The following is a 57,671-nucleotide window of genomic DNA, read 5'->3' on the forward strand; positions in this document are numbered from 1 at the left end:
TTCTAGTGATGGGATCAATCGTGTGGGCTTCCTGAATAACTTTTGCCTTATAATCCTCTCCTTCTAATTTAACTATTGCCGGAGAGTTGATTGATAGATTGAGCTTTTTGTTGGGTGATACTTTAGCTTCCACCCACAGCTTATTTTCATCTGCCAAAAGCATGATAGTATCACCCGCATCGACTCGTTGGCCTTGGGTGAAGTCATCTTGTAAAACTACTCCTTCTCGCTGAGCTACTAGCGAATATTGGCCAAACGAAGTTATGTCTTTATTTGATATGTCTTTTATAGCTTTTTCAGTTAACCCTAGTGCGATAAGTTTTCCGTATGTGGCGTTAAATGTGGTTTGAGCCTGAAGTAAACGACTTTCACTTACTGTTTTGTTGCCTAATTTCTTTACTCGCTGCCATTCAGTTGACGCAATCAAGTAGTCAGCTTGAGCTTGAGCCATTGCTTCACTAAATAGGGTGACCAGCTTTTGTCCTTTTTCTACGTGTTCACCGAGTGCAGTATGTCTGCTTATTATCACTGACTCGGTACGGGGAGAAACGACATAGCTGCTATAACCATCTACTTTGACCTCTCCGGGCGCATAGATTGTACTGAATTGATAATCAGGTCTTATGCTTTGAACTTTAATATTGGCTAGTGACATTTTTTGAGGGCTTAGAGTAATACCTTCTTCATGTTCCTCTTCAGTTTCTTTATTTTTGCTCTCTTGGTCGTGACCATGTTCGTCATGTTCTGTGTCTTTTTCAGAATGGTTGCCTTCATTTTCCTGATGGCCTTCTTCTACATGATTTTCTTCACTTTCCGAGTGTTCGTGTTTATGTTTTTTGGGATTTGCTGTTACAGGTTCAATTGTATTTACTTGTAGAGCATACACTTCACCGCTTAATGTCCCACCTAAAAAAAGTCCACTAATTACTATTGCTAATAATTTTTTGCTAAATAATGTATTCATTTTTTTACCTATATTCTTTTAACGTTTAAGATTTCTAATTGCCGTTTTAACTAATTAAATCTTAAACTTAGATAATTGACCCATGCTCCAAATGAAGGCTATTTCAGAGAGTCTAAATTGTTTTTCTAGTTGAATGCCTGAGTGCAATCCATCAGCTCTTTGGCTCAACGCTATTAGATAGTCTGAAGTATTGATGTCTCCAGCCTCCCAACGAGCGTTTAGCAACCTCGCGCTATTATCAATTCGGTTTTGCATAAGGTTTTGCCATCGCTGATAGTATTTTTTACTGATCATGAGGGATTCATAGTTGGCCTGAGCTTCAAAAGAGCATTTTCGATAAATGGATTGGAAATAAGCTTCCGCAGCAACGGCTTCTGAATATGCCGCTTTAGTAGCATCGGAATAGTTATTTCTGATATTCAAAGGCATAGAGAATGTTAAGCCAACGATATTATCGTCACTATTTTTTCCTGCGCTAATCCCTATGGTGGGATTAGCTTTATTCTCAATGGTTGTTAGTTGTGCTTTAGCTTGTTGCTCTTTCCATTTTGCTTTAGCGAATTGTACTTGGGGGTGTTGTTCAATCCATTCAGCTTTGTATGAATAGTTTTCAACATCGAAATCAATAGAGATTTTACTGGCTAACTCTGGTGTCCAATCAGGCAGCAGCTCTTTAACTTTAACCTCAGCATTTTTTAGCTCGATTTGATCTTCAGCTATTTCACTAAAAACTTGAGACAAGTTTAAGTAAACCAGCTCAGCATCTAGAGGCTCAAGTATTCCCGCCTTTTGTTTGTCTTCCACAATACTAAGTAAGGTTTGCAGTTGACTTTCTCTCTCCGTAGATAGCTGTGCAGTATCTTTCGCTGATTGCCAATTTGTCAAAGCAATTAACGCATCGGCCTTTTTTGAACCGATTAAATTCAATAAGTGCTGCTGGCTGGCATAAAGAGTTATCTCGCCAATTGACGTATTGGCAGAGCGTTTATCCCAAAAATCAATGGTCTGACTCAAACCGATTGAATAGTTATTAAAATCACCTTCTTTCTCAAAACTTGCGTCAAGCTCAGGGTTATATATTGCCTGAGTTAAGCTTTTTGCATGATGATTGCTTGCGATTAACAACTCTCTTGCTTCAATTATTTCGGGATCTTTATTTATTTGTGTGTCTAACCACGACTCACTTTTTTGCTTGCTGTAAGCGGCATATGAAATACTTACAAGCAGGCAGAATGACAGGCAAGTGCCTGTATTTTTTATATATTTATACATAAGGCTTCTTAAATTTTAAGTATTAATCATCTCTCATTTACCGATTTTTAATCGATAAATGGACGGATATAAATTTAGAAATTTAAGAAATAGGAGGGCGTAATATAGCGTCTAAAAATTCTTTTGTTTGATCGAATTGATAAGGTATTAGGTTGTTGTTATATAACTTTGTTGCACTATTTGAATTGCTAATTAATATCCAAGATAAGTGGCTGCCGCTACAATGACCACAATGATGACAATCCTTGATATCATGAGGTTCATCATCAGCGTTTTCATTTAAAATATCGCGATCAACTTTATGGTCATGTTGAGTTTGCAGGTGCTCTACATCGATTTGATGATTCTCAGAAGTTGCAGACGCAATAGAGCTTATCGATTGTAGAACAATCGAAAGAACTAATATTATCCTTAAAGCAACAGTGAAATTCAAAATAGACACCCATAAAATTGTGAGATAAAACTATAACAAGAAGCGACAGTTGAGACTAGCTCTATGTTTCTTTTTCATGCTCATCTCTGCAAGTTTCTTTGGGAAACTCAAACTCAATGGTTGTATGAGACAAATGATATTCTGAAAGTTCAATTGCGATAGTTTGTTTTAATGCCACGAGTTCATTCACACTTGAGTTTTTAGATAACTCCAAATGAGCTGTTAGTACATGACTTTCTCCGTCTAACGACCAAAAGTGCATGTGATGAACCCCATTAACTTCAGGTAATTGAATTAAAGTTTGTTTGATATTTTGTTGAGTTTCTTCATCTGGTGCGGCTTGAAGAAACAAAACAAGTGTAGATTTTAGATTTCTGAAAACATTAAATAAGATAAATAATGTAAAACCAATTGATAGCAGTGGGTCTAGTATTGGCAGTTCTACAAATAACAATACAATTGAAACAATTAGAACAGCGACCCAACCGAAAACATCTTCTAGTAAATGCCAAGTTAGTACTTTTTCATTTAAAGTTTCACCAGCTTTTAATTTGAATACGGCATATCCATTGACGGCAACACCGAGTATCGCAAGCCCTAACATTCCTTCAACCACAGGCATTTCAGGGTTAGATAACCTTGGAATTGCTTCAAACAACACCCAAATTGAGCCAATTACTAACACAACGCCATTTACCAATGCCCCGAACAGTGTAAGTCGGCGGTAACCATAGCTGTATTTATCTGGCGCTGCTTTGTTTGAAAAACGACTTAATATCCATGCAAAGCCAATCGATAAACTATCTCCTAAGTCATGCACCGCATCAGCCATAATAGCGGTACTGTTGGTGAGCCAACCACCAATAAATTCGATGATCGTAAAGGTAACATTCAGAAAAAATGCCCAACCAATTCTGTCGTCTGTTCCATGTTGATGACTATGACTATGACTATGACTATGACTATGACTATGACTATGACTATGCATTTTGTACCTCCAGCGCTTTATTTTTTCTTAGATTAGTGACATTGAAATTTATTAGGTGGCGGATCACTTTTTGATACATCCAGCGTTTGACTCCAGACAAATTAGTGCCTTTTTCAAGGTAAAACTCATCAGGGGAATTATAAAATCCAAAGTCGTCGTGAATCCCTTCTTTTTGAATATATGTGTCGGTTCCGCGCCAATCTGTATCTGGTGATGAAAAACATTTTGTTGCAACACCATAACCACAGAAATTGTCTTTTATTTGATTAAACTTTTGCTGTATTGAAGTGAGATATTGATTATCTAAAATAAAGCCCTCTAAATTGATCCAACGTCCTTCAAAGTAAACTTCAACCCAACTGTGAATAATGTATTTGGGCGCTAACCAAAAGACATAGGTAGGAATAGCTCCTTTTTGTAATTGCTGATCTATTGTAAACCCGTGAAATCGGCACTGAATTCCTAATCCACGTAATAAGGCCATTAAAAGGTTGCCCTTAGTGTTGCATTGCCCGTATCCGTCAGATAAAACTTCACTTGCGGAAATATCGTCGCTTTCGTTATAGCCAAATAGTATTTCGTCTTTTACAAACTGATAAGCAGTGCCAATCTTGTTGTAGTCATCAAGCTCATGCCATTTTCGCTCTGTTATTAATGATTGGATAGTGGGGTGTTCAAAATTGACTATCTCAGTTTTTTTAAGATATTCTTGATTCATAAGAGCTTCCTTACCTTGAATTGCAGCAGGTTTATTTTTTATCTGATACTTCAGATGTATATTGAGCCGATACTAATTCTTGTTTGGCATCCGTTAATATCATGTAAGCGCCTCGAAGAATTAACATTGAAATGATGCTAGCAATAACAATATCAGGCCAGCGTTGTTCTAGCACCATGACAAGTATGCCAGCGAATACGACACCAAGGTTTGCGATCACATCATTAGCTGAAAATATCCAGCTAGCCCTCATATGCACTTCATCATTGTTGTGTTTTCGTATAAGCATCAAACAAATGACATTAGCGATTAAAGCCACAGAACCAACTCCAATCATAAACCAAGAATGAGGCTCACTTTCTCCAACTATTCGTCTAGCTATATCGAGAAAAATTAGAACCCCTAACCCCAATTGGAAATAACCACTAACTAATGCTGCATTAGCTTTATGTTGGATTGACTTCCCCACGGCATATAAGGCAATGGCATAGACGATAGCATCAGCTAGCATATCTAACGAATCAGCAATTAATGCGGTTGATTCAGATAACCAACCTAAACCAATTTCAAATACAAACATCGTGGCATTTATAGCTAAAAGCCAATAAAGCACTGTTTTTTGTTGGTCATCTTTTAATTCTACTTCACAGCCACAACCGCTCATTTTTTAACTCCGCCTTACTTGTATAATTCAAGTGTAAAACCTATAGTAACTATAGAGTCAAGTTTAAAAAGGAAATATTATGAAAATAGGTGAATTATCGAAAACATCCGGTTGTTCTATACAAACTATTAGATTCTATGAAAAAGAAGGATTACTTTCTGATCCAGAGCGTACAGAAGGTAACTTCAGGTTGTATGACGTTACCGCTTTGAAGCAATTAGAATTCGTAAAACATTGTCGCAGTCTCGATATCTCTCTTATAGATATTAAACGTCTTATCGACCTAAAAAATAAACCAGAGGAAAGTTGCTCAAGTGTAAATGCGCTGATTGCGCAACAATTAGCTTTGGTAAATAAACGCATGAAAGAATTAAAAGCCTTAAAAAACGAATTACAACAAATGGCTAGTACGTGTAATTCTGATAATACCATTGAAGGGTGTGGGATAATTAAGTCATTAGATAGCTAAAGTGATGTATAAAAGACTCTTTTTTAACTCACCTTGATTATTGATACAGGCTAATTAATAGTTATTTTCTTACCCACACGAACAGATTTGAGTTCCCCGACAAACTCTCTCAACTAACAATACAGATTTGTCGCTAGTATCGTGAGCACCTAACGTGACCATTTTGAGTCTATGAGACATTAAATTAATGTCATTAAGGACGTATTGTTTATCAATAAGCGAGCATACTCCTTCGCTGTATATCAATACCTTTGACGGGGATGTATATGCATTTACAAGATAAACGAGTCAGAATTAGAGATGTATCAACCATGTGCACTGGTATAACTTTTGACTACTAACCGTCAAATGAGATTATGAATGCTACATGTACCCCTTTGAAAAAACTGACGATAATCAAATATTCATAAATGTTTACACAGTATCAATTTACTTAGTCGAAAATTTACATTAGTATTGGAGTTGTGTATTTGTAAGAGAACTTTATGTTTAAACCACTTTCAAAAGTCTTAGTTGTTGTAGCTATGCTGATTGCCTTTGTTGGGCAAGCATTGGCTTATACTGCTATGTCTTGTGAAATGTCATCAGGTTCTCACGAATCACACATGAACATGGATCATTCCAAAATGAGTCATCATGAAGGAATGAATCATGGGGATATGAATAAAAGCAGTAATGGTCAATCAGAAGATTGTTGTGACGTTGAATGTATTTGTCCTGCAAATGCTTGCTCATCTACGACAGTCCTAAATTCCAGTATTGATTCGACAGATATTCAAATATTCAGTGAATCTGTAGCTGCTCTGCAATCTAAACAACCTCATTCAATTTCCACTTCCCTTTATCGTCCACCAATTTTTGCCTAATACAGGATTAGTGCGTCCAAATTTCGCGCACATGTAATTAATTTTTCTGTTAGTCAATATAGCGTCGTAGCGCTATAGATATTTTCCAGCGATGTCTGGGGGCAAAAATGATCAATAAGTATTTAAAAATAGCAGTAGTAATGCTGCTTTCACCTGCGTTTGCAAACGCCAACGAACATAACCATGCACACAATAACGACGTAACACCTTTGGAGTTAATCGTTTATAAAACCCCTACTTGTGGGTGTTGTAAAAAATGGATAACTCATATTGAAGACAAAGGGATCGTTGCGCATTCCAAAGATTTCCGAAACATCGGCAACATCAAAACTAAGTATGGTATCAAACCTAATTACCGTTCATGCCACACGGCAGTGAGTAGAAATGGATTTGCCTTTGAAGGTCATATACCTGCTAAATTTATTCAGCAGTTCTTATCAGAAGAACATCCCAATGCGATTGGGCTTTCAGTTCCAGCAATGCCAGTTGGCTCTCCCGGTATGGAAGTCGATGACCGCTTTATGCCATACAACGTGTTAATTCTATTTAAAGATGGAACGAGCAAAGTCTATGCAAAAGTTAAGACATACGAGGAGCAATTCTAATGAAATTGAACTCTTCAAACCTTACTTCACTTTCAACTGCATTAATACTCGGCTTATCTGTATTCTCAGCTCAAGCTGAGAAAGTAGTGTCGCTTGAACAAGCTATCACCTTAGCTCAGCAAAATGATCCTTGGCTTCATGGTAGCCGATTGAAACAAAGTGCAGTTGAAAATAGAAGTATTGCTTCAGGTACTTTGCCTGATCCGAAAGTATCGCTAGGGATAATGAATTTACCAACAGATACTTGGGATTTAGATCAGGAAGGAATGACTCAGCTAAAGGTTGGCGTCTCTCAAATGTTTCCGAGAGGCGACAGTCTAGAGATCAAGCAAGATCAGTTACAAATTGAGTCCACGAAATTTCCACTGCTACGAGAGGATCGTAAAGCTAAGTTGAAAAGCCAAGTGTCACAACTTTGGTTAGATGCTTACTTAGCCCAGAAAACTATTAAATTGATTGAAGATGATTGGTCTCTCTTTGAGCAGATGGCGGAAGTGGCTAAAGCTAGCTATTCAAACGTTGTTGGTAAAACTAGACAGCAAGATGTTATTCGTGCTCAATTGGAAATAGTGCAGTTAGATGACAGATTAACTTCGCAAAAGCAGAAACTAGAAACGACAATCGCTCGCCTTAATGAGTGGCTTCATATTTACGATGCTGACCGATTGAATGAATCATTCAACTTTGACGCGCAACCACTAGAGTTTAGCGTCTCAAAAGAATTGCCTTCGATTCAATTGAATAATCCAACAGTCCTAAAAGCATCTAATTACTCAAGAAATCTATTGGCTCAGGCTCTTGCTAATCATCCAGCCATACTTGCAATTGATGTAAAACGCAAATCTTTAGAAAAAGGTGTTGAATTAGCTAAACAGAAATATGAGCCGCAATGGGGTGTTAATGCGAGCTATGCCTATCGTGACAATATGCCTTCTGGTGATAGCCGAGCTGATTTATTTTCTGTTGGTGTAACGTTTGATTTACCGTTGTTTACCGAGAACAGACAAGATAAGCAAGTTGCAGCTTCTATTGCAGATTCAGAGGCTGTTAAAACCGAGAAACTATTGCTGACAAAGCAAATGATCAGTGCGGTGGAAAAGGAGCTTAGACAGCTTAAGCGTTTATCTGATAGACAATCTATCTATCAAGAACAACTCCTTAAACAAACTCATGACCAAGCGGAAGCGTCTTTGACGGCTTACACCAATGATGATGGCGATTTTGCCGAAGTTGTTCGAGCAAGAATTGCCGAATTAAATACCAGAATATCAGCTTTAAGAATTGATGTTGATGCACTTAAAACAGTTACTCGCATCAACTATTTCTTTGCGCATTCTCAATCTAAATCAAATGCTGAACATAAGCCATTGCACACTTCGCACAAAACTAATCAGCACTTATCCAATAAGCAATTTGGAGAAAAATAATGTCAACGAATACGAAAACAATTATTGCCGTCATTATTGGGGCAGCACTAGGTGCAGGAGCATTGAGCTTATATCAAGGTGCAGGCTCAAACAGTGATACTGATGAAGCTACATCAGCAGAGAAACAACCGCTGTATTGGGTTGCACCGATGGATTCTAATTACCGCCGGGACAAGCCCGGTAAGTCGCCTATGGGGATGGATTTAATTCCTGTGTATGAGGAAGGATCATCTGGTGATGACTTTGGCCCCGGAGCAGTAAAAATTGCGCCTCATGTAGTGAATAACCTTGGGGTTCGCACTGCACCTGTTGAACTGAAAAATATGCATACTGAAATCTCAACGGTAGGTTACGTTCAATATGATGAAGATAAGCTAATTCATATCCACCCACGGGTTGATGGCTGGATTGATAAACTTTACATCAAAGCAGCAGGTAACCCTGTAGAGAAAGGGCAGCCTCTTTATACACTATATTCTCCTCAGTTAGTTAATGCTCAGGAAGAGCTGTTAATAGCGTTAAAGCGCAACAATAGTTCTTTAATTTTAGCAGCCAAAGATCGCCTAAAAGCGTTACAGCTTTCAGCAGACTTTATTAAAGAATTAGAGCAAACACGAAAGGTTCAGCAAACAATTACCTTTTATTCACCACAAGCAGGTGTTGTCGATGGTTTGAAGGTTAGAGAAGGTTTTTATGTAAAGCCGGGAAACACCTTATTAAGCATTGGCCAGCTAGATCAAGTTTGGGTTGAAGCAGAAGTGTTTGAACGTGACGCAGCCTTAATTAAAAAAGGACTTCCTGTATCAATGACACTGGATTATTTACCCGGTGAGGACTGGGCTGGTGTCGTTGATTATGTTTATCCAACATTGAACAGTAAAACACGCACACTCCGAGTGAGATTGAAATTTGATAACACAGACTATCAATTAAAACCAAATATGTTTGCACAAGTCTCTATTCACGCTAATCAAGCTGATAGCACCATCCTCGTGCCTAAAGAAGCCGTTATTAGAACAGGTAAACAGGACAGAGTAGTACTTGCGTTAGGTGATGGGCAATTTAAGTCTATCGAAGTGACGATTGGCCGAGTTGATCTCGATAGTATCGAAATCTTAGAGGGTCTTAATGAAGATGATGTTGTGGTGACATCAGCTCAATTCTTGATTGATTCTGAATCAAGTAAAAGCTCTGACTTTAAACGAATGACTCATGACGAAGTGCCTAACTCTGTTTGGATGCAAGGTGATGTTAATAGTGTTATGGCTGGGCACCGCATGGTTAATATTTCACATGGCCCTGCTGAAGCTTGGGATTGGCCTGAAATGGTTATGGATTTTACTGTGGCTGAAAAAGTCGATATTGACTCATTAAAGTCAGGTCAATCTTTGCACTTTGAAGTGAGCAAAACCGAAGACGGTGGATATGAAATTACTGGAATTCATATCATGAGTGAGCCTGAAGTATCATCAGCAACAGTATCTGGTTTGATCAATGCGATTGATATTGATACACGGATTCTAAATATTAGCAGAGGCCCAATAGAGAAATGGGATAGACCTGCTGCGACGATGGATTTTATCATCGCGGACAATATAGAAATGGTTGATTTCAATGTCGGTGATAATGTCACTTTCACTTTTGAGGTTAGAGATGACTTAGTTATCACTGACATTTCTCTTGAATCAGATGAACAACACGGCAAGGAAAATAAAGCTGCTGTTGATCATTCTAATCATTAAGTGGGAGAAAAATAATGATTGAATCAATTATTAGATGGTCTATCGGCAATCGTTTCTTTGTTTTGTTGATTACCTTAATTATCGCGTTTGGTGGTTTGTATTCATTACAAAAAACGCCAGTAGATGCACTCCCCGATCTTTCTGATGTGCAGGTGATAATTAAGACGAGCTATCCGGGACAGGCACCACAAGTAGTGCAAGATCAAGTGACGTTTCCCCTTACTACAGCCATGTTGTCAGTACCGGGAGCGCAAACTGTTCGTGGTTACTCATTTTTTGGTGATTCCTACGTCTATATCATTTTTGATGATGATACTGATTTGTATTGGGCTAGAAGCAGAGTACTTGAATACTTAAGCCAAGTAGCATCAAGCCTGCCTGATTCGGCAAAACCACAATTAGGACCTGATGCGACAGGTGTGGGTTGGGTATACATTTACGCTTTAACAGATAAGTCAGGAAACCATGATCTAAGCCAATTAAGAAGTATTCAAGACTGGTTTTTAAAGTATGAATTGCAAACTGTTCCGGGCGTGTCTGAGGTTTCCGCCGTTGGCGGTATGGTTAAGCAATATCAGGTACAAGTCGATCCCGACAAGCTCAGAGCTTATAACGTGCCGTTAAGTCATATCCAAATGGCACTTAAACGAGGCAATAAAGAAACGGGCGCATCTGTTGTGGAAATGGCGGAAGCTGAGTATATGGTTACTGCTACGGGGTATATTCAATCAGTTGGAGACATTGAGAAAATTCCACTTGGTATTAACGAACAAGGCACGCCATTGCGTATTGGTGATGTTGCTACCGTTAATTTAGGGCCTCAAATGCGCCGTGGTATCGCAGAGCTAAATGGTGAAGGCGAAGTTGTTGGTGGTGTTGTCGTTATGCGCTTTGGTGAAAACGCTCAACAAACCATAAACGGGGTAAAAGAAAAACTTGAATCGCTTAAATCTTCTCTACCAGAGGGGGTGGAGATTGTCCCTGTTTATGACAGATCGAAGTTAATAGATCGTGCTGTTGATAATCTTTGGAGCAAGTTGCTAGAGGAGCTTGCAGTCGTTGCTATTGTCTGTGTGGCTTTCCTATTTCATCTTCGCTCATCTATTGTGGCAGTTGTTACTCTGCCATTAGGTATCTTGGTGTCGTTCATTATCATGTATATGCAAGGCATCAATGCCAACATTATGTCTTTAGGCGGTATCGCTATTGCGATTGGTGCGATGACTGATGGTGCAATAGTGATGATTGAAAATATGCACAAGCATATGGAGAAAACACCACTAACAGATGAAAATCGCTGGCAAATTGTTGCTAAGGCTGCGAGTGAAGTAGGCCCTGCACTATTTTTTAGCTTACTGATCATTACAGTCTCATTCTTACCTGTATTTATCTTGGAAGCGCAAGAAGGAAGAATGTTCTCTCCGCTCGCCTATACAAAAACCTATGCAATGGCGGCATCAGCAGGTTTGGCGATCACATTGGTGCCTGTTTTGATGGGCTACTTTATTCGAGGCAAAGTTGTTTCTGAAAAGAAAAACCCGTTAAACCGATTATTGATTGCTATCTACATGCCTGTTTTAAAGCAAGTCATGAAGTTTCCAAAATCGACAATAGTAGCAGCAATATTAGTGACTATCGTTGGCTTTTGGCCTGTAGATAAAATTGGTAGTGAATTCATTCCGCCATTGGATGAAGGCGATCTCATGTATATGCCTACTACCTACCCCGGTATTTCAATTGGTAAAGCAAGGGAGATATTGCAGCAAACAGACAAGCTTATTCGCACTGTGCCAGAAGTTGAAACAGTGTTTGGTAAAGTAGGAAGAGCTGAAACTGCAACCGATCCTGCACCTTTAACCATGATTGAAACCTTTATTCAGTTGAAGCCTCAAGAAGAGTGGCGTGAGGGAGTTACAACAGAATCGTTAAAAGCTGAGTTTGATAAATTGGTTAAGTTTCCGGGCTTAACGAATGCTTGGGTTATGCCAATCAAGACCCGAATCGACATGTTAGCAACAGGCATAAAAACGCCTGTGGGTATTAAAGTCGCCGGACCAGAGCTTGATGTGATTCAGGAAATCGGCCAACAAATAGAGCAAATTTTACCCGAAGTTACAGGCACAGCATCAGTTTACTCAGAGCGAGTTGCAGGTGGACGATATATCAAGGTTGATATTTCACGCGATAAGGCAAGTCGCTTTGGGTTAAACATCGAAGATGTTCAACAAGTGGTTTCTACAGCTATTGGTGGTATGAACGTTACCCAAACGGTAGAAGGTCAAGAGCGTTACCCTGTTAACTTACGCTATCCGCAAGACTATCGAGACTCTCCTGAGCAGCTATCACGATTACCTGTTGTAACACCAAGTGGTCAACGCATTGCACTAGGTGATGTCGCAGATATTCGAGTTGAGAACGGTCCGCCGGGAATTAAGAGTGAAAATGCTCGTTTAAATGGCTGGACGTTTATCGATATAGACGGTGTTGACGTAGGTACTTATGTTGAAAGTGCAAAAATACACTTGGCTAATAATCTAAAACTACCAGCAGGTTATTCAATTACTTGGGCTGGGCAATACGAATATATGGAAAGAGCGAAAGAAAAGCTCACCTATGTATTGCCTTTAACACTCGCCATTATTGTTATTCTACTTTACTTAAACTTCAGAGCGTTTAGCGAAGTGGCTATCATTATCGTTACCTTGCCAATGGCAATGATAGGTGGCTTATGGTTGATGTATCTGGAAGGGTTTAATTTCTCAGTAGCCGTTGGTGTTGGCTTTATTGCGCTGGCTGGTGTTGCGGTTGAGATTGGCGTGATAATGCTGGTCTATCTTAATCAAGCGCTTGCTGAGCTGAAGGAAAAAGCCGAAGAGCGAGCAGAACGTATTTCAGATGATGCTTACCAAGATGCATTATTACACGGTGCTGGCTTACGTGTCCGCCCAGTAATGATGACGGTTGCCACAATCATTATCGGTTTAATGCCTATTTTATATGGTACAGGTACAGGCTCTGAGGTAATGAGTCGTATTGCAGCACCTATGGTAGGCGGAATGACAAGTGCTGTTTTGTTAACACTAATTGTGCTTCCAGCCATTTATTCAATCGTTAAAAAGCCTGAAGTAAATGCCTTTAATAAAGAGCTTTCTAACGCGGAGCTAAAGAATAATGCTTAGCAGAGTTAGGAAGTACCACAAATGGTTTATGGCATTTGTCGGAATGCAATTTCTGTTCTGGTCTATTACTGGTGTGTATATGGTGACTATGGATATTCACTATATACACGGTGAAACCTTGGCTAAGAGTGAGGAAGCCAAAATTGATTTAGCTAGTGTGGATTACTCCATTGCAAAGCTAGCTGCGGATTATCCTCAAGCTAGTCAAGTCACACTTACTCAAAGTATGGGCGACCCTTTGTATTCTTTTATTAATGGAGAACAGGGGAAAGTAGCAATTGATGTTAAAACCGGGGCTGTTCAGGCCCTTGTTGATGAAATCAAAGCTGAAAAAATCGCGCAATACCACTATGCAATGAATCATGAAATCGACGGCATAAGGCTGATTCAATCAGTCAAAGATATGCCTGCTGAGTTATCTCCAAGACACTTACCCGTTTGGAGAGTAACTTTTGACCAATTCGCCACACCAACATTTTATATAAGTCAACAAACAGGCGCACTTGTTGCCAAGCGTCATGATTACTGGCGCTTGTTCGATTGGATGTGGCGTTTTCACATTATGGATTACGATGATGGTGAAAACGTATCTAACTGGTTTTTGTTCTTAGTTGCAACTTTAGGTCTAATGGCCGCTATTGCTGGTGCAGTATTGACTTATTATCGAGTGCTTTCCCCAAATAAAAAGGGAGTCATTTGATGCGACTATTTAAGTTGAATACAACGTTACACAAATGGCTTTCTTTATTTGTTGGTTTACAACTGCTTATTTGGTTGGCAACGGGCCTTTACTTCAATTTGATGGATCACAGTAAAGCCAGTGGTAATGAGCTTAGAGTTCATTCTCATCATGAAGGTAACATTACAGACTTTAGATTTATCCCTATTAAAGACATTGCTAGTGAAGCACCTCAAGAAGTAAAACTTATATGGATTTTACATCAGCCTTACTATCATTTTGTGTTCGATAAGGGCCAGCATAGCTACCAAGAACGCCACTCAAAGCTATTTGATGCTTTAACAGGAAAGCCATTTAACCTGTCTGAAGAACAAGTACTAACTTTGGCAAAAAACTCCTATTCAGGTGAGGGCAAGCTAACTACACCAGTGTTATCTCAGCCCCCATTTTCTGATCACGTAAGGCAACAAAATCCTATGTGGCAAGTTGTCGTTGAGGATGAGAATAATACAACTATTTATTTAGATAGTATTACAGGCCAAGTGCTTCGCCATGCCAATGATGATTTCAGATTGAAAGATCTGATGATGAAGCTTCACTTTATGGACTATGGCAACTCTGGAGGGTTTAACCATTGGTTGATCATTGCATTTGCTTTCTCAACGCTATTACTTTCAGTTACTGGCGTAACTTGGCTGATACAGCAATATCAAAACGGTTTCCTAAAGCCTGTTTGGGGTAGCAATAAGCAAAAAGTTGCTGTGACCTTTTCCAATGAAAATACCATTACTGACATTTCAGCAACTGGTTACTCAACAGTATTAGAAGGATTAGCTAGTTCACATGTTTACCTTCCGTCAAGTTGTGGTGGAGGCGGTACATGTGGCAAATGCATGTTCTTAAGTTCAACTCAATTACCTATCACACTTTCTGAGCAGGAACATTTATCAGATGAGCAGCTTAAGGAAGGCTATCGGTTAGGATGTCAGCACAGATTCTCTGAAATTAGCTCAATTGAAGTTAATACGGATCTCAATATTGAAAATCATGAGCTAGTTGTGGTTACGACTAACTTCATTACTCCTTTTATCAAGGAAGTGAAGTTTAAGGTGAAATCAGGCAAACAATTAGCATTTAAAGCTGGTGCATATATGCAATTTAACGTGCCAGCAGGGATGAATAGTTTACGCCCAGATGATATGCCAGAGCACTATGAAAAATATTGGGAAAGTTACTCTCATGGAAAGTTTTCACATGATGGCGTAACTCGCCATTACTCCTTGGTTAACTTTGATCAAGAAACAGATGAGCTAACCTTCAACATCCGCTGGCAAACTGCTAAGGATGGTTATAAAGCAGGTATAGGTTCAAGCTATTTAGGGTCACTCGAAGTTGGTGAAACGATAATCGCAAAAGGTCCTTTTTCTGACTTTTATGCTACTTCAGGTAAAAAGGTTCCTCGCATATTTATTGGCGCTGGCTCAGGACTTGCCCCACTCAGAGCTATCATTTTTGAACAGTTGAAAAAGCGCCAAGATGAAGGTGACTTGACTCTCATCTATGGTGCGCGAACTGAAGATGATTTGCTGTACCGTGATGAGTTGAACTTATTGAGTGAGCAGCATAAAAACTTTTCTTATATTCCTACACTTTCTAACCCTTCAGAACAATGGCAAGGGCACTCTGGTTATGTACAGCAAGTACTTCTGCCGCATTTGAGCCAGAAAGTAAAATTCCTGTCTACAGAATTTTACTTGTGCGGCCCAGAAGCAATGATGAGTGAAGTGGAACAAATAATTACTGATGTTGGTATACCCAGTAATCAAATTTTCAAAGACAAATTTAGTCGTTAATACATAATTTAAATAGAGGTAAATATGAAAATATTAATTAAATTTTTAACCGTAATCAGCATTGTTTTTAGTAGTGCGGTGTTCGCGCATGTTCATCTTGAAAAAAGTGTGCCTGCTGATAATGCAATGTTAATGAAGACTCCAGAAGAGTTAACGTTGGCATTTAGCAAAGAGGTTCGTGTAGTCAAAATTACATTGAAAGATAAGCAAGGTAAAAAGATTAAATTTGGCTTCAAACCTACTAAAGAAACCAATACCGAATTTACGTGGAAGCTACCGAAACTTGCACCTGCTAACTATGTTGTTGATGTTACTTTCTTAGGTAAAGATGGGCATAAAATGAAAGATAGTTTTAGCTTTATGGTTCACTAATCTAATGGAGTGATTGCTATGGAAATGTATATCTGGAATACAGTCATTGTACTGTCAAAAATTGTATTTTACGTCGGTTTTGCCTGCATTGCTGGTTATACATTTTTCAAGCAAGTTTTTGAACAAAGTGAGCCTCATAATAACTTGGCAATAGCGAACCTAAAATGGATAAGGGCTTCTATAATCGTCGCTTTGATTGCAAATGCCATTTGGTTCTTCGCTAGTACTGGTGCGATGGTAGAAGAAGGCATTCAAGGTGCACTTGAACCTGATATGTTAGGTATTATTTGGGACTCTTCTATCGGTGATGGAACTTTACTTAGAGGACTTGGGTTAGTTCTAGCGATATTCGCGATTACGTCACACATTAAATTCAAATCTGTTGCGCTGAGCAACAACATAAAACAAAGCTTGTTAGGGCTTAGCCTTTTACTACTTTCCTACACCTTTAGCTTGTTCGGTCATGTATCTGAACTAGAAGTGTTCGAAAAAGTATTGTTGATGCTCCATGTGCTTGTTATGGCTTGGTGGTTCGGAGCGTTGTTTCCACTTAAACAAGCTTGCCATGAACAGGACTATGAGCAGCTCTACTCATTGATGGACAAGTTTGGAAGGCAAGCAAGTATCGCGGTGAGTCTATTGTTAATTGCTGGCCTTTGGTTAGCTTTTCAATTAGTCGGAAATGTTGGTGAGCTTTTTAGTTCAAGCTATGGGCAAACACTGTTGCTTAAATTAGCTCTCGTCACTTCGATATTGGGCATTGCAGCTAAGCACAAGTTAAAACTCGTCCCACAACTTAAAAATAGCGATGGTAGAGAAGCACTATCTAAATCTATCTCGATAGAAATGGTAGTCGCTTGTGCCATTTTATCTGTAACGGCAGGGCTTACTAGTGTTGTTGGCCCTGCAAATTAAAACTTAAAAGAGAAAATATAAATGAAAACAATAAATATATTACTCGTTTTATTAATGACGTTTAGTTTCGTAGCAAACGCTCATGGTGATAAGAACAAAGACAAAGGTTTGTTTAAAGGTATAGATACCCCTGCCGCAAAAGTTGTTTTGGCATTTCATCAAGCACTAGAAACGGGTAATAAGGATCTAGCAAGAGTACAGTTGGCTGATGATGTGACCATCTACGAGGGTGGCCGTGTTGAAAGAAGTGCTGATGAATATGCACATCACCATATGCTGTCGGATATGAAATATCTCGCTTCTATGAAGAGCAAAACACTAGAACACCAAGTGACGGTACTTGGAAACACCGCTATATCTGCCTGACGTAGCCACACTCAAGGTACATACAAAGGCAAAGAGCGTGATTATCAAGGCATGGAAACAATGGTTCTCGAAAAGCAAAACGGTGAATGGAAAATCAAGCACATTCATTGGTCACACTAATTTAATAGTCAAACAACGGAGAATTTTAAATGACTAAATATATCGCTGTAAGTACAAATGTTGACCTGTGTCATGAAAGTGTTTTGATAATCTGTTAGTGTTATGGTGCTATAGAAGGAATTAAAATGTCTAAACTTTTCAGATGGTTTAAAATAGTGATGATAACTGTGTTGCTCACGCAGCATGGCTTTGCTATTGCTAAACCAATGAATTGTGAAGAACATCATAAGGACTCTTCCGATACGCATATTATGCAACCAAGCAAAAATATGCACCATCAAACAATGCATGACAATACCCACCATCACACTGAAAATTTGCAAGATTCTAAACACAATCATGCCGATGAAGAGTGTGAAAAATGTAAAGCTGGTGATTGTCTATGCTGCGAAGGTGGCTTTTGTGCAAGCTTTCATTTAACTGCCTATCTTGTGCAAGAGGAAGAAGAAAGTAGCAGCAATATTAACTTAGACTTAATTTTTCAACGGATACCCCCGCCAGCCTCTGGCATCCATCTCTTACCTTATCGTCCCCCTATTATTAGCTAATCATGGGATCAGTGCGTCTTTTTTTCGCCATTCCCATCAAAAATAGAACGATATATTCATTGGTTTAAATAACCAACTGTTTTGAACAATTAGCACAATATTTTTGGGAGGCATGATGAACATGCTCAAATTATTGCAATTTACAGTAGTTAATACTGTCGATTTTGGCCGATATTCCCTCATTTCACCAAAAAATAGTTTTTTGCTTTTGTATTTTAAATCACAAATAAAAGTGCTTGACCTGTGTCTTAGACACAGGTCTAAGCTGTAGGTGAGAGTACAAACTTAGGTGAAAAACTAAGGAGTAAATATGAAAGTAACAGAGCTGGCAAAAAGCCTTGGAACGACTGCTGATACGGTGCGCTATTACACGCGATTGGGACTGTTAAAACCTGCTAAATCAGTGAACGGCTACAAGTCGTACTCGAATAAAGAGGTATCGAGACTTAAATTCATTTTAAGTGCCAGAAACCTTGGTTTTTCCGTTGCTGATATCAAGCAAATTCTTAATGAATCTGAAGATGGTAAAAGTGCGTGCCCATTAGTCAGAAGCCTGATCAAAGAGCGGCTTGAAGAAACAGAAAAACAGTTTCAAGCAATGTTGGCACTTCGAGGAAAAATGTCTTCAGCTCTTTCTCAATGGGAAGAAATGGAAGACAAAGCACCGACTGCAAACATGGTTTGTCATCTCATCGAAAACTTTGAACAAATTAAAAAGGCATAGGAGGAAAAATGGTGACTACTAATACAAATATAGAAACCGAATCAGGCTGTTGCTGTCAGGCAAAAGCTCAATCCTCTTCGTGTAAAAGTAAGGAGAATACGTTGGAGAAAGTATCACATAACCAACAGCTCATCATTGAAGGAGCTGGGTGTGCTAGCTGTGTAGGCAAAATTGAAGTGGCGTTAAAGGCAACTCTTGGTGTAGTCAGTGCGGAAATGAATTTTGCTGATAGGACTGTAACAGTTTCTGGGGCAGCTAAGACAGAAGAATTGATCAAAGCTGTTGAGTCTGTGGGGTATAACGCGAAGCCAATTGATGATAGCTCAGCAACAGATGCGCTTGACGAGAAAGAGGCGGCGGATTGGGCATATTACAAAAAGCTAATGCGCGATACGTTTATTGCCCTTTCACTCGGCGTTCCTTTGATGATCTACAGCATTGTGGTTGGAGAAATGACGGTTGAAACAAACCTTGAACGCATGTCTTGGCTGGTTGTAGGCATTTTAACTTTTGGTGTTATGTATTTTTCAGGTAAGCATTTTTATGTTGGTGCTTGGAAAAGCTTTAAAAACCACTCCGCTAATATGGACACTCTAATAGCTTTAGGAACAGGTACAGCTTGGGTGTATTCGATGGTTGTCGTGTTTGCACCTGAAGCCGTTCCATTGATGGCACGGCATGTTTATTTTGAAGCTACCGCCATGATCATTGGCTTAATTGATTTAGGTCTAGCATTAGAAATAAAAGCCAGAGGCAAAACCTCTGAGGCCATTAAACGTCTTATCGGCTTGCAAGCCAAAACAGCAACCGTGGTTCGTGACAACAAAGAAGTTCAGATTGGTATCGAGCAGGTTTTACTTAACGATATTGTGAAGGTAAAACCGGGTGAAAAAATTCCCGTCGATGGTGTGGTATTGGAAGGGCACACCTCTATTGATGAGTCCATGCTTACGGGCGAACCTATGCCTGTTGAAAAAGCCGAAGAAGATGAAGTTGTTGCAGGAACGTTAAACAAGTCAGGCATGATTTTGTTTAAAGCGACACGCGTAGGCAAAGACACGGCGCTTGCGCAAATCATCAATATGGTGAAACGAGCGCAAAATTCAAAACCACCGATTGGCCGCTTGGCCGATGTTATTTCAGCGTATTTCGTTCCTGTTGTCATGATCATCTCTATATTAAGTTCGCTAGCATGGCTTAACTTTGGTCCTGATCCTGCTATTGTTTTTGCCATCGTATCAGCAACTACCGTACTCATTATTGCATGCCCGTGTGCTTTGGGCTTGGCAACGCCCATGTCTGTCATGGTCGGAGTAGGAAAAGCAGCAGAAGCCGGAGTGCTTATTCGAAACGGAGAAGCGTTACAAACCGCCTCTAAAATCACTGCCATGATTTTAGATAAAACGGGCACTATTACTGAAGGGGCACCTAAGGTAACCGATATTGTTTTAGCAAAAGCTACTGACGAAAAAGACGTACTACAGCTTGCAGCAAGTTTAGAAAGCGGCTCAGAGCATCCTTTAGCGCAAGCGATTGTTGAAAGTGCGTTAGATCAGGATATTGAGTTACTAAAAATTGAATCGTTTAACGCTATTACGGGTTTTGGTGTAGAAGCAAGCTGCAATAATAAAGCCCTGCTTTTCGGAAACGATAAACTAATGAAGTTAAAAGGTATTGACCTTACTGGCTTTGTTGAACAAGCGCAGTCTTTAGCAAAAGAAGCCAAAACACCTATGTATTTTGCTGTTAATGGCGAGCTGGCAGCAATTATTGCTGTTGCAGATCCTATTAAGTCAGACTCAATTTCCGCGATTAAACGGCTTCAGACCAATGGGATTCGCGTCATCATGTTAACGGGCGATAACAAGGAAACCGCCGCCGCTGTTGCCAAAAAAGCGGGTATTAGTGAGTTTTTTGCTGAAGTGCTGCCAGAAGACAAAGCCAACAAGGTTAATGAGCTACAAGACAACGGCGAAACTGTTGGTATGACAGGAGATGGCATTAACGATGCGCCTGCACTTGCATTAGCCGATGTTGGTTTCGCAGTAGGCACAGGGACTGATGTAGCAATCGAAAGTTCTGATATTACCCTGATGCGTGGCTCACTTCACGGCCTTGCTGATGCCATAGCGGTAAGCAAAGCCACTTTACGAAATATCAAACAAAACTTGTTTGGCGCGTTTGTCTATAACGTAGCTGGGATTCCTTTTGCTGCGGGGATTCTATATCCCTTCTTTGGCATTCTGCTTAGCCCTGTAATTGCAGGTGCTGCAATGGCGTTTTCGTCATTGACCGTAGTGTCAAATGCAAATCGACTTCGCTTGTTTAAAGCAAAATAGCATTAAGGAGAAGCACGATGATGATAATTAACTTATTAGGCTTAATGTTAATCGCGCTGATCGTTTGGTGGTTTTGGCTGTACAAGCCTAACAAAACAATTGTGCAAAACAGTGAAGTGTTAATTGAAGTGAAAGATGGCGTGTATTCCCCATCTTCAATTCAGGTGTCTGCTAGCCAACCTGTCACCTTGAAGTTTATGCGCAAAGATCAATCCCCCTGCGCTGAAACAATGCTTATTCCATCATTGGAGATAAGCGAGCAGCTCAAATTAAATGAAATTACTCAAATTACCTTATCGAACTTATCACCGGGAGAGCATGAATTTCATTGTCAGATGCAAATGTATCGCGGTGTGTTAAAAGTAATTTAATTTTCATATAAACCATTTTAAGTATATTAAGTGTACGAATGTACCTATTAATTTTCGTTCATGAACGAAAGTGCTTTTGTAGACTTTCGTACACTTAGTTGGTAAGGTGTACGAAAGTTATAGGTTTCGTACATATGAAAGTTGGTTTTGCACGAGTATCAACTCATGAACAAGATTTAGCAGCTCAACTGTCAAAGTTGACTGACTTTGGTTGTGAAAAGGTTTTTCAAGGAAAGCAGTCAGGTGCTTCAGTTAGAAATGAAGAAAAATTAAAAGAGCTAATAGATTTTATTAGAGAAGGTGACGAAGTTATTGTTACTCGCCTCGACCGTTTGGGACGGTCGTTAAAATCTATTCTTGAGTCTATTGAAAGCATCCATAATAAAGGTGCTTGTTTAAACATTATTGACGGTTCACTCAATACAAAGAATGATAATCCGTTTTCCACCGCTATGATTAACCTGTGTGGAGTATTCGCTCAACTTGAGCGAGATTTGATAAAAGCAAGAACAGCAGAAGGCCGTGAAGAAGCTAAGGCTAAAGGCAAACATATGGGAAGATTGCCAGCTTTATCTGACAAACAAGCGAAAGAATTATATAAAGACAAGTTAAATGGTGACTCGATTTCAGCTTTAGCTAAAAAATATTCTGTTAGTCGCCCTACGGTTCACCGCACCATTGAAAGAATAGGAACGAAGAAGAATAAAAAGTAAGGAAAAGCTATGTGGTCTGACAAAGAATCTGATATTGATTATTGATTTTTAAATTAGGGCAAAGCATAGCAGACGTACATATAGAAAAACCTAAAGAGAATTATATAGTCGCTGGAGGTTTCAATGATTGGAAGTTACCTCGTCGTCTTGAAGTTACGACAGCATTCACAAGTAATCCTGCTAAGATAACTAAACATGGTTTTATTTCATTGATTCCTGATGCACCTCAACAGCCTTTCAACGGTTTAGCACAGCATGACCTATCCGTTTCATTAAGAATTCCAGATGAAGAAGAGGTAATTCGATGCCTCGTGTTAGATCATATTCATCGCTTCAGGTTTGAACATGACATGCGTTCTCATTTGGTTAAACCTAAATATTATGACTTGGAGTTATCTGATAAAGGTCAGAAACATCGTGGCGTTATTTCATTGTTTGATGGTGAACTATCTAAAGCCAAGATCTTAACGAATTCTTTTTGGCGTGGAATAGTTCGTAAATCTATAAAAAATTATAAGGCTTCATTCTCTTTGAACAAGCTAATATCAAAGATTGACCAGAATAATCAAGACAACCTTGCCCACATAACGGAACAAATGAGATTTACCAACGTTGGTCAGACGAAAAATTATTTAAGAAGTAATCTAAAAGACACAATAGAGTATTTAGTTCATCAAGGCGTTTTGCTTCAGGAGTATAGATGGCGTTGCTCATATTGCGGTAATGAAAATGGTTTGACTTTGGACACAATTAAATTGAATAACCATTGCTCCATTTGTGACCGAAATTATAATACACCAATAGATATGGAGTGGAGATACAAAATTGCCCCATTCATTACTTCTGCACTTATAGAGCAAAATGGGTTGACGGTTTTATGGGCTATTGATCATCTAATGGATGTATTCCGTCGCCCACAGTCTTTTTATTTGCCAGAAGTTAACCTTTATAAAAATCGTGATGACAATGACAAAAATGAGGTCGATTTGTTGGCCGTTATTGATGGAGAGTTCATAGCCGCAGAAGTCAAATTAAGTGCAGCTAGTTTCGTTGATTCTTCTGATGAAATAGCTAAATTTATAGATGAACTGAAAAGGCTAGCTCCTGATAAAGCATTTCTAATCTGCGAGCAATATTGTCAGGAACTAGCAAGTATTGATGAATATAAAAGTAAGCTAGATGAAGTAATCGTTAATGTACGTGAAAGTGTACCTAATTTAGACTTGAAAGTTATTGTCGCAAGTAACTTAATTGATTTTAATTCAGTGCCAAATGAAATTGGACCCTTAGGTGATAGGACAGATTCGTTCTTCCAAAGGTTGCAATAGTAGTTTTTTATGCCATAACTTGAATTAATAAGCTGGATTTTAAAAAATTGATGGTAGGTTGGCTAAGTTTTAAAATAGAATGAGACTAACTATGTTTCGATTAAGTTGCAATATAGTAATGATTTTTTATCTAACTTTTTGACAACCTAGGTGTGGATCTTAGGAAAACGGAAGAGGAGAAAATGGCTCCTTGGTTAGCCGCGATTACTGACTCACTTGAAGTGCTTCATAAACAAGATGAGAATCCAAGTTCAAGCGTTAATTACATCATGGAAAAGGCAAACATTCAGTTTAAATCGGTGAATTTTATGCGGGGTCGTAGTATTCAAAATGCGATTGTTTTGCTTGATGAGTGTCAAAACCTAACGGCATCACAGTTAAAAACAATCATCACTCGCTGTGGAGAGGGTACAAAGCTAGTGTGCTCTGGTAATTTGTCACAAATTGATAGTAACTATTTAACTGCAGTCACTTCTGGTTTAACCTATATCGTTGAACGATTTAAAGACTTCGAAGGTAGTGCAACGGTAAACCTAAATGGCGTTGTGCGCAGTCGCTTGGCTCAATTTGCTGAGGAGAATTTGTAAGTAGTTAAATTTTGGTGACTCTCAAAAGGTAGTAATTTGAATCCTTTTATTAAAGGTAAAGTTGATAAAATTGCAATAACCAGCATTTTGCTGGTTATTTTCTTGGTATGTTTAGTCATGTACCCTTTTTATCAAAGCCAAAAACAAAACTATTTGCAAACAGCCTTTGTTGAAGAAGAAATTAGTCTTGAACGGATTGAATTTAAAATAGCCTTCGCCAAAGAGCAGCTTATAAATGCCGGCTCGGTTATCGTAGACACTTTAAAAATACGATCTGAGATGGGTCATAGCGATAACGGAATTGGCAACTACAACCTCGCTGTAAATCAAACATCATTACTAAACCCCAATGCGGTAAAGGTAAAACATTACTCCTTGTTGTCATCGGATATGACAAAGTCGTTATCACCAACATCCACTTTGCCACCGCATTATGTTTTGACTGAATCTAGCCAGTTTTATCCTGCAATTGAGATGTTAACCCGCAGTAAAATTGTTGACTCTATATCTGTAATTGCGGATATGGGGAATTATGGTTTTCAAGCAATTCATTCGAAAAAAGAAGATATATCCGTCTCTCTAATGGAGTGGCTTAACATAAATAGCGATAAAATTAGTGCAAAAGGTAAGTTGAGTGATGTGGTTTTTACTCCGCCATTAGCAAATCGAAATGCGCTGGAAAATTATCTATTAGTTGCTATTCCAGTTACCAACAAAAAGCCAGTCTATCTTGTGGTTGAATTAAATCAGTCAGAGCTGATGCTTGATATTGAGAGTGAGACTAAATATGTATTGTGGCAAAAAAATAACGGTCGGGTAGTTAGCTCTAATATAGCAATTGATACTGAATCTTCTTCAAATGTACAAAACTATTTATTAACTCGTTATGTACCAGAACCGTGGCATGAACTTATTTTTTTGAGCCAACAAAGTGATGCTCGCTATTCAACAATCGATGAGCAAGAGTATGTTTTAAAAATAGAAAATATAGAACACTCAAATTATTTCGCATTCTTTTTTAAAAGAAATGAAATGTTTATTGACGAAGTTTGGCGACTATCGATGATCGAAGGCATCAAGTTAATGATGTTTGGCGGTGTTGGACTAACCATTATCTATTTGCTCATCTTTTATATGTTCGCCAAGCCAATATCTAACTTTTTGAATTTTATTGAACAACAAAATAGCTTATACGACAATCAGTTCGTGAAAAAACCGAAAGGCTGGGAGCCATGGTTCGAAAAAATAGCTTTGTCGTACCAAGACAACAGGAAGCTGTTTAATTCGTTGGTTATAAAAAACAAACAGCTTGATGAGAAAATTTTACAGCGTACACATGAGTTGCAGCTACAAACTATCTCAAAAGATCGAAACCTTGCTCTAAACCGGGCCATCATCAACTCTATGCCCGATATGATTTACTATAAAAATGTAGACGGTAGTTTTGTTGGTTGCAACAAAGCGTTTGAAAAGCTTTGTGGTGTCGCAGAGAGTGATTTAGTGACGTTAACGGTGGAAGATATTTTTAGTGCTGAGACGTCAGAAAAGTTATCCAATTTTGATTTTCAGGCATTAAAGTCGAAAAGGTTGTTCTCGGCAAAAATATGGCAAAAAATTAATACCGACGACGTTTATGTAAACTGGTTAGTTGCGCCAATCACAAATGCTGATGGTGAAGTATTAGGTACGGTAGGTTTAGGACGAGACATAACTGAACAAGAAGCAAACTTTAGGCAAGTGGAAAAAGCTAGGCAAGACGCGGAGCAGGCTAACCAAGCAAAAAGTGAATTCATTGCGAACATGAGTCATGAGATTCGAACGCCGATGAACGCTGTAATGGGAATGCTTGAATTGTTATCGAGTACTGCCCCGACGCCTCTTCAACATACGTATTTAGGTGTTGCAGAGTCATCATCAAGGCACTTATTGCAAGTTATAAACGATATACTCGATTTTTCTAAAATGAATGCCGGAATGCTAGAGCTAAATTATGATGACGTGAATTTATACGATGTTTTAGATGTTTCATTCGCAAATAGCTTAAGTGCAGCAATGGAAAAAGGTTTAATTTTAGATATCGACCTGCCAATTGGATTTCCGGTGCATTACCGAGCTGACAAAATTCGCCTAAGCCAAGTATTAACTAATCTAATTAACAATGCTGTTAAGTTTACAAACGAGGGGAGTGTAACCTTTAAAGGTCGCGTGATGACTCAAAAAGATAACGAGGTAATGTTATGTTTTAGTATTTCCGACACCGGCATAGGGATCCCTACCAATAGACAGCGCATTGTATTTGATGCTTTTTCTCAAGCGGATACCTCAATAACACGACAATATGGTGGTACAGGATTAGGCTTGGCGATTGTATTTCAGCTGGTGGAGTTGATGAATGGCGAAATCAGATTAGAAAGTGAAGAGGGAGTCGGTACAAGTTTTCACGTTATATTGCCGCTAGAGTTGTCGGTAGCAAGTGAGAATAAACCAATTAAAAAACGTTCTTGGGTTATATTTGCGACTAACCAAAAATTGGAAGGTTTTCTTCTCGATAAATTAAACGGCGATCAACAGACAGTTGTTAAGTTGCAAGATACAGACGCTGGTGTTGAAGCTGCAGCAGGCAATACAGTGTTGATTTGCCAACCCGCATTGCTAGAGTTGCTGCCTGAAGATTGGCGTCAAGCAATCACGGAAGGTAAAGTGGAATACCAACCGATAGTATTTAACTTATCGAACTTCACTAAATCGATGTTAGGCTCATTACCGTACAGGCCTATCTTATCTATGCCTTTTAGTACCGAACTATTAGTTAGTAACGAGCAAGTTGATAATAAACTTGATGAGAAGACAGCGCTTTGCGAAGGTAGTCACATACTCATTGTTGAAGATAATATAGTTAATCAGCAGGTTACGGCTTTAATTTTGGACTCAATTGGAGCGACCTACGATATTGCAGAAAACGGCTTAGTGGGACTAAGGCTGGTCAACAGTAATCGTTATGATGCCGCATTAGTTGATATTCAGATGCCAGTGATGGACGGATTAACTTTTGCAAAAAAAGTTAGGTCCCAAAGTCGCTTTGAGTCGTTGCCACTTATCGCTATGACTGCACATACTTACCCTGAGGACAAACAACGCTCTATGAGAGCTGGAATGTCGTTACATATTAATAAGCCCATTGAGCGAAGTAGTTTAATTGAGGCATTAAAAACCTTCTTGGAGTTTGACAAAAGTGTTAATCCTAAAGAGCTTCCTGTACCAGCCCTAGTTGAGCAAACAAACCCAACAGAAGTGTTAGATAAAGAAAACTTATTGGCACAGGTTGGAGGTAACTTTGGATTAATGTTGAAGTTATTAACTCTTTTCAAGGAGTCAAAGTTAGATGAATTAAAAATGCTTCAATCTAACGTTTTAGAGTTAGACTCTTTGGCGCTATTTTCTAAGCTACACAACTATGAAGGAATGTTGGCGAATATTAGAGCCAGCGAGAGTGTCCTGGTCATTCAGCAGCTTAGAACTGCTTTAAAAGCCGATGATACTGACATGATTACAGTTGCTACTAAAAATTGGGAAGACTCTTTACAACGGTTAATTAAGGAAATAAATACAATAATATCGCAATAACTTTTATACAATAATGATAGTGCAAAAGTTAAATACGACTTAGTACAACTTCTCCAATTGGTAAATGCCAGCGTCAATATATCGCAATGAGCTTGGAGATGCTTTTGCGATAGGAATTAATGCGGGACCGACGGGTTCTGTCAACACAAAACTTAAACCATCAAGTTCTATAACTTCATCATCTGATAGCACTGACATATTAATCCCTAGTAGGGCATGTTGTGGCAGATAAATCATTACCATTCTTAGATTCGGGTAAATTTGTTTCATTAGATGCGCAAACAAGGTGGCTTTGCTATCGCAATCCCCTTTATTATTGCTAATAACATGAATGGGAGGTAAATATCCCGCACCGTTACTTGTTGTTCTATCCTCAATCTCATCGTATGGAATCGTTTGAATCCAACTTAATAAAAACTCGGCCATTTTTCTTGCTGAGGCTCCAGGAAGCTTTTCTTTCAGTGCATTAACAATAGGAAGAGTAGCTTCGGTACCTTCTAAAACAAAACGATGATGATCTGGTTTAAAGTACAAGTCATTTGATTGCCCAGTGCCGACAATGTTGTCAAATTCAATATAATATTCTTTTTTGAGATAGGCTTTCAAAGAGTCGGTATAAACTTTATTTAAGTGCTCCTGAGTTTTACGATTCCATTCCGGGTCCCGACTTCGTAAGCTAAACTCAATGTTGTTGTTGCTAGGTAGTATTTTTACTTGGCCTTCCTTAGGATTTAATTCACTTATCGCTATTTTTAATTGCTTAAGCGAGAACATCCTTAACAAAGAAGGTCTTAATGCCTTAAAGTGCCGAAATTCATTACTGAGTTTTTGTTTAGACAGGTTGAAATCAAACGTTTGCTGGTTTTTATTCTCATCTAACCAATGATACTTAAAGTTGATGCTAGCGCCCAAATCTGTCTGATTAAAACTGAGCTGTTTTGCCATAATGGCAGGTGATACCATTATCAGCAAAACAATCGAGATTAAGAGCATGAATCTATTTACAAAAGTCAGGTTCATAGTTTCCTTAGTTACAGATCAAATACTCAAATAACATCAAGCTGCTTGCGCCACCGCTAATAATTCTTTGGCATTCGCTCGGGTGGTATCCGATATAATATCGCCACCAAGCAGCCTAGCTAACTCTTCAATTCGTTCATTTTCAGATAACAATGACATTTGTGTTTCAGTCACGTTTTTTACATTAAACTTGTTTACAAACTGCTGTTGCTGGCCAAAGCTTGCTACTTGGGGTAAGTGAGTAACGCAAATTACTTGCGTATTTTTACTTAGCGCTTTCATCAATCTTCCTACTGCAGTTGCTGTTGGACCAGAAACACCAACGTCAACTTCATCAAACAATAATGTAGGCGTTGTTACCTTTTCAGCGATAATAACTTGTATAGCTAAGCTAATGCGACTGAGTTCACCACCTGATGCTACTTTTGCTAGTGGCTGTAGTGATTGACCTTGGTTTGCGCAAACCAAAAACTCAACACTATCAAACCCAAACTTTGCCATAGCCTGCTGGTCGCTGCGAACTCGCAATTCAAATTTAGCTCCAGACATGTTTAAACTTTGCATGCTCTTTGTTATTTGGGTGGTTAATTTCGCTGCATTTTTTGCTCTAATAGCACTGAGTTTAGTCGCTAATTCATAATATTGTGCTTTTGCGTGTTCAATTTCTAGCACTAAAGCGTCAAGTCTTTCATCGGTTGATGACAAACTTTCAAGCTCTGCGGTTAATATCTCTAGATGTTCAGGAAGTTGGTTCGGTTCAACTTGATGTTTGCGAGCTAAATCAACTAACGTTGAAAGGCGTTGTTCTATTTCATTTAAGCGCTCTGGGTTAATATCTAAATTATCTGAATAACCTCGTAGTTCACTTGCACCTTCTTCAAGCTGTATAATTGCCGTGTTGATTAACTCCACTGTGGGGGTTAGTTGTTCATCAATTTTGGCTGCACGACTTAAAATAGACATTGCGTTTTGCAATGCAGAATAGGCATTACCGTTTTCACTTTCGTATAGAATGTCTAATGCGCTTAGGCTGTCGGCAAGTAAAGATTGTCCGTGGTGTAGCCTTTGATGTTCTTTCTCAATCTCAATATACTCATCAGCAACTAGCTCTGCTTCAATTAATTCATTTACTTGATAGTCGAGGAGTTGTTTCTGTGCACTAAATTCTTCTTGTTGGAGTTGTAACTCTTTTAACTCTTGACCCTTATTTTGCCATAAACGATAAGCGTCGCTAACTTGTTGAGCAAGTATTTCAGAATCACCATACTCGTCGAGTAACTTACGTTGATAATCGGCTTTGGTTAATAATGTATGAGCATGCTGGCCGTGAATACTAACCAGTTGAGATCCTAAAGACTTTAATTGTGATGCCGGAACCGGCGTACCATTTATATAAGCTTTTGAGCGACCCTCTTTAGATATAACACGACGTAATATGCAATCGCTATCACTTAATAAGTCGTTTTCTTTTAACCAAGCTTTTGCAGTATGAAGGTTTTCAATATCGAAACTAGCTATAACTTCAGCTTTATCAGCACCAGAGCGAACCATGCCTGCATCGCAGCGCTCACCCAATGCTTGAGCTAGAGCATCTATAGCAATAGATTTACCAGCACCTGTTTCACCCGTAATGGTTGTCATAGCACTATGCCAATTCACTTCTAATTGGCGAACAATAGCGAAATTTTTAATAGCGATAGAAACTAACATAAAAGAATAATCATTAAATTAAACAACTGTTGTTACATACAGTAATTGAGTTTTTTTATTCTGTCCAATTTTAATTCACAAACTTTTATATTTTGTTCTAGTAGTTTTGCCGACCCCAGTTTAACTTCTTTCTTAGTACGTCGTAATAATCATGATCAACAGGGTGAATTAATCTTAGACCAAGTGGATGTTTCTTAATAATTACCTCATCACCAGGCATGACCGAAAGCATAATATGACTATCACAACTTATTTGAAGTTGAGCATCGTTAGAGTTTGAAACAACAATTTTTACTTCACTATCAGCATCTATGACTAAAGGGCGACTGCTTAATGTGTGAGGAAACATAGGTATTAGTGATATGGCGTTAAGGTCTGGGTGCACAATTGGACCGCCACCAGACAATGAGTAGGCCGTAGACCCAGTCGGTGTGCTCACGATTAACCCGTCAGAACGTTGATGAAAAACAAAGCTGTTATTAATGTAAGCTTCAAATTCGATCATGTGCGCGATCTTGTCTGCATGCAGCACCACTTCATTCATGGCTGAATTACTTGCTTTTACTGTTTGATGGCGATGAACACTGACATCCAGTAGAAAACGCATCTCTGTTTTATAGTGACCTTCTAGAACAGATTTTAGTGTGTCTTCAAAATTCTCGGGGTCTAAGTCTGTAAGGAAACCAAGGTTACCTCGGTTAACGCCAATTACGGCAACATCAAAACGACTTAACACTCTGGCTGCACCGAGCATATTGCCGTCACCTCCGACAACAATAGCTAAATCACATTGTTGTCCAAGCTCGACCAAATTTGCAGATTGAATCTTCTTATCCGTCACATATTCGGAAATTTGCTCATCGACAATCACGTTTAATGATTCATCAATTAAAAATTGATAAAGTTCATTAACGGTTTGCATAGTAGCGTTATGATTTGCTTTGCCTATCAAACCAATTGTTTTAAAGTGTTTGTCCATTGAATATTTCCAAGTTGCCCAGATATTAGCATAAAGGCGTTATAGCTTGTTTCACCCTGAAAATGAAGTCAGAGTATTAATTTAGATGACAAAAATAAATAAAAATCAAAGAACTGAAGCCGTATTAGAGCTTGTTATTGAAAGTTATCTAAAGCTTGGGATCCCTATTTCGTCAAAATTCATCGTGGCAGAGTCTGAGATAAATGCAAGCCCGGCGACCATTCGTAACGTAATGATGGGACTTGAAAATGATGGGCTTATTTTTTCGCCCCACACTAGCGCAGGGCGTATTCCTACTACTGCCGGTTTAAGATATTACGTTAATCAGTTACTTAGTTTCGCATCTGCCGATAATGGCGTTCTTCAGCAACTTAGCGCGAGTTTAGAAAAAGCACGCACCCCTCCAGAAATGTGTAATAAAGCCGCTAGAATGATCGCCGATATGACAAACCTCACCGGTCTAGTTGCAATGCCAAAGACCAACAACATTATTATTCGACAGTTGGAGTTAGTTCGTTTGGCGGATCAGCGCCTATTATGTGTGCTAATTGATCAACATGATGAAGTTCAAAACCGAGTTGTAGACTTACCTTTTGTCGTAACAGACGAGTTGCTTCAAACCACATTACATATGTTAAATTCTGCGTTGGCGGGTTTTTCATTAGATGAAGGTCAACAAAGGCTTTCATATTTTATGAAACAAAGTAGTGAACAAGTTCAAGCGCTGGTTAAAGAGGCTTTATTTGGTAATTCTGTGGAGTTAAATGAACAAGTTTTGTTTCGGGCCGGGGAAACTCGATTGATCCACGACGAAATAGCCAATGATACCGTGAGTTTACGGAAAGTTTTAAAAAGTGTCTCAAGCATAAATACACTGCAGCCATTATTCTCTGCCTGCTGCACAAGCCCTAATATTCACGTATTTATAGGTGATGAAATTGGCATAGAGTCACTGCGTAACTGCTCAATTGTCGCCAAGTCATTTTACAAGGATAATAAAGTAGCGGGTGTAATGGCGGTTGTTGGGCCAAAACGAATGGATTATCAATCAGTGATACTTTCCGTCGATTTGTCGACTAATATTCTAACTTCAGCCTTGAATCATCAGCAGTAATCCCCATAATACGGACCATACACATTTTATTTAACACATCAGTTTGGAGTAGTAAGACTCATGTCTGAACAAGAGCCTAATAAACAAGCAGAAAATGCGCAAGAAGTAGAAATTAACGAAGCCGAAGTGGTTACTGAAGAAGTAAATACTGAAAGCGCTGATGGTGCTGTAGAAACAGCAGACGATCAAATCGCAAAATTAGAAGCTGAACTTGCTGCAGCTAATGCACAAATTGATGCACAAAAAGAGTCAGTAGTAAGAGCAGCAGCCGACGTTGAAAATATTCGCCGCCGTGCCGCTCAAGATGTAGAAAAAGCTCATAAGTTTGCATTAGAAAAATTTGTTAATGAATTATTGCCAGTGATTGACAATATGGAACGTGCCATTGAGTTTTCTGATAAGGAAAACGAGACACTTAAGCCGGTTCTTGAAGGTGTTGAGTTAACACAAAAGTCGTTTGTTGACGCAGTGGCTAAGTTTGGTGTTGAAATTGTAGACCCGCAAGGTCAAAAGTTTAATGCGGAATTTCATCAAGCTATGGCAATGCAACCTTCAGCAGATGTGGAGCCAAATACGGTTATTGCTGTTATGCAAAAAGGTTTTACATTAAATGGTCGTTTATTACGCCCTGCAATGGTAATGGTATCTAAAGCGGCGGACTAGTTGCGAGTCACGTTTTAACCGTTTAAATAAAAAGCACCGTTATTGGTGCTTTTTTTGTATCGAACTGTTTTGATTACCAGTGAGATTGTAGCTACTGTTTTAGTGCCGCAATAAATTGATTTGATTCGTCAACAGCTTTGCTCATATCGGTAATTAAAGAAGATATCTCAGACTTTAACGAATCAAACTCGCCTTTTATAGCTGAAATAGCCGCTGCATTTAAGTTATGTTTTAAATAAAGAACGTTATCTTTTAACGTTGCTAAGATAGGTTCCATTTTTGATTCTGCTCGGCGCATACTTCTAAGTAGCTGTGAAAACTGGCGTTCAGTTTGTTTTAGCTTTTTTTCACTGGCATTTCGTAAAGATGCATTACTATATTGCGCTAGTTCTTGTTGCCATTCATCAAAAAGATCTTCTGCAACATCTTCTACAGAATCTATGCGTTTACTCACAACAGAGGCTGAGCTTAAACTCGACTCATAATCGTCATTAAGTTGCTGGTAAACTTTTTCAATTTCACCGCCATCAAAATTTGATAATAAAACCAAACGCTCGTAAGCACTTTTAAACTCTTCTTGGGTATCGGTCTGAGCATCTCTGGCTTCTTCGACGCGATCGACTAAAATTTCTCGCTTATGAACTCCTACCTTTTCCATCGCTGCGTAATAGGCTGACTGGCAAGCCGTTAATGAAAAAATAGCTGAGGCTAGGGCCAATATTTTGATAAATTTCACAGTAAACTCACTTATTATTTTTTGTACAAAGTTCAGTATAAGAAACGTATCGGCAAAAACTACTTTTATTTGAATATGTTTTATTTAAGTTTGAACGGTTTACTGTATTATTTAGTGAAGGAACAAAGCAGTTTTAGAGAATAGATAATGACTAAAGTCGGTATTTTTGGCGTAAACGGCCGTATGGGTAGAAAGCTGGTTGAAGCAACGTTTGAGTTTGACAGTGTATCCATTGGAGCAGCGACGGTTCGTGATGGTTCTAGTTTAATTAACACTGACGTGGGCGAGTTAGTTGGCCGTGAAAAATATGGTGTGGCGATTAGTACAGAGAATGAACATAGTGCAGAGAATGATCAAAACGAATCCAAGTGCAGGCTTGTATGGATTGACTTTACTTTGCCAGAAGCTCTAGAAGCCCATATTGAAAAATGTCGGCGCAGTAACAGTAACATGGTTATTGGAGTCACAGGTTTAAGTGACGAGCAAAAAAAACTTTTAGAAAACGCAGCGAAAGATATTGCAATAGTTTATGCCACCAACTTTAGTACGGGGGTAAATTTAATGAATAGTTTACTTCGTACCGCGGCTAAAACTATGGGTACATATGCAGACATTGAGATTACTGAGTCTCATCACAGGTTTAAAAAAGATGCACCTTCTGGCACAGCGATAACAATGGGTGAATTTATTGCGGAAGGGTTAGGTGTAAACCTAACGGATGTTGCTGAATATGATAGAAACCATATTGTAGGTGAGAGGAAAGCTGGTAGCATCGGGTTTTCAAGCCTGCGAGCTGGCGATATAGTAGGTGAACATACTGCTTTATTTGCTGATATAGGAGAAAGGCTTGAAATTACCCATAAAGCAACGGACAGACTTACGTTTGCAAAAGGGGCGGTAAGGGCTGCCGCTTGGTTGGGTGATAAACAAAAAGGCTTGTTTGATATGCAGGATGTACTTGGATTTAAGTAATTAAGTTTAGGTTAATAGTATCTAAAGGTCTTATTTTAGATAAGACCGCTATTTTTACAATTTATAACTTTTTTTCTAGCCTAAAGTCGATCTCTTAGCTACAATAACCGGAATTTGCCTAATGTTTTTAAGGCTAAGGTTAACCGATAGCAGAAATACCCCGTTTCTGCTCATTAATGCTAGGAGGTTATCTTGACTCAACCCGCGCTATTAGTTCTCGAAGACGGAACTATATTCCGAGGAACCGCCATCGGTGCAGAAGGTATTTCTGTTGGAGAAGTAGTCTTTAATACTTCAATGACAGGATATCAAGAAATCATCACCGACCCCTCATACGCAGAACAAATCATCACCCTCACTTATCCCCATATCGGCAATTACGGCACCAACTCTGAAGACGAAGAAAATGACACTATCTGGGCAAAAGGCCTAGTTATTCGTGATCTTCCTTTATTGGCAAGTAATTTTCGAAGTGAACAGGATTTAAGCTCGTACCTAAAAGCAAAAAATGTTGTTGCTATAGCGGATATTGATACGCGAAAGCTAACACGAATTTTGCGTGATAAAGGTGCACAAAGAGGTTGTATTGTTACTGTTAATGAATTTAACGAGCAAGAGCAACAAAAGGCATTAGAAGCAGCACAAGCTTTCCCTGGTTTAAAAGGAATGGATTTGGCGAAAGTGGTTTCTTGTAAAGAATCATTTTTGTGGACATCGCAAAGTTGGCAACTAGGTAAAGGCTTTTCTGAATTAGAAAATCCAAAGTTCCATGTTGTTGCTTATGACTACGGTGTTAAAAGAAATATCCTTCGTATGTTAGCTGACCGTGGTTGTAAATTAACGGTTGTGCCTGCACAAACATCTGCTGCAGAAGTATTAGCGTTAAAACCAGACGGTATATTCCTCTCTAATGGACCTGGTGATCCAGAGCCATGTGATTACGCAATCACAGCAATTAAAGAGTTTTTAACAACCGACATCCCTATTTTCGGAATTTGTTTAGGTCACCAGCTATTAGCTTTAGCAAGCGGCGCTCAAACAGAAAAAATGAAATTTGGTCATCACGGTGGCAACCATCCGGTTCAAGATCTATCGAATAAGAAAGTAATGATCACAGCTCAAAACCATGGTTTTGCAGTTAAAGAAAGTTCGCTACCAAACAATTTAGTAGCAACGCATAAGTCATTATTTGATGGAACGCTACAAGGCATAAAACGAACCGACAAGCCTGCATTTAGTTTCCAAGGTCATCCTGAAGCGAGCCCTGGTCCACATGATGCTGCGCCGTTATTCGATCATTTCATTGAATTAATGAACGAACGTAACTAATTTCACCGAATTTAAGAGACTTACACTATGCCTAAACGTTCCGACTTAAAAAGTATCTTATTATTGGGTGCGGGCCCAATAGTTATTGGTCAAGCTTGTGAATTTGACTATTCAGGTGCGCAAGCCTGTAAAGCATTAAAAGAAGAAGGTTACCGAGTTATCCTAGTAAACTCGAATCCTGCAACTATTATGACCGACCCAGAGATGGCAGATGCGACTTATATCGAGCCTATTCATTGGGAAGTAGTTGAAAAAATTATAGAAAAAGAACGTCCGGATGCAGTACTACCTACAATGGGTGGCCAAACAGCGCTGAACTGTGCATTAGATTTGGAAAAGCATGGCGTACTTGAAAAGTATAACGTTGAAATGATTGGTGCATCTGCCGACGCAATTGACAAGGCAGAAGATCGCAGTCGTTTTGACAAGGCAATGAAAAAGATTGGCTTGGAATGTCCAAGAGCAGAAACATGTAACACTCTAGATGGTGCTTACGATGTTCTAAGTCGAATTGGTTTTCCTTGTATTATTCGTCCTTCGTTCACTATGGGTGGAAGCGGTGGCGGCATCGCGTATAACAAAGAAGAATTTGACGAAATCTGTCGACGCGGCTTGGACTTGTCACCAACCAGCGAGTTATTAATTGATGAGTCTTTAATTGGTTGGAAAGAATATGAAATGGAAGTGGTTCGCGACAAGAACGACAACTGTATCATTATTTGTTCAATCGAAAACTTCGATGCCATGGGTGTTCACACTGGAGACTCAATTACTGTTGCGCCTGCACAGACCTTAACAGACAAAGAGTTCCAAATCATGCGAAATGCGTCTTGCGCAGTTTTACGTGAAATTGGTGTTGAAACGGGTGGTTCAAACGTACAGTTTGGTGTTAATCCAGTTGATGGCCGTATGGTTATCATCGAAATGAACCCACGAGTATCTCGTTCATCAGCGTTAGCATCTAAAGCTACTGGTTTCCCAATCGCAAAAATTGCCGCTAAGTTAGCGGTAGGTTATACGTTAGATGAATTAAGCAATGACATTACCGGCGGTGCAACTCCGGCATCATTTGAACCGACCATTGACTACGTTGTTACAAAAATCCCTCGTTTTAACTTCGAGAAGTTTGCTGGTGCTGACGATAGATTAACAACTCAAATGAAGTCAGTTGGTGAAGTAATGGCAATTGGCCGTAACCAGCAAGAGTCACTTCAAAAAGCCTTACGTGGTCTAGAAGTTGGCGTATCAGGCTTTGATCCAATTATTGATTTATCAAGCGAAGATGCTCACGAAAAAATAATTCGTGAGTTGAAAGAGCCAGGTGCTGAACGAATTTGGTACATTGGCGATGCCTTCAGACATGGTATGGACTTAGAAGCTGTATTTAAGCTAACTAATGTTGACCCATGGTTCTTAGTTCAAATTGAAGACTTGATAAAACAAGAGCAGTTAGTTGCTGAACGTGGATTTGCAGGCTTAGATGAGCATTTCCTACGCTCGTTAAAACGCAAGGGTTTTGCTGATAAACGTATTGCTGATGTTTTAGCGGTAAGTGAATCAGAAATCCGTAAAAAACGTCAAGCGTTTGGAATACTGCCTGTTTACAAACGTGTTGATACTTGTGCAGCTGAATTTAGCTCTGATACGGCATATATGTATTCAAGCTATGATGACGAGTGTGAGTCTTTACCGTCAGATAAAGACAAGATCATGGTAATCGGTGGCGGTCCTAACCGTATAGGTCAAGGTATTGAGTTTGACTATTGTTGTGTTCACGCCTCTCTTGCACTGCGCGAAGATGGTTACGAAACAATCATGGTGAACTGTAACCCAGAAACTGTTTCTACCGACTACGATACGTCAGACCGTTTGTATTTTGAACCAATTACTCTTGAAGATGTGCTAGAGATTGTTCGAGTTGAAAAACCGAAAGGCGTTATTGTTCAGTACGGTGGTCAAACACCACTAAAACTGGCTCGTGAGCTTGAAGCTAATGGCGTTCCAATTATTGGTACTTCTCCAGATGCAATTGACCGCGCTGAAGACCGTGAGCGTTTCCAACAAATGGTTGAGCGTTTAGACTTGTTACAACCTGAAAACTCTACAGTTACTTCTGTTGAACAAGCGATCAGCAAATCAAAAGAAATCGGTTTCCCACTCGTTGTTCGTCCATCTTATGTATTAGGCGGCCGTGCAATGGAAATCGTTTATGATGAAAATGATTTGCGTCGTTATATGACAGAAGCGGTATCTGTTTCAAATGAAGCGCCAGTTTTATTAGACCGTTTCTTAGATGATGCTATTGAAGTAGACGTTGATGCGATTTGTGACGGTAAAGATGTCGTGATAGCGGGTATTATGGAACACATTGAGCAAGCAGGTGTTCACTCAGGTGACTCAGCATGTTCATTGCCTGCATACTCTTTATCTAACGAAATTCAAGACGTAATGCGTAAGCAAGTTCGTGATATGGCATTGGAGCTAGGCGTTATTGGTCTGATGAATACGCAGTTTGCTGTTAAAGATGGCGAAGTTTATTTAATCGAAGTTAACCCTCGTGCAGCTCGTACCGTTCCATTTGTTTCAAAGGCGACAGGCATGGCAGTTGCTAAGATTGCAGCACGCGTAATGGCTGGTCAAAGTTTAGCGTCCCAAGGTGTGACCAAAGAAATTATTCCACCGTATTACTCTGTGAAAGAAGTTGTTATTCCATTTAACAAATTCCACGGTGTAGATCCAATGCGAGGCCCTGAAATGAGGTCAACTGGTGAAGTAATGGGTGTAGGTAATACGTTCGAAGAAGCCTATGCAAAAGCCCAACTTGGTGCGAGTATTGAATTAGCTCGTGACGGTAGAGCATTGATTTCAGTTCGCGATACGGATAAAGTGCGTGTAATCGATTTAGCTAGAAAGCTAATTGAAGCTGGCTTTGAGCTAGACGCAACACGTGGTTCGCATAAAGTGCTAACTGAAGCAGGGATTTCTTGTCGTAAAGTAAACAAAGTTTACGAAGGCCGACCTCATATCCTAGACCGTATTAAAAATGGCGAATATAGCTATATCATTAATACTGTTGAAGGTCGCCAAGCAATTGAAGACTCTAAAGTGTTACGTCGTGGTGCATTGCGCTATAAGGCGAATTATACAACTACGTTAAATGCGGCGTTTGCAACATGTTTAGCAAATACAGCGGATGATCGTGGTACAGTAGATTCAGTACAAAACTTACATAAGAGAATTCAATAATTATGAGTACTCAAGTTCCAATGACAGTGAAGGGCGCGGAAGCCCTTCGCGAGGAATTACATGAACTTAAGACAGTAGTTCGTCCTCGAATAGTGGCTGATATAGCATCAGCACGCGAGCACGGAGACTTAAAAGAGAACGCTGAATATCACGCAGCTCGTGAACAACAAGGTTTTTGTGAAGGTAGAATTCAAGAAATTGAAGCAAAACTATCTAATGTACAAATTATCGATGTAACAAAAATGACTAATACCGGTAAGGTAATATTCGGCACTACCGTTACTATCGTTAATTGTGACACGGATGCAGAAACAACGTATCACATTGTTGGTGAAGATGAAGCTGACATAAAGTTAGGTAAAATTTCAATTGGCTCACCTATCGCTAGGGGACTGATTGGAAAATGTCTTGATGATGTTGTCACAATAAAAACTCCAGCAGGCAATGTTGAGTTTGAAATTATTGAAGTTCAATATATCTAAACTTTTTTATATGTCTTTTTATATTATTTAGACAGATATAAGGCCAGTGCTTATCACTGGCCTTTTTTATAGTTTAATTTACCTAAAAACTACTTTTCACCTTGATATTGGTATCTTCAGACCAATATTTTAATAAACGAATAAAACGAGTTTCATGTCTTATGTCTTCAAATATATTTAATCTAACCGCTAATAATCTTCAGACAGATTTATTGGAGCCATCAAAAAATACGCTTTTTATAATCGACTTTTGGGCCGACTGGTGCGAGCCATGCAAACAGTTAATGCCGGTATTAGAAAAAATAGCGAGTGAATTAGTGGGGCAAGTAGTTCTAGCAAAGGTTAATTGTGATGAACAACAAGAGTTAGCTATGCAGTTTGGTATTAAAAGTTTACCTACCGTTATGCTATTTAAAGATGGTCAACCGATAGACGGTTTTGCTGGAGTACAAAGCGAATCAGAAATAAGAGCCCTATTAGAAAAGCATTTGCCCAAACCAGAGCATGCGTTATTTGAGCAGGCAATTGCGGCGCATCAAAGTGGTGACAAGTTGGCAGCTTATCCGTTAATTAAACAGGCCATCGAATTTGATAGTGAGAATAAAGATTTTAAAATACTGTTAGCAGATATTTGTGTCGATTTGGGAAAAATGGAAGAAGCGAAACAGCTATTATCTTTGTTTAAATTAGCCGATCAGAATGCGCAATATCACCATGTTGTCGCGAAGCTTGAATTGGCTGAACAAGCAGCCGACACTCCAGAGATCCAAGCTCTGCAAAATAGTTTAGAAGAAAGTCCTGAAGATTTAACGATTATGTGTCAACTAGCCATTGCCTACCATAGTGTGAAAAGGCATGACGACGCATTAGAGTTATTGTTGAAGGTACTTAAAAAAGATCTTGGTTTTGCTGACGCAAAAAAAACCTATCTGGACATTATTGCTAGCTTGCCTGAGGGAGATGAATTGGCGACCAAATATCGCCGCCAACTATACACATTACTATACTAGCTATATTAGTTTGGGTGCATTAAAGGCTAAGCTATTGCGCCCAATCTTTAAACCTACCATATTGATAGTAAAATCGTTGTCCCAACCGCCGTAAAGGAGCAAAGGGGAATGTGGGGAGTTCTGTTATAAGTGGCGAACTAACATTGTGTTCGCAAATTAAATCAGAAAGCTGTTTACCTGCCCAAGCGCTAAACGAAACGCCAGAACCACAATAGCCAGTAGCGTAAAATATATTGTCATTAGTTTTGAATATGTGTGGCATTTGATCAAAAGCAACTGAAATCCAACCGCTCCACGCATAATCAATAGTAACGCTATTTAGCCCTGGGAAACTAGCTTTCAACTCGTTTAAAAGTCTAATTTTATATTTTGGATTTGATGAAGCTTTACCTGTAATTGCACTTCTTCCGCCAAATAAAATTCTATTGTCAGGTAGCAAACGGTAGTAATACTTTAATTCTCGTGTATCCATCATAACTTGATGAGTTTTAAAATTACTTTGCTGAAGTTCTGACTGGGTAAGCGGTCTAGTAACTATAACACTAGTTAATACTGGTAGTATTTTTCCGTTTATCGGAGAATTCAAAGCTTTAGGAGTATATCCATTTGTGGCGATAACTAGCTTTTGTGAACGAATCACACCATTTGGAGTGATAACTTGATGCAAGCCTTTATCTGTTTTTGTTATCTGTAATGCGGGAGAGTTTGAATAAACTTTAACCCCAAGTTCCGAAGCTAAATGAGCATAATGGTTTATTAATTTTAGAGGGTTTATACCGAAGCCATTTTTATAGCGAATTGCGCCATATACTTGCTCGTGATTAACATAGTTGTTATTAAAATGCTCTCTATCAATAACTTCTACTTCGTAATCAAAATTATTTTTTAAATAATCAGCACTATTTATAAGTTTAGTAAACCACGCTTTGCTGTGCGCAAGTTTTAGATAACCCGTCTCTGTTCGATCGGCTTGGCCCGATAAGTTAGCTACCCTTCGTTCAACAAGGGAGATAGCTGACATATATTGCTCATGCAAATTAGAAGTGTCCGCTTTACCGAAGCGCTGTACTAACTCTTGATAACTTAATCTTCCACTCCCTGGTAATACAAAACCGGCATTTCGGCTACTGCAACCCCATCCAATATGATTAGCGTCTATTACTGCTATATTTGAAATACCTGATTGTGCTAGTTCTATAGCGCAACTTAAACCGGTATATCCAGCACCAATTATCGTTACATCGGTGTTAAGGTCATTATGTACTTCATTTGTATTAATTGCTTGTGCAGTAGTTTGCCAGTACGAGTCTGTCGACGGCTGATGAGATGGAATTAACTTGTCTACAAAGGGGTCGTACATCATTAGTTAAATACCAAGATCATTTCTGAGGCGTCACAATAACAATCCTTTCCACATAGAATACAAATATAATCTGGAATAGTTGGGTCTTGATTCCATCTGCGTGCATGGGTCTTTATTAATTGTCCGCCGGCCTTGGTAAAGTACTTAAACGAAGCATTTCCAGGACTTTGCATCCAGATATGGCTCAATCCAGCTTTTGCACCCATCTGTTTCAAAGTCGTTATAGAGGTTTTTAGTAATTGACCACCTAAACCTTGACCTTGATAATCCGGGTGTATTGTATTGCATTTGAAATAAGCGACCGAATCTTTTTGTACCGGCCACTTGTCAGGGGTGCACCATTTATCGAGAGGCCACTTACCTGGCGCATAAGATAACCTAAATCCGATAAGACGCTCTTTATCGTACATTACATAGCTAGCGTTATAACCGTTAGATTGACTTTGCTCAAAAATCTTTGCTATTGCAGAATCATCCAAGTATCCATCACCATGGACTTTATTACCCAGCTCGATAACGTTATTAAAATCTTCGGGGCTTAGTTGTTTAACTAAATACTTGCTCAACTTATCTCTCCATCATAAAGACAAACATAAATAGACCGCTTAATAATAAGGAGGCTAGTTATATATCCGTTTATGTTAATTAAGGTTATTGTACTTTATTAAAAAGTTTTCATCTTTAATAACTAACAAAAATTAAAAACAACGATCAAAAGAAATATAAAAATAAGGCTATTCATCAAGTTTATTATCGTTTTTTTACTAGATATTGATGAACTTTCGCCCTGTTTGTGCAATTGTTGTTCACTTAAACCTTTTTTAGCAAATTTAATTAAAAAAGTGCTTGCGCTCTTTTATAAAATCTCTAGAATGCCGCCTCGTTGTCAGGGAGACATCAAACAGCTCGAAACGTTAAGTAAAGGTTGTGAGATAAGGCTCAAAACGGTTTAGAAAACTTCTTCGCTAATACCTCGAAAGAGATTGAAAAAGATTTGATAAAAACGTTGACAACGAATTAGGGAAGTGTAGAATGCGCATCCCGGTTGAGACAAGGTCTCGACCAAGAGCAGAAAGGCTCTGAACGTTCTTTAACAATTTGTAATTAATTATTTGTGTGGGCACTCCGAAGAGTAGTAACAAACACGCTAGAGTTTCTTAGGAAACAGGCTAGCACTTGTAAACTATTGATTGAGTGTCTGAACGAAAATTTATTTGAACAGAATTCAATGAGTAGCGATTAAACTTTTAAGTGAAGAGTTTGATCATGGCTCAGATTGAACGCTGGCGGCAGGCCTAACACATGCAAGTCGAACGGTAACAGAACTAGCTTGCTAGTTGCTGACGAGTGGCGGACGGGTGAGTAATGCTTGGGAATTTGCCTTTAGGTGGGGGACAACAGTTGGAAACGACTGCTAATACCGCATGATAGCTACGGCTCAAAGGGGGCTTCGGCTCCCGCCTTTAGAGAAGCCCAAGTGGGATTAGGTAGTTGGTGAGGTAAAGGCTCACCAAGCCGACGATCCCTAGCTGGTCTGAGAGGATGATCAGCCACACTGGAACTGAGACACGGTCCAGACTCCTACGGGAGGCAGCAGTGGGGAATATTGCACAATGGGCGAAAGCCTGATGCAGCCATGCCGCGTGTGTGAAGAAGGCCTTCGGGTTGTAAAGCACTTTCAGCGAGGAGGAAAGCTTAGTCGTTAATACCGGCTAGGTGTGACGTTACTCGCAGAAGAAGCACCGGCTAACTCCGTGCCAGCAGCCGCGGTAATACGGAGGGTGCGAGCGTTAATCGGAATTACTGGGCGTAAAGCGTACGCAGGCGGCCATTTAAGTCAGATGTGAAAGCCCCGGGCTCAACCTGGGAACTGCATTTGAAACTGGATGGCTAGAGTGTGACAGAGGGTGGTAGAATTTCAGGTGTAGCGGTGAAATGCGTAGAGATCTGAAGGAATACCAATGGCGAAGGCAGCCACCTGGGTCGACACTGACGCTCATGTACGAAAGCGTGGGTAGCAAACAGGATTAGATACCCTGGTAGTCCACGCCGTAAACGATGTCTACTAGCAGTTTGACTCTTAAGAGTTGTCTTGCGCAGCTAACGCATTAAGTAGACCGCCTGGGGAGTACGGCCGCAAGGTTAAAACTCAAATGAATTGACGGGGGCCCGCACAAGCGGTGGAGCATGTGGTTTAATTCGATGCAACGCGAAGAACCTTACCATCTCTTGACATCCATAGAATTTAGCAGAGACGCTTTAGTGCCTTCGGGAACTATGAGACAGGTGCTGCATGGCTGTCGTCAGCTCGTGTTGTGAAATGTTGGGTTAAGTCCCGCAACGAGCGCAACCCTTATCCTTAGTTGCCAGCACGTAATGGTGGGAACTCTAAGGAGACTGCCGGTGACAAACCGGAGGAAGGTGGGGACGACGTCAAGTCATCATGGCCCTTACGAGATGGGCTACACACGTGCTACAATGGCAAGTACAAAGGGTTGCGAACTCGCGAGAGTAAGCGGATCCCATAAAGCTTGTCGTAGTCCGGATTGGAGTCTGCAACTCGACTCCATGAAGTCGGAATCGCTAGTAATCGTGGATCAGAATGCCACGGTGAATACGTTCCCGGGCCTTGTACACACCGCCCGTCACACCATGGGAGTGGGCTGCAAAAGAAGTAGGTAGCTTAACCTTCGGGAGGGCGCTTACCACTTTGTGGTTCATGACTGGGGTGAAGTCGTAACAAGGTAGCCGTAGGGGAACCTGCGGCTGGATCACCTCCTTATAAACGAAGTTACACCTTTAGAGTGTTCACACAAATAATTAATTACGAATAATGAGCGAGAAAGCTGCAAGCTGTTAGCTGCATTCGAGAGTTTGTAGCATAAACGATAGGCCTGTAGCTCAGCTGGTTAGAGCGCACCCCTGATAAGGGTGAGGTCGGCAGTTCAAGTCTGCCCAGGCCTACCAAAATCTCACCTGACTGCGTTATTTCGTTACTTGTTTAGATAGTCTAAACGGCGTAACAAAATGCCTTGTCAAATGTGATTTGGAACAATCGTTTTAATGACGTGACTTCAGTATGGGGCTATAGCTCAGCTGGGAGAGCGCTTGATTTGCATTCAAGAGGTCCGCGGTTCGATCCCGCGTAGCTCCACCATACTGACACTCAGTTTCTCGATTCAAAACCCTAAACCATACACATTAGTTAGTGTGCATCGTTTAGAGTTTTTTATAAACTCATGCTCTTTAACAATTTGGAAAGCTGATAAAAAAATAAGGTAAACATTATTGTTTATTTATTTGTTATTCAACAACTAAAAAATAATTTTGATTATCACTGTAAGAGAAAACTCAAGCGTTATTTATGTCAGGTTCTTGACCTTATACAAGTCAAGTAACCAATAAATATGACACATAAACTACGACTGAATTTGCGAGAGCATTTAAGGTTGTATGGTTAAGTGAATAAGCGTATACGGTGGATGCCTTGGCAATTGGAGGCGATGAAGGACGTGTTAATCTGCGATAAGTCTGGTTAAGGTGATAAAAACCGTTATAAACCAGAATTTCCGAATGGGGAAACCCACCCTTTTTAGGGTATCGTATAGTGAATACATAGCTATGCGAAGCGAACCCGGAGAACTGAAACATCTAAGTACCCGGAGGAAAAGAAATCAACCGAGATTTCCTAAGTAGCGGCGAGCGAACGGGAAACAGCCGAATCAGCATGGTTTAGTGGAATGCTCTGGAAAGTGCAACGATAGTGGGTGATAGTCCCGTACACGACAAGCCATGTTGGACATATTAAGTAGGTCGGGGCACGAGAAACCTTGACTGAAGATAGGGGGACCATCCTCTAAGGCTAAATACTCCCAATTGACCGATAGTGAACCAGTACCGTGAGGGAAAGGCGAAAAGAACCCCTGTGAGGGGAGTGAAATAGAACCTGAAACCGTATACGTACAAGCAGTAGGAGCAGACTTGTTCTGTGACTGCGTACCTTTTGTATAATGGGTCAACGACTTATATTTTGTAGCAAGGTTAACCGAATAGGGGAGCCGTAGGGAAACCGAGTCTTAACTGGGCGAATAAGTTGCAAGGTATAGACCCGAAACCCGGTGATCTAGCCATGGGCAGGTTGAAGGTTGAGTAACATCAACTGGAGGACCGAACCCACTAACGTTGAAAAGTTAGGGGATGACCTGTGGCTAGGAGTGAAAGGCTAATCAAACCGGGAGATAGCTGGTTCTCCCCGAAATCTATTTAGGTAGAGCCTCGGACGAATACTTACGGGGGTAGAGCACTGTTTGGGCTAGGGGGCCATCCCGGCTTACCAACCCCATGCAAACTCCGAATACCGTAAAGTAATATCCGGGAGACACACGGCGGGTGCTAACGTTCGTCGTGGAGAGGGAAACAACCCAGACCGCCAGCTAAGGTCCCAAAGTTTATGCTAAGTGGGAAACGATGTGGGAAGGCTTAGACAGCTAGGAGGTTGGCTTAGAAGCAGCCACCCTTTAAAGAAAGCGTAATAGCTCACTAGTCGAGTCGGCCTGCGCGGAAGATGTAACGGGGCTAAGCATAACACCGAAGCTGCGGTAGCGAATTTATTCGCTAGGTAGGGGAGCGTTCTGTAAGTGGCTGAAGGTGCATTGAGAAGTGTGCTGGACATATCAGAAGTGCGAATGTTGACATGAGTAACGATAATGGGGGTGAAAAACCCCCACGCCGAAAGACCAAGGGTTCCTATCCCATGCTAATCAGGGTAGGGTAAGTCGGCCCCTAAGGCGAGGCAGAAATGCGTAGTCGATGGGAAACAGATTAATATTTCTGTACTTTTAATCATTGCGATGGGGGGACGGAGAAGGCTAGGTGAGCACGGCGATGGTTGTCCGTGTGAAAGTATGTAGGTAGGCTGCTTAGGTAAATCCGGGCGGCTAATACTGAGATACGAGACGAGTCACTAAGGTGATGAAGTCATTGATGCCATACTTCCAGGAAAAGCCTCTAAGCTTCAGATGATTAAGAACCGTACCCCAAACCGACACAGGTGGTCAGGTAGAGAATACTAAGGCGCTTGAGAGAACTCGGGTGAAGGAACTAGGCAAAATGGTACCGTAACTTCGGGAGAAGGTACGCCCACATTAGGTGAAGGCACTTGCTGTCGGAGCTGAAGTGGGTCGCAGTGACCTGGTGGCTGCAACTGTTTATTAAAAACACAGCACTCTGCTAAATCGAAAGATGACGTATAGGGTGTGACACCTGCCCGGTGCCGGAAGGTTAATTGATTGGGTTATCGCAAGAGAAGCTCATGATCGAAGCCCCGGTAAACGGCGGCCGTAACTATAACGGTCCTAAGGTAGCGAAATTCCTTGTCGGGTAAGTTCCGACCTGCACGAATGGTGTAATGATGGCCACGCTGTCTCCACCCGAGACTCAGTGAAATTGAAATCGCAGTGAAGATGCTGTGTACCCGCGGCTAGACGGAAAGACCCCGTGAACCTTTACTACAGCTTGACACTGAACATTGAGCCTACATGTGTAGGATAGGTGGGAGGCTATGAAACTTGGACGCCAGTTCAGGTGGAGCCATCCTTGAAATACCACCCTTGTATGTTTGATGTTCTAACATTGGCCCCTTATCGGGGTTGTGGACAGTGTCTGGTGGGTAGTTTGACTGGGGCGGTCTCCTCCCAAAGAGTAACGGAGGAGCACGAAGGTTTGCTAAGTACGGTCGGACATCGTACGGTTAGTGTAATGGTAGAAGCAAGCTTAACTGCGAGACAGACACGTCGAGCAGGTACGAAAGTAGGTCATAGTGATCCGGTGGCTCTGTATGGAAGGGCCATCGCTCAACGGATAAAAGGTACTCCGGGGATAACAGGCTGATACCGCCCAAGAGTTCATATCGACGGCGGTGTTTGGCACCTCGATGTCGGCTCATCACATCCTGGGGCTGAAGTCGGTCCCAAGGGTATGGCTGTTCGCCATTTAAAGTGGTACGCGAGCTGGGTTTAGAACGTCGTGAGACAGTTCGGTCCCTATCTGCCGTGGGCGTTGGATGATTGAGAGGGGCTGCTCCTAGTACGAGAGGACCGGAGTGGACGAACCGCTGGTGTTCGGGTTGTCATGCCAATGGCATTGCCCGGTAGCTACGTTCGGAATCGATAACCGCTGAAAGCATCTAAGCGGGAAGCGAGCCTCGAGATGAGTCATCCCTGACAGTTTAACTGTCCTAAAGGGTCGTTGAAGACTACAACGTTGATAGGTAAGGTGTGGAAGTGCTGTGAGGCATTAAGCTAACTTATACTAATTGCCCGTGAGGCTTAACCATACAACGCTTAAGTGTTCTTGAGCACTGATGGTCAAAATTATTAAAACAATATTACCTTATTTTAAAGTACTGCTGATGCGGTGCTGGCTTTCTAATTGTTAAGACAATTTAAGTAAGCGGTGTTTATTAAACATCGATTACAAACAGCTTTGCCTGGTGGCAATAGCGCTGTGGAACCACCTGACTCCATTTCGAACTCAGAAGTGAAACGCAGCTGCGGCGATGGTAGTGTAGCATTTGCTATGCGAGAGTAGCTCACCGCCAGGCTCCCAATTGAATAATCCCATAACCGAAAGGTTGTGGGATTTTTTTCGTTTAGAATTCCTTAAAACCATCAAGGTGGCCGCTCCTGGGCATCCTGCCTGCGCGGCACTTGAGCATCCTGCTCTGCGCCGGGGTTTTTATTGCCTCAAATTTATACCCAACCACCACGATTCACTGCTTCGTCGCGGTTTATTTCGTTTAGAATTCCCTAAAACCATCAAGGCGGCCTAGCTTGGGAAAGTAATAGTGAATTGAGTTCCTTTAGCTTTATGGCTTTCGAGTACAACGCTTCCGTGTAATGACGTTGCTACTATATTAAAGATAATATGACCTCCCAAACCACTTCCGCCACTACCTCGTTTTGTTGTGTAAAAAGGATCAAAGAATTTCTTTTTTTGTTCTTTATCCATTCCTTTGCCATTATCACTGTATATAAATTCGAGGTTGCCTTTCTTCTTAGATACTTTAATTTCTATTGTTCCACTTTCTATATCTTCAAAACCATGGATTAGAGAGTTTGTAATAAGATTTGTAAATAACTGAGATATTGCGCCAGGGTGTGTAAGACTATCGATGTCGTCTGCGCAATCAATGACGATTTTATGCTTTGTCTTTCGGATAATTGGATGTAGGGAATGGATAATTTCTTCAAGATAGGTCTTGATGTTAATAACTCGTTTGCTTTCAGACGATTGGTCTACTGCAATTTGTTTGAAGCTAGAAATTAACGTGGCAGCACGATTTACGTTACTTTTTATGATTTCACAAGTCTCGCCTACGTCGTCAACAAAATTATTAAATTGTTTTTCGGTAACCGTACCCGCATCGACTGCCATTCTGAATCTAACATGTTCCTCTAGCAAGTTTGAAATACCTGTAACGCAGATACCTAGCGGTGTATTAATTTCATGTGCAACTCCCGCGACTAAACCGCCGAGTGATGCCATTTTGTCTTTTTGAAGAATTTCGGCTCTTAAAAGCTTTTCTTCTTCTACAATCTTTTTCTGCTTAACTAAAATATTTATATTTGAGCCAACAAATGTTAATACTTCTAAGTCGCGCTCTGAATAAACGTATTCAGATGTGTAACTTTGCACAATAATCAAACCAATAACCGTTCCATCGTCAACAATAGGAACGCCTATCCAGCTTTTACACATAGTGCCGTAGATACGATCGATCTCACCTTTGTCTTGTAGCTCAATTATTTGTTGTTCATTTAATCTAATCGGAGCTTGTCTTTTTATTGCGTATGCGGATAGGCCTCTGCCAATATCTATTTTTTTGCCATAGAACGTATTACCGTCTTTTTCATCTACAAAATACGTAATATTCATAATATGAGACTCTGAATCAATTTCAGCAATCGCAATATTTTTAGCAAATACTACTTCACTTATGATCGCATGTAATTTTTTATATAATTCAGATAATTTATATCGCTCTGTAATTAGTGCAGATATTTTAATTAAAGCATGAATTATTTGTTTATCAGAAACGGAAGATGGAATTGTATCTATTGTCTCCATTTTAAGTTCCTTCTATCTCAGTTAGACTTTCATTCGCGGTAATAAGCTCATCAATGGATTCAAAAAAAGCGTCAACGACAATCGGATCAAAGTGCTTTCCTTTTTGATTTTCTATTAACTTTAATACGTCATCTAAAGTCCAAGCTGGTTTATAGCAACGTTTATGTAGCAACGCATCGAAGACATCGGCGACAGCTACTATCCTTGAGAATATATGAATTTCGTCACCTTTTAAGCCTAGCGGATAACCACTACCGTCATATTTTTCATGATGTTGATAAGCTATAGTTGCCGCAGCGTTTATAATGGGAAGGTCTGATCCTCCTAGTATCTCAAAACCAATATGCGCATGCTGTTTCATTATCTCGAATTCAGATACTTCCAATTTACCGGGTTTTAATAGAATGCTATCGGGCGTGGCTATTTTACCTATGTCATGCATTGGGGTCGCTAACTCTAAAATCTCACAATCATAACTTGGTAAACCTAATCGTTTAGCTATGATCCCAGAAAATAATGACATTCTTCGTATATGATTGCCTGATTCTTTTGATCTAGATTCAACTGCATTGCCTAGTCTATTTATAACTTCTGCTTGTGTCCGCTGAACTTCACTTTTCATCATGAGGTTATCAAAAGCAATCCCCGCACTTCTGCAAAACATCTGAAGTAATTGAATATCTAATTCTTCAATATGATCAATATCAACACCTTTAAGATAAATTAAGCTTTCTTGTGTGGATAATGAAGGGAGGTAGGCTATGAATATATCATCTTCAAAAACGGACTCTTTAAGCTTTATTGCAGTATTCATTAAGCGCTTTACAACATCATCTAGGTGTTTATCGACATTCGTTCCTATCTGCGTAATCACTTTATAGTCACTGTTATCATAAATAGTGCCGCCAGCATTCGTTATTTTGATTAATGCACCTTGCTGCTCAAATCTCAAAATAGACAACACTTGCTGCAGGAGACCTTGAAAAAAGCTAGTTAATTTTTGCTCTTCCATTACGTGTGCTGTAGCTTCAATTACTTTCTTTAATCCTTCTTTAAACAGTTGTTCATGTTGTCTTGAACTTTCTATTTCAATAAGATCTCTATATCCCCTTAGGGCGCAAGTAACAGCAGTAAACAGCCGTCTTCTGTCTAACTCTGTTTTTTGTTTATAATCGTTAATGTCATAGTCCATTATCACCTGTTCTTCAGGGGCTTGTCCTGGCTGACCTGTTCGTAAAATAATTCTAGTTAAATTATTCTTTTGTTGTAGGCGTAACCATTTTACAAACTGAAGTCCGGCGTCGTCCGTTTCCATTACTACATCTAAAAATATTAAGCCGATGTGTGCGTGGGTAGACATAATGTCTTTCGCTTCTTTAGCACTATAAGCACTAATAAATTCGATTTCCTTACCTTCAAATGTATATCGTTTTAACGCTAGCTTGGTAATGGAATGAATATCCGGCTCGTCGTCAACAATTAAAACCTTCCAAAAGCCTGATGAGTCATTAGATTCGAACTTATTTAAAAAACTTAAGGTCATAGTACGTCTTTAATTTAGACTAAGGTTCTTTAAATATAGACCTATTTTCTGAACGAGGTACGCGAATATTGTATTGAAATTCGAATCTAAAATTTGATATGAATAGAAAATAAGAAAGAGTTTGTGGAATAGAGTAAAGGACAATAAATGGGCATAAAAAAACCGATAGTTTAGATTACTACCGGCTTTGAATGCTATAAGCTTGATTTATTCAGGCGTTACTTTGCTTTAGGAAGCACAATTTTTGGCTCTTTAGCTTGCTTGTATAATACTAAAGTTTTACCTATTAGCTGCACTTTAACGGCTTTGCTCTCACGAACAATAGCGTCTACATATAAGTTCAACTCTTCACGATCTTCGGCTGGTACTTTTACTTTAATAAGTTCGTGAATTTCTAGAGAGTTTTCTATTTCAGCTAAAACACCTTCGGTGAAACCGTTAGCACCAAGTTGAACAACAGGCTTTAGTGAATGAGCTTCACCACGTAAAAATTGGATTTGTTTATTAGTTAATTTCATCTAGTCTCAAATTTAACAATGATAATTACTTGAATTAACGATATTCTACCCCACCTTAAGCTTATTACCAATTTATAAACATACTTATGGCAAAAGATAAACGTTCGGCTAGCAGTAAACGCTGGTTAGAAGAGCACGTAAATGACAAGTACGTAAAAGAAGCTAATAAACGTGGACTGCGATCACGTGCCTACTTCAAAATAGAAGAGCTTCAAAAAAAAGACAAGTTAATGAAGCCTGGTGATACAGTGGTGGATTTAGGTGCAGCACCTGGAGGTTGGTCCCAATATGCGGCCGACTTTATAGGTGACTCAGGAACTTTAATTGCTTGTGACATTTTGCCTATGGACCCGATAGTAGGCGTTGACTTTTTACAAGGCGATTTTAGAGAAGAAAGTGTTCTAAATGCATTACTTGAACGTATTGATGGACGAACAGTAGACCTTGTAATGTCAGACATGGCTCCTAATTTAAGTGGCAACGATGCAATTGATCAGTCTGGTTCGATGTATCTTGTTGAGTTAGCGTTAGATATGTGTAATCAAGTGTTAGGTAAAGACGGCAAGTTTGTTGTTAAAGTTTTTCAAGGTGAAGGTTTTGATCAGTTTGTTAAAGATATTCGGGCTGCATTTAAAACAGTAAAAGTTAGAAAACCGGATTCGTCCCGAGCAAGGTCTCGAGAGGTGTACGTAGTAGCGACAGGTTACAAACTGTAGTAATCTTCAATTAATTAATTAATAACAGGAAGAGGTTATTCCTTTGAGTGATATGGCTAAAAATTTAATAATTTGGTTAGTAGTTGCCGTCGCGTTGATGTCAGTGTTTAACAACATTACACCGAGCGAGTCTGCTGGGGGCGCCGAAAACTACACCCAATTCATAAAGGATGTTCGTCAAGGACAAATTCGTGAAGTAAAAATATCAGATCGTCAAATAAAAGGCATAAAGCGTAGCGGAGACAAATTCGAAACGTTAATCCCAACTGCTTATGACAAAGACTTGTTGAACGACCTTATTGAAAACGATGTTCGAATCATAGGTGTTCCGCCAGAAGAGCCATCATTGTTTACGTCTATACTGATTTCTTGGTTCCCAATGCTACTTTTAATAGGCGTTTGGATATTCTTTATGCGACAAATGCAGGGCGGCGGTGGCAAAGGCGCTATGTCGTTTGGTAAGAGTAAAGCTCGTTTAATGGGTGAAGATCAGATTAAAACAACATTTAAAGATGTTGCAGGTTGTGATGAAGCCAAAGAAGAAGTTCAAGAGTTAGTCGACTATTTAAAAGATCCTTCTAAGTTCCAAAAATTAGGCGGAAAGATACCGAAAGGCGTCTTAATGGTTGGACAGCCTGGTACCGGTAAAACCTTACTTGCTAAGGCCGTTGCTGGTGAAGCGAAAGTACCGTTTTTCGCAATATCGGGTTCTGATTTTGTCGAGATGTTTGTTGGTGTAGGTGCATCTCGCGTACGAGATATGTTCGAGCAAGCTAAAAAGGCTGCACCTTGTATTATATTCATTGATGAAATCGATGCTGTAGGTCGTCAACGTGGCGCTGGTATGGGCGGTGGTCATGATGAAAGAGAGCAAACGCTTAACCAGATGCTTGTTGAAATGGATGGGTTTGAAGGGAACGAGGGTATAATCGTTATTGCGGCAACTAACCGTCCTGACGTATTAGATCCAGCGTTACTGCGCCCAGGTCGTTTTGACCGTCAAGTTGTTGTTGGTTTACCAGACGTACGTGGCCGTGAACAAATCTTAAATGTTCATATGCGTAAGGTTCCACTTGGTAATGATGTTGAACCTGCATTAATAGCCCGAGGAACACCTGGTTTTTCTGGTGCAGACTTAGCTAACTTAGTCAACGAAGCTGCGTTGTTCGCAGCGCGAAGCAATAAACGCTTAGTTGATATGACCGACTTTGAGAAAGCAAAAGACAAAATCATGATGGGTGCTGAACGTAAAACCATGGTTATGGATGATGCAGAAAAAGAAATGACTGCATATCACGAAGCCGGCCATGCAATTGTTGGTCGTATGGTTCCAGAACATGACCCAGTTTATAAAGTGAGTATTATTCCTCGTGGACGTGCGCTAGGTGTGACGATGTACTTGCCTGAAAAGGATCGTTTTAGTCACTCGAAACAACACCTTGAGAGTAACATTTCTAGTCTTTACGGTGGTCGTCTTGCTGAACAAATTATTTACGGAGATGAAAAAGTATCTACCGGCGCGTCAAATGATATTGAAAGAGCGACAGATTTAGCGTCAAAAATGGTTACACAATGGGGCCTGTCGGATAAACTAGGACCGTTGTTGTATGCAGAAGAAGAAGGTGAAATATTCATGGGCAGAAGCTCAGCGAAACATAAGAATATTTCAGACGAAACCGCGCGTCTAATTGACAAAGAAGTGCGTGCAATAATTGATAAAAATTATGATAGAGCGCGTCAAATTCTTCTGGATAATATGGATATTCTTCACTCGATGAAAGATGCATTAATGAAGTATGAAACCATTGATGCGAAACAAATCGACGACCTAATGGCCCGTAGAGAAGTACGTGAACCAGCGGGTTGGAGTGATAAAGGCGACAAGCCAAGTAACTCAGATGAAACGAAATCGGAAGACAAAAAGTCTGAAGAAGGTGCGTCATCCAACACTGAGCAACCAAAAGACGCTTAAGTTAGTTCTAGTTTGAAAAGGCTCCTTTAAGGGGCCTTTTTTGATTTATTGGTATGTAAACAATCTATTTAGAGACCAGAATTATGTCAGTATTAGACGTAACTTCAAGCCCCGTCATTATGGGCGTGTTAAATGTAACACCAGATTCTTTTTCCGATGGTGGGCGTTTTAATTCAATTGATAGAGCAGTTAAGCAAGCCGAACAAATGTTAATGGCAGGCGCAGGCATAATAGATATTGGTGGCGAATCTACCCGCCCGGGAGCACCTAAAGTTGATGTTCAAACTGAACTTGCTCGAGTTATACCCGTTATAAAAAAGCTCAAGTCTGAATTCAATTGTAAAATATCGTTAGATACCTCAAAAGCAGAGGTAATGTCAGAGGGTTTAACGGCAGGCATTGACGTTATTAATGACGTTTGTGCTCTCAGTCAGCCCGGCACTATGGAGGTAGTAGCACAATCGGATGTTCCAATTTGTTTAATGCACATGCAGGGCACGCCACAAACTATGCAAAACAAGCCCACATATCGAGACTTAATCTCGGACATAAAAATATTCTTTGATGAAAAAATCAGAGAATGTGGCGATGCAGGCATTGAAAAGAGCAGGTTATGGCTTGATCCTGGTTTCGGTTTTGGTAAAACATTAGCCGATAATTATCAGCTTCTAAATGATCTTGATCAATTTGTTACATATAAATTGCCCATACTGGCTGGTTTATCAAGAAAATCCATGATTGGTAATTTATTAAATGTAGAAACAAATGATAGAATGTTGGGAAGCGTAATCGCTGCCACATTAGCCCTGACAAAAGGCGCTAATGTTCTTCGAGTTCACGACGTTGCAGAAACTCAACAGGCAGTAACTATATACAATGCAATGAGCAAAGGAATTATTAATGAGTAAAAAGTATTTCGGTACAGACGGTATTCGAGGCTTAGTAGGTCAAGGCGCAATCACTCCAGAGTTTGCGTTAAAATTAGGTTGGGCTGCAGGCAAAGTTTTTGCTAGCAACGGTAATCGCAAAGTACTCATTGGGAAGGACACCCGTATTTCAGGTTATATGTTGGAAACCGCCTTAGAATCTGGACTAATTGCTGCTGGTGTCGATGTTGGTTTGTTAGGCCCTATGCCAACGCCTGCTATCTCTTATTTAACACAAACATTCCGCGCAGACGCAGGGATTGTTATTAGTGCATCACATAACCCTTATTACGATAACGGAATAAAGTTTTTCTCAGCAGAGGGAACTAAATTACCAGACGACGTAGAACATGAAATTGAAAGCATGTTAGAGCAACCTTTAACGTGTGTTGAGTCGGAAAAATTGGGTAAAGCATTCAGAATAAATGATGCTGCTGGCCGCTACATAGAATTCTGTAAAAGTCGCTTCTCAGAAGATTCATTAAAAGGCATGAAAGTAGTTGTCGATACAGCCAATGGTGCAACGTATCATATTGCACCGAATGTATTTAGAGAACTTGGCGCTGAAGTAATTTCGATCTTTGCCGAGCCAAACGGATTAAATATTAACGATCATTGTGGTGCAACTCATACAGATGCCTTAAGACAAGCTGTAATCCAGCATAACGCTGACGTAGGCATTGCATTAGATGGTGATGGTGACCGACTTATCATGGTTGACGAGAACGGTATTGAAGTTGATGGCGACGAACTTGTATTCATCCTCGCCCGTCAAGCATTGAAAAAAGGCGAATTAAAAGGCGGTGTTGTTGGTACATTGATGTCTAATTTAGGTTTAGAGGTTGCGCTGAAAAAGCTCAGCATTCCTTTTAAACGCGCTAATGTCGGCGACCGTTACGTTATGCAATTACTCAAAGAAAACGGTTGGACTATCGGTGGTGAGTCGTCTGGTCATGTAATTAATTTAGACCATATCCCTACGGGCGATGGCACAATCTCCGCAGTCCAAATATTAGCGGCGATTGTTGATACTGGTATGACATTGTCAGAACTAAAATCAGGAATGGAAAAATACCCACAAAAACTTATCAATGTTCGAACTGGTATTAATAAATACCCATTGGAAGTTGAAGAAGTTAAGCTTGCAATACAAGCAGCTGAGGTAGAACTTGGCGATGAAGGTCGCATATTAATACGTAAATCTGGAACCGAGCCGCTAATAAGAGTGATGACTGAAGGTAAAGATGCGAAATTAATAAAAGAAGTTGCACAAAAAGTCGCCGATAAAGTCGCCGCTCATGCAGAATAACGAATCCATTACTTGTACTTTTGGCGCAGTTTGTTAATATCTCGCCGCTTAAATAAAGGAGAGGCTAATG

At 39.9% G+C, this 57,671-nt stretch carries 44 protein-coding genes, 2 tRNA genes, 3 rRNA genes and 2 pseudogenes (2 of these 51 running past the window's edge); 36 read left to right on the forward strand and 15 right to left on the reverse strand.

From position 1 onward, the window contains the following. The 6 genes from ACZ1GV_RS02670 to ACZ1GV_RS02695 all read right to left on the reverse strand — a co-directional run. Positions 1 to 964: the 5' portion of an efflux RND transporter periplasmic adaptor subunit gene (locus ACZ1GV_RS02670; RefSeq protein ID WP_064435651.1), read on the reverse strand. Its footprint begins 326 nt before the window's first position; the window shows 964 of its 1,290 coding nt (coding positions 1-964); its start codon is at positions 962 to 964; its stop codon lies beyond the left edge, outside the window. A 54-nt stretch (positions 965 to 1,018) separates the two neighbouring features. After that, positions 1,019 to 2,236 carry a TolC family protein gene (locus ACZ1GV_RS02675; RefSeq protein ID WP_472675127.1) on the reverse strand — a complete coding sequence of 406 codons (1,218 nt, stop codon included), beginning with the start codon at positions 2,234 to 2,236 and terminating at the stop codon, positions 1,019 to 1,021. An 82-nt stretch (positions 2,237 to 2,318) separates the two neighbouring features. After that, positions 2,319 to 2,669 (reverse strand): hypothetical protein, encoded by a 351-nt coding sequence (locus ACZ1GV_RS02680; protein WP_064435653.1) that lies wholly within the window; start codon positions 2,667 to 2,669, stop codon positions 2,319 to 2,321. Positions 2,670 to 2,730: 61 nt separating this feature from the next. Further along, positions 2,731 to 3,657 (reverse strand): cation diffusion facilitator family transporter, encoded by a 927-nt coding sequence (locus ACZ1GV_RS02685; RefSeq protein ID WP_472675128.1) that lies wholly within the window; start codon positions 3,655 to 3,657, stop codon positions 2,731 to 2,733. Next, entirely contained in the window at positions 3,650 to 4,375 is a 726-nt protein-coding gene (locus ACZ1GV_RS02690; RefSeq protein ID WP_472675129.1) for a transglutaminase-like domain-containing protein, read from the reverse strand. Before ACZ1GV_RS02690 ends, ACZ1GV_RS02685 begins: the two co-directional genes overlap by 8 nt. A 31-nt stretch (positions 4,376 to 4,406) precedes the next feature. Beyond that, complete coding sequence (locus ACZ1GV_RS02695; RefSeq protein ID WP_064435656.1) at positions 4,407 to 5,039, reverse strand: cation efflux transmembrane domain-containing protein; 633 nt, start codon at positions 5,037 to 5,039, stop codon at positions 4,407 to 4,409. A 79-nt stretch (positions 5,040 to 5,118) separates the two neighbouring features. Between ACZ1GV_RS02695 and cadR the strand changes: the two genes are divergently transcribed. The 19 genes and pseudogenes from cadR to ACZ1GV_RS02790 all read left to right on the forward strand — a co-directional run bounded on the left by cadR (position 5,119) and on the right by ACZ1GV_RS02790 (position 27,866). Continuing rightward, on the forward strand, positions 5,119 to 5,508 hold the full coding sequence (gene cadR / locus ACZ1GV_RS02700; RefSeq protein WP_064435657.1) for a Cd(II)/Pb(II)-responsive transcriptional regulator: 390 nt from the start codon (positions 5,119 to 5,121) through the stop codon (positions 5,506 to 5,508). 485 nt (positions 5,509 to 5,993) lie between these two features. Further along, on the forward strand, positions 5,994 to 6,374 hold the full coding sequence (locus tag ACZ1GV_RS02705; protein WP_058405787.1) for a hypothetical protein: 381 nt from the start codon (positions 5,994 to 5,996) through the stop codon (positions 6,372 to 6,374). Between the two features lie 107 nt (positions 6,375 to 6,481). Beyond that, entirely contained in the window at positions 6,482 to 6,979 is a 498-nt protein-coding gene (locus tag ACZ1GV_RS02710; protein WP_004589252.1) for a DUF411 domain-containing protein, read from the forward strand. After that, the gene (locus ACZ1GV_RS02715) at positions 6,979 to 8,406 is read left to right on the forward strand and encodes a TolC family protein (RefSeq protein WP_058405788.1); all 1,428 of its coding nucleotides are present in this window, start codon (positions 6,979 to 6,981) and stop codon (positions 8,404 to 8,406) included. Before ACZ1GV_RS02710 ends, ACZ1GV_RS02715 begins: the two co-directional genes overlap by 1 nt. Further along, positions 8,406 to 10,148: an efflux RND transporter periplasmic adaptor subunit gene (locus ACZ1GV_RS02720; RefSeq protein ID WP_472675130.1), complete on the forward strand. Its 1,743-nt coding sequence runs from the start codon at positions 8,406 to 8,408 to the stop codon at positions 10,146 to 10,148. The genes ACZ1GV_RS02715 and ACZ1GV_RS02720 overlap by 1 nt, the downstream gene beginning before the upstream one ends. Positions 10,149 to 10,162: 14 nt before the next feature. Then, positions 10,163 to 13,327: an efflux RND transporter permease subunit gene (locus ACZ1GV_RS02725; protein WP_472675131.1), complete on the forward strand. Its 3,165-nt coding sequence runs from the start codon at positions 10,163 to 10,165 to the stop codon at positions 13,325 to 13,327. Next, on the forward strand, positions 13,320 to 14,027 hold the full coding sequence (locus tag ACZ1GV_RS02730) for a PepSY domain-containing protein (protein WP_210560107.1): 708 nt from the start codon (positions 13,320 to 13,322) through the stop codon (positions 14,025 to 14,027). The genes ACZ1GV_RS02725 and ACZ1GV_RS02730 overlap by 8 nt, the downstream gene beginning before the upstream one ends. Beyond that, positions 14,027 to 15,859, forward strand: a complete 1,833-nt coding sequence (locus ACZ1GV_RS02735) for a 2Fe-2S iron-sulfur cluster-binding protein (protein WP_210560106.1) — start codon at positions 14,027 to 14,029, stop codon at positions 15,857 to 15,859. Before ACZ1GV_RS02730 ends, ACZ1GV_RS02735 begins: the two co-directional genes overlap by 1 nt. A 24-nt stretch (positions 15,860 to 15,883) precedes the next feature. Then, positions 15,884 to 16,231 (forward strand): copper resistance CopC family protein, encoded by a 348-nt coding sequence (locus tag ACZ1GV_RS02740; protein ID WP_210560105.1) that lies wholly within the window; start codon positions 15,884 to 15,886, stop codon positions 16,229 to 16,231. An 18-nt stretch (positions 16,232 to 16,249) separates the two neighbouring features. Further along, positions 16,250 to 17,146, forward strand: coding sequence for a copper resistance D family protein (locus ACZ1GV_RS02745; RefSeq protein WP_210560104.1), 897 nt, complete (start codon positions 16,250 to 16,252; stop codon positions 17,144 to 17,146). 21 nt (positions 17,147 to 17,167) lie between these two features. Continuing rightward, positions 17,168 to 17,632 (forward strand): annotated as a pseudogene (locus ACZ1GV_RS02750) (YybH family protein). 125 nt (positions 17,633 to 17,757) lie between these two features. Next, positions 17,758 to 18,180 (forward strand): hypothetical protein, encoded by a 423-nt coding sequence (locus ACZ1GV_RS02755; protein WP_210560102.1) that lies wholly within the window; start codon positions 17,758 to 17,760, stop codon positions 18,178 to 18,180. Positions 18,181 to 18,490: 310 nt separating this feature from the next. After that, positions 18,491 to 18,904 (forward strand): MerR family transcriptional regulator, encoded by a 414-nt coding sequence (locus ACZ1GV_RS02760; RefSeq protein ID WP_138522053.1) that lies wholly within the window; start codon positions 18,491 to 18,493, stop codon positions 18,902 to 18,904. Positions 18,905 to 19,005: 101 nt separating this feature from the next. Next, a complete protein-coding gene (locus ACZ1GV_RS02765) occupies positions 19,006 to 21,243 on the forward strand; it encodes a heavy metal translocating P-type ATPase (protein WP_472675132.1) in 2,238 nt (745 codons plus the stop codon). A 17-nt stretch (positions 21,244 to 21,260) separates the two neighbouring features. Then, positions 21,261 to 21,614, forward strand: coding sequence for a cupredoxin domain-containing protein (locus ACZ1GV_RS02770; protein ID WP_210560100.1), 354 nt, complete (start codon positions 21,261 to 21,263; stop codon positions 21,612 to 21,614). A 134-nt stretch (positions 21,615 to 21,748) separates the two neighbouring features. Further along, the gene (locus ACZ1GV_RS02775; RefSeq protein ID WP_210560099.1) at positions 21,749 to 22,327 is read left to right on the forward strand and encodes a recombinase family protein; all 579 of its coding nucleotides are present in this window, start codon (positions 21,749 to 21,751) and stop codon (positions 22,325 to 22,327) included. Positions 22,328 to 22,368: 41 nt separating this feature from the next. Beyond that, positions 22,369 to 23,655 (forward strand): hypothetical protein, encoded by a 1,287-nt coding sequence (locus ACZ1GV_RS02780; RefSeq protein WP_210560098.1) that lies wholly within the window; start codon positions 22,369 to 22,371, stop codon positions 23,653 to 23,655. A gap of 167 nt (positions 23,656 to 23,822) precedes the next feature. Continuing rightward, positions 23,823 to 24,242 (forward strand): annotated as a pseudogene (locus tag ACZ1GV_RS02785) (PhoH family protein); the annotation flags it as partial. A gap of 36 nt (positions 24,243 to 24,278) precedes the next feature. Beyond that, positions 24,279 to 27,866, forward strand: a complete 3,588-nt coding sequence (locus ACZ1GV_RS02790) for an ATP-binding protein (RefSeq protein WP_472675133.1) — start codon at positions 24,279 to 24,281, stop codon at positions 27,864 to 27,866. Positions 27,867 to 27,905: 39 nt separating this feature from the next. On the opposite strand, the gene ACZ1GV_RS02795 is transcribed toward ACZ1GV_RS02790, so the two are convergent. The 3 genes from ACZ1GV_RS02795 to nadK form a co-directional block, all read right to left on the reverse strand. Continuing rightward, complete coding sequence (locus ACZ1GV_RS02795; protein ID WP_472675134.1) at positions 27,906 to 28,811, reverse strand: hypothetical protein; 906 nt, start codon at positions 28,809 to 28,811, stop codon at positions 27,906 to 27,908. Positions 28,812 to 28,922: 111 nt separating this feature from the next. Further along, positions 28,923 to 30,596: a DNA repair protein RecN gene (recN, locus tag ACZ1GV_RS02800; protein ID WP_472675135.1), complete on the reverse strand. Its 1,674-nt coding sequence runs from the start codon at positions 30,594 to 30,596 to the stop codon at positions 28,923 to 28,925. 97 nt (positions 30,597 to 30,693) lie between these two features. Beyond that, positions 30,694 to 31,575: an NAD(+) kinase gene (nadK, locus tag ACZ1GV_RS02805; RefSeq protein WP_472675136.1), complete on the reverse strand. Its 882-nt coding sequence runs from the start codon at positions 31,573 to 31,575 to the stop codon at positions 30,694 to 30,696. An 85-nt stretch (positions 31,576 to 31,660) separates the two neighbouring features. On the opposite strand from nadK, the gene hrcA reads away from it, so the two are divergent. Both hrcA and grpE read left to right on the forward strand, forming a co-directional pair. Beyond that, positions 31,661 to 32,689, forward strand: a complete 1,029-nt coding sequence (gene hrcA, locus ACZ1GV_RS02810) for a heat-inducible transcriptional repressor HrcA (protein ID WP_472675137.1) — start codon at positions 31,661 to 31,663, stop codon at positions 32,687 to 32,689. Between the two features lie 60 nt (positions 32,690 to 32,749). Next, complete coding sequence (gene grpE, locus ACZ1GV_RS02815; protein ID WP_472675138.1) at positions 32,750 to 33,352, forward strand: nucleotide exchange factor GrpE; 603 nt, start codon at positions 32,750 to 32,752, stop codon at positions 33,350 to 33,352. A gap of 91 nt (positions 33,353 to 33,443) precedes the next feature. Here the strand turns inward: grpE and ACZ1GV_RS02820 are convergent, their stop codons facing one another. Further along, the gene (locus tag ACZ1GV_RS02820) at positions 33,444 to 34,103 is read right to left on the reverse strand and encodes a DUF2959 domain-containing protein (protein ID WP_472675857.1); all 660 of its coding nucleotides are present in this window, start codon (positions 34,101 to 34,103) and stop codon (positions 33,444 to 33,446) included. 132 nt (positions 34,104 to 34,235) lie between these two features. On the opposite strand from ACZ1GV_RS02820, the gene dapB reads away from it, so the two are divergent. The 5 genes from dapB to trxA all read left to right on the forward strand — a co-directional run bounded on the left by dapB (position 34,236) and on the right by trxA (position 41,127). Continuing rightward, complete coding sequence (dapB, locus tag ACZ1GV_RS02825; RefSeq protein ID WP_472675139.1) at positions 34,236 to 35,060, forward strand: 4-hydroxy-tetrahydrodipicolinate reductase; 825 nt, start codon at positions 34,236 to 34,238, stop codon at positions 35,058 to 35,060. 192 nt (positions 35,061 to 35,252) lie between these two features. Further along, positions 35,253 to 36,389, forward strand: a complete 1,137-nt coding sequence (gene carA / locus ACZ1GV_RS02830) for a glutamine-hydrolyzing carbamoyl-phosphate synthase small subunit (protein WP_472675140.1) — start codon at positions 35,253 to 35,255, stop codon at positions 36,387 to 36,389. Positions 36,390 to 36,416: 27 nt separating this feature from the next. After that, entirely contained in the window at positions 36,417 to 39,635 is a 3,219-nt protein-coding gene (carB, locus tag ACZ1GV_RS02835; protein WP_472675141.1) for a carbamoyl-phosphate synthase large subunit, read from the forward strand. A 2-nt stretch (positions 39,636 to 39,637) separates the two neighbouring features. Continuing rightward, positions 39,638 to 40,117 (forward strand): transcription elongation factor GreA, encoded by a 480-nt coding sequence (gene greA, locus ACZ1GV_RS02840; RefSeq protein WP_472675142.1) that lies wholly within the window; start codon positions 39,638 to 39,640, stop codon positions 40,115 to 40,117. 161 nt (positions 40,118 to 40,278) lie between these two features. Then, positions 40,279 to 41,127: a thioredoxin gene (gene trxA / locus ACZ1GV_RS02845; protein WP_472675143.1), complete on the forward strand. Its 849-nt coding sequence runs from the start codon at positions 40,279 to 40,281 to the stop codon at positions 41,125 to 41,127. 31 nt (positions 41,128 to 41,158) lie between these two features. On the opposite strand, the gene ACZ1GV_RS02850 is transcribed toward trxA, so the two are convergent. After that, complete coding sequence (locus ACZ1GV_RS02850) at positions 41,159 to 42,490, reverse strand: NAD(P)/FAD-dependent oxidoreductase (protein WP_472675144.1); 1,332 nt, start codon at positions 42,488 to 42,490, stop codon at positions 41,159 to 41,161. Next, the gene (locus tag ACZ1GV_RS02855; protein ID WP_472675145.1) at positions 42,490 to 43,056 is read right to left on the reverse strand and encodes a GNAT family N-acetyltransferase; all 567 of its coding nucleotides are present in this window, start codon (positions 43,054 to 43,056) and stop codon (positions 42,490 to 42,492) included. The genes ACZ1GV_RS02850 and ACZ1GV_RS02855 overlap by 1 nt, the downstream gene beginning before the upstream one ends. 682 nt (positions 43,057 to 43,738) lie before the next feature. Between ACZ1GV_RS02855 and ACZ1GV_RS02860 the strand changes: the two genes are divergently transcribed. The 5 genes from ACZ1GV_RS02860 (at position 43,739) to rrf (ending at position 49,091) form a co-directional block, all read left to right on the forward strand. After that, positions 43,739 to 45,272 (forward strand): 16S ribosomal RNA (locus ACZ1GV_RS02860). Positions 45,273 to 45,380: 108 nt separating this feature from the next. Then, positions 45,381 to 45,457 (forward strand) — tRNA-Ile (locus tag ACZ1GV_RS02865). Positions 45,458 to 45,571: 114 nt separating this feature from the next. Then, positions 45,572 to 45,647, forward strand: a tRNA-Ala gene (locus tag ACZ1GV_RS02870). 298 nt (positions 45,648 to 45,945) lie between these two features. Further along, positions 45,946 to 48,824: ribosomal RNA gene (locus ACZ1GV_RS02875) — 23S ribosomal RNA — on the forward strand. 152 nt (positions 48,825 to 48,976) lie between these two features. Then, positions 48,977 to 49,091 (forward strand): 5S ribosomal RNA (rrf, locus tag ACZ1GV_RS02880). The 16S, 23S and 5S rRNA genes sit together here with 2 tRNA genes alongside, the layout of an rRNA operon. A gap of 224 nt (positions 49,092 to 49,315) precedes the next feature. Here rrf and ACZ1GV_RS02885 read toward each other — a convergent pair. From ACZ1GV_RS02885 to yhbY, 3 genes are all read right to left on the reverse strand, one after another. Then, on the reverse strand, positions 49,316 to 50,617 hold the full coding sequence (locus tag ACZ1GV_RS02885) for a GAF domain-containing sensor histidine kinase (RefSeq protein ID WP_472675146.1): 1,302 nt from the start codon (positions 50,615 to 50,617) through the stop codon (positions 49,316 to 49,318). 1 nt (position 50,618) lies between these two features. Continuing rightward, complete coding sequence (locus tag ACZ1GV_RS02890; RefSeq protein ID WP_472675147.1) at positions 50,619 to 52,160, reverse strand: HD domain-containing phosphohydrolase; 1,542 nt, start codon at positions 52,158 to 52,160, stop codon at positions 50,619 to 50,621. Positions 52,161 to 52,378: 218 nt separating this feature from the next. Then, positions 52,379 to 52,678 carry a ribosome assembly RNA-binding protein YhbY gene (yhbY, locus tag ACZ1GV_RS02895; RefSeq protein WP_210560083.1) on the reverse strand — a complete coding sequence of 100 codons (300 nt, stop codon included), beginning with the start codon at positions 52,676 to 52,678 and terminating at the stop codon, positions 52,379 to 52,381. An 86-nt stretch (positions 52,679 to 52,764) separates the two neighbouring features. Between yhbY and rlmE the strand changes: the two genes are divergently transcribed. From rlmE to tpiA, 5 genes are all read left to right on the forward strand, one after another. Then, a complete protein-coding gene (gene rlmE, locus ACZ1GV_RS02900; RefSeq protein WP_472675148.1) occupies positions 52,765 to 53,394 on the forward strand; it encodes a 23S rRNA (uridine(2552)-2'-O)-methyltransferase RlmE in 630 nt (209 codons plus the stop codon). A gap of 43 nt (positions 53,395 to 53,437) precedes the next feature. Further along, positions 53,438 to 55,366, forward strand: coding sequence for an ATP-dependent zinc metalloprotease FtsH (gene ftsH / locus ACZ1GV_RS02905; RefSeq protein WP_472675149.1), 1,929 nt, complete (start codon positions 53,438 to 53,440; stop codon positions 55,364 to 55,366). A gap of 83 nt (positions 55,367 to 55,449) precedes the next feature. Continuing rightward, positions 55,450 to 56,274, forward strand: coding sequence for a dihydropteroate synthase (folP, locus tag ACZ1GV_RS02910; RefSeq protein WP_472675150.1), 825 nt, complete (start codon positions 55,450 to 55,452; stop codon positions 56,272 to 56,274). Next, positions 56,267 to 57,601: a phosphoglucosamine mutase gene (gene glmM / locus ACZ1GV_RS02915; protein ID WP_472675151.1), complete on the forward strand. Its 1,335-nt coding sequence runs from the start codon at positions 56,267 to 56,269 to the stop codon at positions 57,599 to 57,601. The genes folP and glmM overlap by 8 nt, the downstream gene beginning before the upstream one ends. Before the next feature lie 67 nt (positions 57,602 to 57,668). Further along, a protein-coding gene (tpiA, locus tag ACZ1GV_RS02920; protein ID WP_210560078.1) for a triose-phosphate isomerase crosses the window boundary here: on the forward strand, positions 57,669 to 57,671 show its 5' end (the start). Its footprint extends 735 nt past the window's final position; the window shows 3 of its 738 coding nt (coding positions 1-3); it begins with the start codon at positions 57,669 to 57,671; its stop codon lies off the right edge, out of view.

This window comes from Psychrosphaera sp. HA2-10 (assembly GCF_055693745.1).

What these genes read in the sequence shown, in the direction of transcription:
- ACZ1GV_RS02675 (WP_472675127.1), bottom strand. Translation starts at nt 2,236, where the DNA reads ATGTATAAATATATAAAAAATACAGGCACTTGCCTGTCATTCTGCCTG.
- ACZ1GV_RS02685 (WP_472675128.1), bottom strand. Translation starts at nt 3,657, where the DNA reads ATGCATAGTCATAGTCATAGTCATAGTCATAGTCATAGTCATAGTCAT.
- ACZ1GV_RS02690 (WP_472675129.1), bottom strand. Translation starts at nt 4,375, where the DNA reads ATGAATCAAGAATATCTTAAAAAAACTGAGATAGTCAATTTTGAACAC.
- ACZ1GV_RS02695 (WP_064435656.1), bottom strand. Translation starts at nt 5,039, where the DNA reads ATGAGCGGTTGTGGCTGTGAAGTAGAATTAAAAGATGACCAACAAAAA.
- cadR (WP_064435657.1), top strand. Translation starts at nt 5,119, where the DNA reads ATGAAAATAGGTGAATTATCGAAAACATCCGGTTGTTCTATACAAACT.
- ACZ1GV_RS02705 (WP_058405787.1), top strand. Translation starts at nt 5,994, where the DNA reads ATGTTTAAACCACTTTCAAAAGTCTTAGTTGTTGTAGCTATGCTGATT.
- ACZ1GV_RS02710 (WP_004589252.1), top strand. Translation starts at nt 6,482, where the DNA reads ATGATCAATAAGTATTTAAAAATAGCAGTAGTAATGCTGCTTTCACCT.
- ACZ1GV_RS02715 (WP_058405788.1), top strand. Translation starts at nt 6,979, where the DNA reads ATGAAATTGAACTCTTCAAACCTTACTTCACTTTCAACTGCATTAATA.
- ACZ1GV_RS02720 (WP_472675130.1), top strand. Translation starts at nt 8,406, where the DNA reads ATGTCAACGAATACGAAAACAATTATTGCCGTCATTATTGGGGCAGCA.
- ACZ1GV_RS02725 (WP_472675131.1), top strand. Translation starts at nt 10,163, where the DNA reads ATGATTGAATCAATTATTAGATGGTCTATCGGCAATCGTTTCTTTGTT.
- ACZ1GV_RS02730 (WP_210560107.1), top strand. Translation starts at nt 13,320, where the DNA reads ATGCTTAGCAGAGTTAGGAAGTACCACAAATGGTTTATGGCATTTGTC.
- ACZ1GV_RS02735 (WP_210560106.1), top strand. Translation starts at nt 14,027, where the DNA reads ATGCGACTATTTAAGTTGAATACAACGTTACACAAATGGCTTTCTTTA.
- ACZ1GV_RS02740 (WP_210560105.1), top strand. Translation starts at nt 15,884, where the DNA reads ATGAAAATATTAATTAAATTTTTAACCGTAATCAGCATTGTTTTTAGT.
- ACZ1GV_RS02745 (WP_210560104.1), top strand. Translation starts at nt 16,250, where the DNA reads ATGGAAATGTATATCTGGAATACAGTCATTGTACTGTCAAAAATTGTA.
- ACZ1GV_RS02755 (WP_210560102.1), top strand. Translation starts at nt 17,758, where the DNA reads ATGTCTAAACTTTTCAGATGGTTTAAAATAGTGATGATAACTGTGTTG.
- ACZ1GV_RS02760 (WP_138522053.1), top strand. Translation starts at nt 18,491, where the DNA reads ATGAAAGTAACAGAGCTGGCAAAAAGCCTTGGAACGACTGCTGATACG.
- ACZ1GV_RS02770 (WP_210560100.1), top strand. Translation starts at nt 21,261, where the DNA reads ATGATGATAATTAACTTATTAGGCTTAATGTTAATCGCGCTGATCGTT.
- ACZ1GV_RS02775 (WP_210560099.1), top strand. Translation starts at nt 21,749, where the DNA reads ATGAAAGTTGGTTTTGCACGAGTATCAACTCATGAACAAGATTTAGCA.
- ACZ1GV_RS02795 (WP_472675134.1), bottom strand. Translation starts at nt 28,811, where the DNA reads ATGGCAAAACAGCTCAGTTTTAATCAGACAGATTTGGGCGCTAGCATC.
- recN (WP_472675135.1), bottom strand. Translation starts at nt 30,596, where the DNA reads ATGTTAGTTTCTATCGCTATTAAAAATTTCGCTATTGTTCGCCAATTA.
- nadK (WP_472675136.1), bottom strand. Translation starts at nt 31,575, where the DNA reads ATGGACAAACACTTTAAAACAATTGGTTTGATAGGCAAAGCAAATCAT.
- hrcA (WP_472675137.1), top strand. Translation starts at nt 31,661, where the DNA reads ATGACAAAAATAAATAAAAATCAAAGAACTGAAGCCGTATTAGAGCTT.
- grpE (WP_472675138.1), top strand. Translation starts at nt 32,750, where the DNA reads ATGTCTGAACAAGAGCCTAATAAACAAGCAGAAAATGCGCAAGAAGTA.
- dapB (WP_472675139.1), top strand. Translation starts at nt 34,236, where the DNA reads ATGACTAAAGTCGGTATTTTTGGCGTAAACGGCCGTATGGGTAGAAAG.
- carB (WP_472675141.1), top strand. Translation starts at nt 36,417, where the DNA reads ATGCCTAAACGTTCCGACTTAAAAAGTATCTTATTATTGGGTGCGGGC.
- greA (WP_472675142.1), top strand. Translation starts at nt 39,638, where the DNA reads ATGAGTACTCAAGTTCCAATGACAGTGAAGGGCGCGGAAGCCCTTCGC.
- trxA (WP_472675143.1), top strand. Translation starts at nt 40,279, where the DNA reads ATGTCTTCAAATATATTTAATCTAACCGCTAATAATCTTCAGACAGAT.
- ACZ1GV_RS02850 (WP_472675144.1), bottom strand. Translation starts at nt 42,490, where the DNA reads ATGATGTACGACCCCTTTGTAGACAAGTTAATTCCATCTCATCAGCCG.
- ACZ1GV_RS02885 (WP_472675146.1), bottom strand. Translation starts at nt 50,617, where the DNA reads ATGGAGACAATAGATACAATTCCATCTTCCGTTTCTGATAAACAAATA.
- ACZ1GV_RS02890 (WP_472675147.1), bottom strand. Translation starts at nt 52,160, where the DNA reads ATGACCTTAAGTTTTTTAAATAAGTTCGAATCTAATGACTCATCAGGC.
- yhbY (WP_210560083.1), bottom strand. Translation starts at nt 52,678, where the DNA reads ATGAAATTAACTAATAAACAAATCCAATTTTTACGTGGTGAAGCTCAT.
- rlmE (WP_472675148.1), top strand. Translation starts at nt 52,765, where the DNA reads ATGGCAAAAGATAAACGTTCGGCTAGCAGTAAACGCTGGTTAGAAGAG.
- folP (WP_472675150.1), top strand. Translation starts at nt 55,450, where the DNA reads ATGTCAGTATTAGACGTAACTTCAAGCCCCGTCATTATGGGCGTGTTA.
- glmM (WP_472675151.1), top strand. Translation starts at nt 56,267, where the DNA reads ATGAGTAAAAAGTATTTCGGTACAGACGGTATTCGAGGCTTAGTAGGT.